This is a genomic window from Chryseobacterium sp., from assembly GCF_008831505.1.
Taxonomy (GTDB): Bacteria; Bacteroidota; Bacteroidia; order Flavobacteriales; family Weeksellaceae; genus Marnyiella.
The window spans coordinates 1,268,481-1,326,151 of record NZ_CP044507.1; the positions used below are offsets into that span (position 1 = coordinate 1,268,481).

A 57,671-nucleotide genomic window follows, 5' to 3' on the forward strand; every position below is an offset into this window, starting at 1 on the left:
CTACCACATGAACAAAACACACTGGAACTCGGTGGTGTGCGAAGGCCTGAAAAAGGATTTGATCCTAATACTGATCGATCACTCGTATGAACTTATCTTTAAATCACTGACAAAGAAAAAGCAGTTAGAGTTATACGATATGTAGTGAATGTGCAGATTATATATTATTTAATATAATAATGCTTGCGGGACCTAATTTTTTTTTTTTCTTTGATGTATTCTTAATAATGGCCAAAATATTAGAATAAACAGTTTAAGTTAAATTTAAAAAATTAAAAACGTTATGAAAAAAATTATCTATCTAACTGCATTCTTCGCCACTTATGGACTGACAAATGCAACACCAACGTCATCCGGTATAAATAGACCTTTGCCCGCGATTCTCGATATTTCGACTTGCTATCACCAAACGGTCACAGTTTATACTGATCACTGCGGTAAAAACGTTGGCACGACCTTTTCGCCATTGGTAGCTTTTCCGTGCGGTGATGGGCAGCCTGAAAATTCCGTTTCTCAAACCGAAAATCACATACAACTACCTCCTCCGCAAGGCCCACTCAAGCCCTGTACGAGTCTTGAAGCATAAAGATTGTGTATAATATGAAAAAGTACATCATATTGCTAATCCTCCTGGGTCTTGCTGAATTAACTGAGGCCCAGGGGATTTTAATTGAATATTCATATATTACTTTCGGAAACAATAAGGGAGCTAAAGCTTTCACTTTTTCCAATGACCAAGAGAATACCTTCATGATTGGCGACGGTAAAAAAGGTGAGTATGGATATAAGGACGTGCTGGCAAACCCTGATTTACTAAATCCCTATTACCTATATAGCTACGATAAAACCAATGATACCTTTTATCAGGCTTTACCTTACTTTTTTACCACCGTTCCGGAGTTTGAAAGTAAATTTGCCGCAGATAAGGTTGGTGCTTTAAACTGGGTAATATCAGGTGATAAAAAAACCATTCTGGGTTATGAATGTACCCAAGCAACTGCGGAATTTCGGGGCCGCAAGTGGGAGGTGTGGTTTACAACGGCACTGAATGCTGAGGCATTTCCGTGGAAATTGCATGGTCTTCCGGGCGTAATCCTGGAAGCGCGGGACTCAGAGAAATTATTTTTATTTATTGCCGATAGAATCTCTGTGAATTCCGAATATGATAATGTGCCGGGAGTTAAAAAGTTTTTCTCAAAAAACAGGACCGATGCCGTAGACTATAAAACAGTAATCGAACATCAGAACAGAGGATTAATGGAGCTGCAGTCACAGCAGCTGTCCAAATATCCCTCCGGAACGCAGTTTCAGGGGATACCACACTTTCGAAGCGGTGAGTTTGAAAGGCATCATGAATGGAACGACACTAAAAAGAAATGATATTTTTAATGTACGTAGAGTTTTCTGTCCTTCAACGATGTTGTAGATCCACTGTATATGCACACATCTAACCTTCCTGAAGGTGCGTAGCAGAATTCATGTATCCGCTTTTTGGAGATGGAAATTCCCTTTCAATAGCAAGCGATATTAAATAATATTAATGAAGCATTTATGTGTACTTTTCACCATACTGTTTATAAAAATTTCTGCACAGTCAGAGATTAAAGGAATTGCGGTAGCCGAAAATGGTCAGCCAATTGTTCGGGCCAACGTTATTCTTTTTAATGCGGCAAATGAAATTGAAACTTTCGGTTTTAGCGATAAGACCGGAAGTTTTTCTGTTTCTACACAGAAAACAGGAAACTTTACCCTGCAGCTTGCCGCTTTTAACCATCATCCAACGAGTATAGAAGTAGTTCTGGATCATCAGAATAAAAGAATCGATCTTCAGAAAGTTGAAATCTCCAAAATTCCGGAAAACGAAATCCAGGAAGTTATTGTTACAAAACAAAACCCGGTCCGTATTAGAAAAGATACTGTGGAGTATACCGCAGAAAAATTCGCCTCCGGCACAGAAATGAATGTGGAAGAACTGCTTAAAAAACTGCCCGGAATTACCGTAGAAAGTGACGGCAAAATAAAATTTAACAATAAGGAAGTGGAGCGCGTAATGATTGAAGACGATGACCTCTTCGAACGCGGCTACCAAACCCTTACCCAAAACATGCCCTCCCAATCACTGGACAAAGTGCAGGTGCTCACCAACTACTCCCGCAACAAGCTCCTGAAAGACGTACAGAATGATGAACGGGTGGCCATAAACCTCACGCTGAAGGAAGATGCCAAGGGAAAATGGTTTGGAAATGCGCTGTTTGCTACCACCAGCTATGTGGAAAACATGCATCAGGTCAAACTCAATGTGATGAATTTCTCAAAAAGGCGCAAATTCTATCTGCTCTACAACCGGAACAACCTGGGACTGAACGAAATGGGTGGCGTGGCCTACCTTATGAATCCAGCACAGGAAACCGATGCAGAAAATATTGGCAGTAACCTTAGCATCAATCCTGTGATTCGGCTTCATCAAAAAAACAGTCAGTTCAGTGATAACCGCACGAACTTCAATGATGACCAGCTGGCATCACTAAACTATATCTACAATTTCCGTAATGACTGGAAACTGAAATTCGTAACTGTTTACAACGACATTGAGAACCGGAATTACACGGATAATACTTACCGTTTTATGTACGACGGACTTCAGTTTACCAATATTGAGAGTAAAACATGGAAGCAGAACATCCGCAATTTGGTAGGGAAGCTCGAACTGAGCAGGGAATTCAGCAAAAATGCCAATCTGCAGTTTTATAACAAGACCTCCTCGGTACACGAACGAAACAGTAACGATTTTATCTTTAACGGTGCACTGAATCAGCAGTCTGGTAACAACCGTCTCACAAGTACAGAAAGCAAAATATCCTACACTAAAAAACTGGATTCGTCCAAAGCTTTAGTGGCGGTCGCCAGACATTATTATTATGACCGACCCTATAATTTCACCGATGAAAATGAAGTGTTTACCTATGTCACAGGAAATCCTGAGGCCAGGCGGATCCGTCAGCAGCTTTATTCACAGCTGAATTTTGCGGGAGCAAAAATATCATATCTGAACAGATACAGTGACAGTAAATACCTTGAACTTCAATTGGGTGATGAATACAGATCCGAAAAACTGAATTCGGAGATCAGTTTATTTAATAATGACCTGCAAAGCATTGTATTTAACCGTGCTGAATTCCAGAATGATATGTATCTGAAACAGAACCGCGTTTTTGCCAAAGGAAAATTCATCCACACTTATAAAAACTGGAAATACACCCTGGACCTGCTGTCCGAGTTGGTATCTTCAGACTTCAACCGTACCCTGCAGTCGGAGCTTTTTGTATCACCGGGATTCCATATCGGATTTGAGGACCGAAAGACCGGAAGTTTCACTTTATACGGAAACCGGCGGTTCACACCGCTGGCAATCGAAAATCTTTTGCAGAACTACATCTATCTGGGCAACCGCAATTTTACCGAAGGTACGGCCGGTTTTCAGCTGCTTCCCGATTACAGCCTCGGATTGTCCTACAGTTTAGGCGACCAACTCACTAAAAATCTGAACTTCAGTGTAAATTATATGCGTCTGGAGCGGTTTATGTCCAACAATTCACTGGTAAACAAAAACTACACATTCAACCAGACCATTCTGGTTGAGGATAATGATACATTCTTTGCCAATCTGGAGGTAAGAAGGTATGTACGTTTTGTAAAATCACGCTTCAGCCTGCTGGGTGGATTTATGTCTTCGGGCTATAAAAACAGCATTAACGGGCAGGAACTGGTAGAAAGTACATTTTCCAACAAAAAAGTAGGTTTTGAAATGAAATCCGGCTGGACTAAGAAAATCAATTATGAGCTGGGCTATGACTGGACATTTTCCAGATTGAAATCTGTTTCGTTCACGAATGACTATTTGGATCAGAAAGGTTTTTTTAATCTATACTACAACTTCAGCAGTGAATTCAGGATCCAGGGAAATTTTGAATACTATCATTTTGGCAATACGCCGCAGAAATCCACTCGTTTTCTGGATATTAAAGCGGATTATATGATCAAGAAATTAAAAACCAATGTTTTCCTCCGCGCCAACAACCTGCTGAACTCAAGCACCATTCAGCGCTATTCACTAACAAACGTGAGCGAAAGCATTTATACACAGCGCCTGATGCCAAGACATGTGGTTTTGGGAATTAACAAGAACTTTTAGAAAGGAAATTCAGCGGTCAGCCTTTTATCCTCATCCAGCCTTTCAATCAGCTTTTCCACCGAGTCAAACTTGATCTCATCATGCAGAAATTCACGAAAGTTTACTGAAATTTCTTCACCATAAATATCATCATTAAAATCAAGGATATAGACTTCGGTGGAGAGGGAAGTACCATTCACCGTAGGGTTGGTGCCGATGCTCAGCATGCCTTTATATTTCTGGTCTTTTACAAAGACCTCCACGATATAGGCCCCTTTCTTGGGCAGAAGTTTTAAGGGATCAGTCTCTATATTTGCCGTGGGATAACCGATGGTGCGTCCTATCTTTCTTCCATTGACCACTGTTCCTGAGACTGAAAATACATAACCCAGCATTTCGTTGGCCTCCTTTACATTTCCTGCGGCCAGCGCATTTCTGATCTGGGTGGAACTGATGTTTCGGTCGTGGTAATTCACCGCCTCAACTTGCTGCACTTCAAAACCGCATTCGGTGGACATTTCCTTTAAAAGGTTAAAATCACCGCTTTTGTTCTTGCCGAAGGTGTGGTCGTGACCAATGATCAGGTGCTTTACATTCAACTTCTCTACCAGGATCTGCTTTACAAATTCAGCACCGCTGAGATTGCGGAACTGTTCGTCGAATTCCTTCAGGAAAAGATGCTCCACACCATTTTTTTCAAGCAGATAAATCTTCTCGTCAATGGTGTTCAGCAGTTTCAGGTCGTCATTTGGGTTAAAAACTGTGCGCGGATGTGGCCAAAAAGTGAGGATGGCAGTCTGAAACCCCTTCTCACGGCTAATAGAATTAAGCTGGTTAATGATGGTCTGATGACCGCGGTGCACCCCATCGAACATACCAATAGAAAGCGCCAGCGGCGTTTTTTCCTGGTGTTCGTTAAAGTTCCGAAATATTTTCAAAAGGGTGACTTTTTGATGGTGCAAATATGATAAAAATCTTCTTTTGAACCAATTGCAGATTTGGGAACTTTGATTATATTTGCACAACGAAAAAATTTAGCAATGGCAAACCAAATTAAAGGAAAAATTTCGCAAATTATCGGTCCGGTAATCGACGTAGTTTTCAAAGGAGCAGAGGAGCTTCCGAATATTTACGACGCACTGGAAATCGCTAAAACCGACGGCAGCAAAGTGGTTCTGGAAGTAGAGCAGCATATTGGAGAAGATATGGTAAGATGTATCGCAATGGACGCTACTGATGGTCTTCAGAGAGGTCAGGAAGTGATTGCACAGGGACGCCAGATTACCATGCCTACAGGTGCGGAAGTATACGGCAGACTTTTTAATGTTGTTGGAGATGCTATTGACGGAATCCGCGAGGTTTCCAAAGAAGGTGGTCTTCCGATCCACAGAGAAGCGCCAAAATTCGATCAGTTATCCACTTCTGCGGAAGTTCTTTTTACAGGTATTAAAGTAATTGACCTTATTGAACCTTATGCAAAAGGAGGTAAGATTGGTTTGTTCGGTGGTGCCGGTGTTGGTAAAACGGTATTGATCCAGGAATTGATTAACAATATTGCAAAAGGTCACGGTGGTCTTTCGGTTTTTGCCGGTGTAGGAGAAAGAACCAGAGAAGGAAACGACCTTTTGAGAGAGATGCTGGAATCCGGCATTATTAAATATGGTGATGAGTTCATGCACTCCATGGAAAATGGAGGTTGGGACCTGTCCAAAATTGATCATGAAGAGATGAAGGACTCCAAGTGTACCTTCGTTTTCGGACAGATGAACGAACCACCGGGAGCAAGAGCGCGTGTAGCACTTTCCGGTCTTACGATTGCAGAATATTTCCGTGATGGTGACGGACAGGGACAGGGAAGAGACGTACTTTTCTTTGTTGATAACATCTTCCGTTTCACCCAAGCGGGTTCTGAGGTATCTGCACTTCTTGGCCGTATGCCTTCTGCGGTAGGTTACCAGCCAACGCTTGCCTCTGAGATGGGTGCGATGCAGGAAAGGATTACCTCTACAAAGAACGGTTCCATTACATCTGTACAGGCGGTTTACGTACCTGCGGATGACCTTACCGACCCGGCTCCGGCAACTACATTTGCCCACCTGGATGCTACTACTGTACTTGACAGAAAGATTGCTTCCCTTGGTATCTATCCTGCGGTAGACCCATTGGCTTCAACTTCCAGAATCCTGACGCCGGAAATCCTTGGTGAAGATCACTATAATACAGCACAGAGAGTGAAGGAAATCCTTCAGCGTTACAAAGCCCTTCAGGACATCATCGCGATTCTTGGTATGGAAGAACTTTCTGAAGAAGATAAACTGGTTGTTTACCGTGCAAGAAAAGTACAGCGTTTCCTTTCTCAGCCATTCCACGTAGCGGAGCAGTTTACAGGTCTGAAAGGAGCATTGGTAGATATTAAAGATACCATCAAAGGCTTCAACATGATCATCGACGGTGAGCTGGATCAGTATCCTGAAGCAGCCTTCAACCTGAAAGGAACCATTGAAGAAGCTATTGAAGCTGGACAGAAAATGCTGGCAGAAAACGCTTAATCAGACACAGGATCTCAGATCTCAGACTTTCTGAAATCTGAAATCTGAAATCTTCAAATCTAGATTGACATGAACATAAAAATTTTAACTCCGGAATTTGTAGTCTTCGAAGGCGAAGTGAAATCGGTTTTGCTTCCCGGGAAGAACGGTGATTTCCATATCAAGAAGGACCACGCTGCCATTGTTGCCTCACTGATTAACGGAAAGATCAGAATCTTTACAGATTCCATCGGAGAAAAGTATGCGGAGAAATTTGTTCGCGAGAACGAAAAGGAAAACGTTTACTCTTTCAAAGTGAAGAGCGGGGTTATTGAATTCAATAATAACCAGGGCATCATTCTGGCAGAATGACTGAATCCTGAATCCGAATAATAATAAGCTCCAGAGATGGAGCTTTTTTTATGCCTGACTTTCACCAATCCGAAAGTAGCGGTCGTGCTTTTTGTGGATATTTCTGTGTGCTATTAGTTCTTCATGTTCACCCCTAAGTGTAGCCAGGATATCACGTTGCACCTCCGTACTGGTAAGATAACCCCAGTGGTCTGCAATATCATGCAGCTTGCTCCCCAGGTCATTTTTGGTGTGCGAACAGTCTACAATTACAACATTGTCAGGCAGATTATTTATACCAGCAGGTCCGTATTTGCCAAGCCTGGGCGAGAGGATATTTTTGGAGAGAGTAGAGATGGAAAGTACATCATCACTTTTATGGATATAGACCGAAATCCGGTTGGCCAGTTTGGTCAGTTTGTATAGCGACTCATCTTCTTTGTCAAATGAATTGACGGAAATGTCGGAGTTCAGCAACATCACCTGGTCCAGGACTTTCATAATACTGCTGCTTTTCATGCAGATAAGTGCACTCCGCAGAAGCCGGTTTCCCATAGAATGAGCCATTAGATGAATGCGCTGACCGCAGAAATCAAGTTCGGGATCGGCCAATACCTGTTTAATAAATTCATTATACTTCAGCATCATCTTGTAAAATACCATACCCGCGTCTATGGAGTTTCTTTTGTCATCGATATAGGTATATGGGAACAGCGATTTAGACCCCGGCCAACTGAGCAAAAGCAGGTTCTGCACCGGAGAGTCGGGATTGTCTATGTATTGCCTTTTTAAGGTCTCAATGGCTTCCAGCTCATCACTGAACGTATAAGAATACCCATGAATGAACACGAGCAGATCTCCACGCTTTCCGGCGCTGGTTTCCAGCATGGAACTGTAGAACTCATAAAACATCCGCTGGCTGCCGCGCAGCCGGTTAAGTTTGTCCGGCGAGGCTTTTCCCTTATGTTTGAGTTCCAGAAGTACTTCCTTTACGGGAAGATAATCATAGTCAAAATAGTCAGAAAGTATCTCATGTGCGCTGTCTGAATGTGTTTTCAGGAGTTTTTTATATTCCTTTTTGTGCATTCCTTCCGCCGAAGGCGGCTGATAGCCCAGGTATTTTGCGATGCGGAAACTGGATGTCCCCGTCTGGCTTTCGAAACAGAATTTGGACAGCGTCTTGTTTCCTTCTTTGACCTGTGAGATTTCCCTGTTGCTGATGATGAAGATGGCCATGATAATTGGTTTTCAGATGCTGAACTAAGTTATGCCAAAATTTATTCAACTGCAATACAGCGGTTGCAGCAGTTTCAGGTCTTTACATTCATGACCGGTCTGAAGCCAAAAAAACCGTCTCGCAAAGCAAGACGGTCAGTTAAATAGGAGCGGGTTGGGTTAATCTGCCTTAAAAGACAGGCCCTGTTCTTCCAGAAGTTTTCTTTCCTGCTCTTTATACACGCCGGAAGTCAGTTTATCATGAATGGCATCGAAGGCATCCAGCGTTTCGTTGATTTCAGCATCTGTGTGCGAGGCAGTAGGAATAAGTCTCAGCAGGATCATTCCCTTTGGAATCACCGGATAGATGACCACTGAAGTAAAGATGCCGTAGTTTTCACGCAGGTCCTTCACCAGCATTGTCGCTTCTACAGTAGATCCCTGCATCATCACCGGCGTAACACATGTATTGGTATTACCCAGGTTAAAGCCTCTTTCAGCCAGACCGTTCTGCAGCTTGTTTACATTTTCCCAAAGTTTATCTTTGATCTCCGGTCTTGTACGCAGCAGTTCCAGTCTTTTCAGGCCACCTATTACCATCGGCATGGTAAGCGATTTAGCGAAAACCTGTGAACGTAAGTTATATTTAAGGATTCTGATAATCTCTTTGTCACCCGCGATAAATGCGCCGAATCCTGCCATTGATTTGGCAAAAGTGGAGAAATAGATATCGATCTGCTCCTGGCAGCCCTGTTCTTCACCGGCACCCGCACCCGTTTTCCCTAAAGTACCGAAACCATGGGCATCATCAACTAACAGGCGGAAATTGAATTTGGATTTAAGGTCGCATATTTCCTTCAGTTTACCCTGCATACCGCGCATCCCGAAAACACCTTCTGTAATCACCAGGATACCGCCGCCGTGTTCTTCGGCAACTTTTGTAGCTCGTGCCAGGTTCTTCTCCAGACTGGCTATATCGTTATGCTTGAAGGTAAAGCTTTTACCCATATGCAAACGCACACCGTCTACGATACAGGCATGAGAATCTGCATCATAAACAATTACATCATGACGGGAAACAAGCGCATCAATAGTAGATACCATTCCCTGGTAACCAAAATTAAGCAGGTAGGCAGCTTCTTTTCCAACGAATTCCGCCAGTTCACTTTCCAGTTGCTGATGCTGTGCAGTCTCGCCGGACATGGCACGCGCACCCATAGGATAAAACATTCCATATTCCGCAGCGGCTTTTGCATCGGCTTCAAGCACTTCAGGGTGATTGCAGAGTCCCAGGTAGTCATTGGCACTCCAGAAAACAACCTCACGTCCCTGAAATTGCATACGGGGTCCTATAGGTCCTTCCAGTTTAGGAAATACAAAATAACCTTCTGCGTAATCTGCAAACTGTCCCAGGGGTCCGGGATTCTGTTTGATACGTTCAAAAATATCTACCATTTAATTTGGGTTTATTGTAAAAATATTGGCTGCAAAGTTAGCTAAAATGATACGTAAAAAAAAGCCTTTTGCGCACTGCAAAAGGCTGTATAAAAGAGATGTTCTTATTTGATGTATTCGGTCTTGAAAACTTCGTCGTAGTTATGTACGCAATTGTTCACAAAACCCTGCTGAGCCATCCACTCGTCGCTGTATACCTTGGTGATGTATCTTGATCCGTGATCCGGAAAGATCAGCACAACCACCTCGTCGGGTCCGAAAGGATGAGCCTGAGCGTACTGAATCAGTCCCTGGGTTACGGCACCACAGGTGTAACCGCCCATAATTGCCTCCTTCAGTGCAATTTCTCTGGTACGGTAGGCCGACATTTCGTCATTCACCTTTACAAACTGGTCAATCTGGTCAAAAAGCAATGCCGAAGGAATCAAATTTTTACCCATTCCTTCAATCTGATATGGCTTGATATCCAGTGGATTAATCTCACCGGTTTCATGATAACCTTTAAGGATGGACCCGTCTGCATCTACACCTATAATCTTGATGTCAGGATTTTTCTCCCTAAGGAATTTAGCAGATCCGGAGAGTGTACCGCCCGTACCTGTGCAGGCAAAGACATGAGTTACTTTACCTTCAGTTTGCTCCCAGATTTCGGGACCGGTAGTCTGGTAATGGGCATCTATATTGAGCTCGTTAAAATATTGATTGATATAAACGGAGTTGGGAGTTTCCGAAGCAATTCTTTTGGCTACCTCATAGTAAGAGCGCGGATCGTCTGCAGGTACATTTGCAGGGCAAACATAAACCTGAGCGCCCAGAGCTTTCAGATAGGCAATTTTTTCCGCTTTCGTCTTGTCACTAACGGCAAGTATGCACTTATAACCCTTCACAATGGAAACCATAGCAACCGAAAATCCTGTATTTCCGGAGGTGGTTTCTACGATTACTGATTCAGGAGTCAGAATTCCTTTTTCTTCAGCTTTTTCTATAATATGGAGGGCAATCCTGTCTTTAGTGGAATGTCCGGGATTACAGGACTCAAGTTTGGCGTACACCATTGCCGGGATCTCCCTGGTCACATGATTAAGTTTCACCAATGGAGTATTTCCGATTAAGCCAAGAATATTATCGTAAACATTACTCATTAAATATATTTTTTCTCAAAAAAATCATCGACAAAAATACAAAAAAAAGTATTAGGAAATAATTTCCTGATGCTTTTAAGACTGAGGTTTCTTTTCATAGTAGCAGGCTGCCAGCAAATATTACACCATCACTTTATCTGAGAACAAACGGAGGATAAATGCCGGAAAAATACTATTTTCGCATGATTTGTAAATTATTATGAAAAACTGGACATTTAAGAAATGGAATACGGTGTTGGGATGGGTAATTTTTGGAATTGCCTTTCTAACCTACCTCTCAACTGTTGAACCTAATTTAAGCTTCTGGGATGCCGGAGAATATATTGCCTCTGCGGTAAAACTCGAAGTGACCCATGCGCCGGGTGCAGCACTCTTCCAGCTTGTGGGAGCTGTGGCGGGACTGTTCGCTTTCGGAAACGGTGCCAATTATTCAATCATCATCAACTCAATGTCGGCGCTGTTCAGTGCTTTTACTATTCTTTTTCTGTTTTGGACCATTACACATCTTGTGCGCCGCCTGCTGAATAAAGATTTTGAAGAAGTGACCGTGCACGAGGAAATCTCAATCCTTTTTGCCGGCGCCATTGGAGCCCTGTGCTTTACATTTTCTGATACTTTCTGGTTTTCGGCAGTGGAAGGTGAAGTGTACTCCATGGCGTCCATGTTTATTGCACTGATTGTCTGGCTGATCACCAAATGGGAAAATGAATATGACCAAACCGACAGTCAAAGATGGATAATCCTTATCTTCTTTGTGGTAGGTCTTTCCGTAGGTGTTCACATGATGGCCATGCTGGCAATTCCGTCTGTCTGTCTTATTTATTATGCGCGCAATTACGAGTTTACCTGGAAAAACTTTGCCGTGGCAAATGTCCTTACGCTCATTGTCCTGATTCTCGTATTCAAAATCGTCTTCCCGGTGATCATGACCATGTTTGGAAAACTTGAAATATTCTTTGTGAACGGCCTTGGTTTACCTTTCCATTCCGGGACAATAGCTGCATTCATCCTTATGACTGCGCTATGCTATTTCCTCCTTAACTACAGCGGTAAATCCGGGAACAGGCTTCTGCAGACCGCATCACTTTCCCTTGTTTTCATGATCATTGGTTTTTCCTGCTGGCTCGTGATTCCGATACGCGCCAATGCAAACCCGCCAATGAACCTTAACAATCCGGATACCGCCATCGGTATGCTGGATTATTACAACCGCGAACAGTACGGTGACTGGCCTACCTTCTACGGTCAGAACTATACAGCCAGTCTGGACGCTAACGGTATCCTTAAAAACGAGGACGGAAGTTTCAAAAGTAAAAAAACCGGCGATATTTATGAAAAGGACGAACAGTCGGGCAGCTACCGTATCGTAGGCGAGCGTTTTAATTATGTGTATTCGCCAAACCATGTGGGTTTTATGCCGAGGATGTTCAACGATGATAAAAATGTAATGGCCAATTACATCAGTATGTATGGTGCACCTGATTTTTCCTTTAATTATGACAACCCGGACATTGCCGACAGTCCTGAGGCACGCAAAATATTTGACGAACTGCGTGCAAAATATGAAGACGGCTCCATAAGCGTATCGGATTACCTGGAAGTGCGTCCCTACAATCTGATTAATGTTCAGAAACCCTCGCTGGCGCAAAACCTCGATTATTTCTTCAGTTTTCAGAATGGTTATTATTTCCTCAGATACCTGATGTGGAATTTTGCCGGAAGGCAGAATGACCTGGAAGGAAATATGGAAAACACCAACGGCAATTGGATTTCCGGCATCTCTTTTATTGATGATGCCCGCCTGGGAGACCAGTCCAGGTTACCGGCAAAATTTAAAAATGACAGTACCGTGGCTTTTTATTTCCTGCCGCTTATCCTGGCTATCATAGGATTTTTCTTTCATCTGAACCGTGATTTCGGCCGCTTTTATGCACTGCTGTCATTATTTGTATTAACAAGTGTCGGAATTATATTTTATACCGGCGTAAAACCTTTCGAACCAAGAGAGCGTGATTACGCTATGGTGGGATCGTTCTATGCCCTGGCAATTTGGATTGGTTTGGGAGCTGCTGCTATCCTGTGGTATCTGCAGTCCAAAGTAAAATCCAATGCAGCCAACATTGTAGTGGGAATCCTGCTTCTTGGTATTCCGTTTATGATGGGCTTCCAGAATTATGTGCCACATGACAGAAGTGAGCGCTATTCTGCGTATGACTATGCTCATTCCGTCCTGAAATCACTGCCTAAAAACAATATCCTGTTTGTTTATGGTGATAATGATACTTACCCTGTATGGGGTCTGCAGGAAACAGAAGGCTTCCGCGACGATGTAAAGGTGGTTAATTTCACCCTGCTTTCAACTCCGTGGAATATTGACCAGGTAAAGCGCCGTACCTATAATTCCAGCCCGGTTCCCGGCACACTGAAGCATGACGACTACCGCGACGGCACCAATGACCAGATTGTGGTGTTTGATGCCGAAAATCTGCAGGGTTTCATTCAGAACCAGATACAGAACGGTGCACCTGAAAGTATATTCGCACCATTTACCAAATACATCGCTCAGGATTCGATGACCGTAAAGGAAGCTGTAGAATTTATTAAAATGAAAAGCCCTGAAAAAGATGAAATGCTGAAAATGCTTTTCGGTCAGGAAAAATATGAGAAATTCAACTTTATCCCTGTTTCCCGTTTCGTGATTCCTGTAAATAAAGCAAATGCGGTGAAATCCGGTGCTATAAAAGCTTCAGATTTGCCCTCAGCAGTGGATCATATCACGGTTGAATACAGACGCGGTACGATGTTCAAGAACAACCTTATCTTACTGGATATCCTAGCCAACTTCGACTGGAACCGTACGATTAACTTCTCCAACGGAGGTGTATATGACAGCGAGAATATATTTTATCTGGACGATTATCTGCAATATGACGGATTCAGTTACCGTCTGGTTCCAATTAAAACTTCGGCCAGAGAAGATGGTGAAATGGGCCGTGTGGATCCCGAATCGCTTTATAATGTGGTGAAGAATTTCAGATGGGGTAATTTCAAAGATTTAGATGTTCATTTTGATCAGACCTCTACTTCAAATATCATGAGCTACCGAAATTCTGCCGGCAGGGCTGCTGAAGCGCTGGCACTATCGGGCCAGAAACAGAAAGCGCTGGAAATCCTGGATCTGGTATCCCGCGAAATCCCGGTTTCCAAATACAGTGATCCGCGTTCACTGAGCTCCATTGCCTATGCCTATATCGTAGCAGGTGAGGAGCAAAAAGGACTTAAGTTGGCAGAGCAGCTGAAAAAGGGAATCTTTGAGGAATATGATTATTATAACAGTCTGACTCCGGCGCAGCAAAAATTTGTAGGACGGCAGATGCGTACCAACACGATGGAATATTCCATGGTTGTAGCCGCGGTGAGCGATGCTTATAACAAGACCGGAAAACCGGATAAAGGGTATGCTTATTTGGTAAAATCTCTTGAACCTGTGGACAAGCGCTTTAACAGCTTCATCAAAAACCTGGAGCAGATGGGCAGGGAAAAAGCCTACCGTGAAAGTTCCAAGATTCAGCGGATTACGCCGTTTTACAGTTATCTTTTTGATGTGATGAAGCCCTACGATTCAACCTATGCAAGCGAAAAGGAGGACCAAATCACCAGAGCAATGATGAGGGTCACCCAATAATTACCCTTACAATTAATCACAGGCGGACTTCAGTCCGCTTTTTTATTGGCTATATTTGTATTTAAATCTTTTGTAAAACCTGTATGAAATACTGTGCCTTCCTGCGCGGAGTGAATGTAAACGGGACTTCCATGAAAATGGCAGAAGTTTGCAGCGTGTTTGAATCAGTTGGAATGGAGCAGGTAACATCTGTACTTGCTTCCGGTAACATTCTTTTTTTATCAGAAAAGAATCCTGAAATAATTAAAGCAGAACTTGAAAAAGCCATGTCCGCTCATTTCAATTATGAAGCTTATGTGTTTCTGCGGAATGAGAATGAAATTGCGGACATGATTTCCCAAAATCCTTTTGAAGCTGACGCCGATTTTCACACCTATATTTTTGTGGTACAGGCTGACATCGAAAAAGAATTGCTCGATATCTTCAATAAATCGTCAAAAAGTAAAGATGAAAAAGGGCAGGTGGTAAACAGCACATTCTATTGGCAGGTATCTAAAGGGAATACTCTGGAAAGTCAGTTTGGAAAGGTATTGGGCCGGAAATCGCTGAAAGATAAACTGACCAGCCGCAATGTGAACACTTTTGTTAAGATTTCAAACAAATTCAAATAAATTATAGGAACTGAAACATTGTAAAGCCTTACTACAGACTCAATTTTAGTATTTTTAACCCTTATCAATTATTACCTTATAAGTCTATCAAAATGATTCAACATCTAAATAACATCCATCATTCAGACTCCACCAACTTTTTCCTGATCGCAGGTCCCTGTATTATTGAAGGCGAAGACATGGCACTCAGGATTGCCGAGAAAGTGATTACCATTACCGATAAATATAAGATTCCTTACATCTTCAAAGGGAGCTTTAAGAAAGCCAACCGCAGCCGGGTAGACAGTTTTACGACCATTGGCGAAGAAAAATCCCTTGAAATTCTGAGAAAAGTGGGGGAAACTTTCAATATTCCAACAACTACCGACATTCATGAGAACGATCATGCAGCGCTGGCGGCGCAGTACGTAGATGTTCTCCAGATTCCGGCATTCCTGGTAAGGCAAACGGATCTGTTGGTTGCGGCGGCTAAAACCGGTAAATGTGTGACGCTGAAAAAAGGGCAGTTCCTTTCGCCCGAAGCCATGAAGTTTGCCGTAGAGAAAGTTACTGATTCCGGGAACACGAAAACAGCGATTATTGAAAGAGGAAACTCCTTTGGATATTCAGACCTGGTGGTAGACTTCCGCGGAATCCCGACCATGCAGCAATATGCACCCGTGATCCTGGATGTCACACACTCTCTTCAGCAGCCTAATCAAAGTTCCGGCGTTACAGGAGGCCGACCGGAACTCATTGAAACCATAGCAAAGGCTGGAATCGCTGTGGGGGCCGACGGTCTTTTCATCGAAACTCATCCAGACCCGAGTTGTGCAATGTCAGACGGTGCCAATATGCTAAAACTGGACCGACTGGATGATCTGCTGCAAAAACTGACGCGCATACGCGAAGCTATCCTGTAATTCAGTTAATTTTTATAAATTTAGTTCCTAAAATTCGCGACTTGAGAAGACAGATTTTCCTTGCAGCCTCCATCCTGCCTCTAATGTTTTATTCCCAAAAGGAAGATACCTTACGTACACAGACCATTGAAGAAGTGGTTTTCCAGAGAAAAGGAAATGTAACCCAGGATGTTACCAATGTAAGCGTCAATGCCAGACAGGCTGGCCAGATTGCTTCTGTTTCGGGTGGTATTGAAGGGCTGATTAAAACACTGCCGTCCGTAAACTCTAATACGGAGCTTTCTTCACAGTATATGGTCCGTGGCGGCAACTATGATGAAAACCTGATCTACATTAACGATATCGAGATTTACAGACCTTTCCTCATCCGCAATTCCATGCAGGAAGGGATGAGCATCATCAATCCGGATATGGTTTCCACGGTGAATTTTTCAGCCGGTGGATTTGAAGCCAAGTACGGCGATAAGATGTCATCGGCCCTTAATATCTATTACCGTGAGCCGGAAAAATTTGAAGTATCCGGTGAAGCCAGCATGATAGGAGGGAGGCTTTCAACAGGTTTTGCGACAGGAAACAAAAAACTGACGGCCCTGGTTTCCGGACGGTACAGAAATACCAATCTTATATTAAACACACTGAATGAAGAAACGGACTTCAATCCGAGATATATGGACTTCCAGTCCTATCTGAATTATCATGTGAGTCCAAAATTTTCCATGTCGTTTATCGGTTATTATTCGCAAAACGATTATGAAATGATTCCGAAGGCCAAGGAAGTTGAGTTTGGCAGCGTGAACCAACCTATAAAAGTAAGTGTTTTCTATAACGGCCGCGAGGACGACAGATACAAAAACATGATGGGAACTTTTTCCCTGAACTACAGACCTAATGATAAATGGAGAATCCTTCTGGATAATTTTGCTTATCAGAACCGTGAGCGCGAGTATTACAGTATCGCCTCCGCTTATGTGCTTGAAAGTTTTGATCCCGTAACAGGTGATCCCGTAACCTCGTACGATGTGGGCGGACAGATAGACCATGCGCGGAATGACCTGATGGTCAGAACCTATGGAACACAGTTGCGGACACGATTTTCGCCTAATGTAAACTCCAATATTGAAGTCGGTTTTAAATTTGAAAAAGAAAATCTGCGGGACCTGACCAACGAGTGGCGATTGGTGGATTCTTTGGGTTACAGTGTACCGCGTGATCAGGTTTTGCCGGGCGTACTGGATCCATCGTCCATGGAACTTTATTACCATATTGCCGGTGATAATAGTATAGAACCTACCCGGATGTCAGCTTATGCACAGTATTCCAACAAGTTTTACTGGGGCCGGAGCCGTGCCTATTTTAATGCCGGAGCGAGGGTAGCCAACTGGTCTTTCAATAAGGAAACCATTTTCTCACCACGCGCGCAGTTTGCCATTAAGCCCGACTGGAAGTCGGATATGCTTTTCCGGGTTGCCGGCGGAATTTACTACCAGCAGCCTTTTTATAAGGAAATTAAAGATCTGGACGGCAGTTTTAACTTCGAAATCAAATCGCAGCGCTCGATGCAGCTAATTGTTGGTAACGATTACGAATTCTCCATGTACGACCGGCCTTTCAAACTTACCACCGAGCTTTATTATAAGAAGATGGACGACCTGATACCGTATTTTATGGACAACGTGCGGATCCGTTATTCAGGGAAAAACAATGCCGAAGGGTATGCCTATGGAATTGATACCCGGCTTTTCGGCGAGTTTGTTCCGGGAGTAGATTCGTGGCTGTCTGCAAGTTATGCCCGTACTTTTGAAAACATAGACAGCAGGGGAGACATTGCCCGTGCCACAGACCAAAGGTTCCGTTTTGCCATTTTCTACCAGGATTATATGCCTAAATTTCCAAAAATGCGGGTCAATCTGACCGGTATTTACGCTATGGGACTGCCTACAGGCGCACCCATCATGTTTGACAGTAACGGACAGCCCAGCCTGGAAACCCGGTACGACTATCAGAAAACATTGCCGTCATACAAAAGGGTGGATATTGGCCTTTCCTATGTATTTATTGATCCTAAGGAAAAGAACAAAGCCTGGGGCTTCTGGGAAAATTTTGAAGAGCTCACCTTGGGCGTTCAGGTTTTCAATGCTTTTAATATTTACAACACGGTGGCTAACCAATGGGTTACAGACGTCAGCAATAACTATATTTATCCGGTTCCGGTAAATCTTACAGGCCGTTTCTTCAATGCAAAGCTGGAATTCAGGATAAAATAATTTCGCTGATGCCCAGGATTGAACTCAGCACCGAAATCAGATCTTCAATAGAAATATGCTTTGATCTTTCGCGGAGTGTGGATCTTCATAAACTCTCAACAGCGAAAACGAACGAAGAAGCTGTTGCCGGAAAAACCAGCGGACTGATGAATCTGAATGAGACCGTTAGCTGGAGAGCCACCCATTTTTTTATCCGTCAGGAGCTGACTACAAAAATTACGGCTTTGGATCATCCTGTATATTTTGTTGATGAGCAGCTAAAAGGAATATTCAGATCGCTCAGACATCAGCATAAATTTGCTCAGGACGGTGAAAAAACTACTATGACCGATATTTTTGATTTTGAGTCGCCGGGTGGGATTCTTGGTCAATTATTTAACAGGCTTATACTCACAAGTTATATTCGGAAATTCCTGATCGAAAGAAATCAGATTATAAAAGAATTTGCAGAATCAGATCGCTGGAAAGAGGTGTTGGATGGAAAGATCTATAAGTAGATAGAATTTCAGATTTACTCAGGAGAAAAACTGCGGGTTATGATACAGCGAATGCACGCAATTTAACATAATATAAATTATAGGCGTTTCTGTTGTATATATGCTGCTGATTTAAATTGTGCTTTATTAATACTGAATCAGCTTTAATATCATTTATCACAGCTATGCTGAAACACATTCAAAAAAGGAACAGTTTCAGTCATTCTTCTATTCATACTTTTACAGAGCTCTGCTATTTTTTATATTTTAGCTTTTATTTTTAGAATTATGAAGAAATCAATTTTAGTGTTAGGCATGATAGCCGTAACAATGTCCTGCGGGAAAAAAACTGAAAACACGATTAATGACGTTTCCAACCGCGATTCCCTGGCGGTAAATGAAAGTGATATTCAGATCGATGCCATTCCGGAAAACTGCTATATGGAAGCTACCGGTAAAGATTCACTTTTTGTACGCCTTAGCGACAATTTGGGTACAGTTACGGGAAAGATGCATTATAAAAATTTCGAAAAGGACAGTTCATTTGGCGACCTCGTGGGCATGGCAGATGGCGATACCCTAAAACTTGAATATACCTTCCAGGCCGAAGGAACCACTTCAACCCGTGAAATATGGTTTCTGAGAAAAGATGGCAGTCTTATAGAAGGCATTGGCGACTATAACGAAACGGGTGAACAATACAAGGATACTAAACTTCTCAAATTTACCGGCGGCCATACCCTGAAAGCGGCAGACTGCAAAGGTTTTGATAAAAATTTAAAATAGCAGCTGTAAGTTGTCAGCAACTGTCGTTTAAATTATTTTTTTTTAAATCCGCGACCACAAAGTTACTTAAGCAGATTGGAGCTGCTCCCCTATTTGTATCTGCATTTACAGCGCTGTTTTTTTTAATAAATCACCATTTAACCCTGTTTTTTTAGGTCTGATATTTGTATAAAAACAGAAATCAAACATAAAAAATCAACATTATGAAAAAGACAACCGATGCCGGCAACGGTCAGGGAGCACGTAAGGTAGAAGCAAAATCCTCAGCTGCCGAGGGACTGAAGGAATTATTCAAAGACGGTTTGAAAGATATTGTTTATGCCGAGAGGGCATTGCTGAAAGCCCTTCCAAAAATGATGAATAACGCAACAGAACCTAAACTGAAATCTGCCATTGAAGATCATATTACGGTCACTGAAGGACAGGTACAGAGACTGGAGCAAATCTTTGAAATCCTAGGCGAATCCAGCAGAGGAAAGAAATGTGAAGCGATTGAAGGATTAATAAAGGAAGGTGAAAGCATAATGGAAGAAACAGAAGTCGGACCTGTAAGAGATGCCGGCATCATCGCTGCTTCGCAGAAAATTGAACATTACGAAATTGCATCATACGGAACCCTGGCGGCGTTTGCCAATACTTTGGGCGAAAGTGAGATTGTAACTCTGCTGGAGGCAACTCTGGCTGAGGAAAAGGAAGCTGATTCCTTACTAACAGAATCTGCATACAATTCAATAAATTTCGAAGCCGCAGAAGAAGATACAAAGTAAAAGGAGGGCTGCAATCTGCAGCCTTTTTTAATGTGATCTTACTACAAAGATTTTATTATGAAATTAATAAACTACAGGAAAATTTCGGTGATAATGGCGGTAGTGGCACTGTCACTTTTAAGTTGCGAAGAACAGAAAATTGTGACTCCTGCTGAACTTCCCGAACAGATAAACACATGGCTTTCCACAAAATTTCCGGGAGCTACTGTTGCGCAGGCCTCAACCGAACGTGACGGGTTCAGTAAAAATTATGAGGTCACACTTTCTGACGGCACCAATGTGGAATTTAACGGTAAAGGTGAAGTTACGGATGTGAAGAGCACAAAATCATTACCCGCCGGAATAGTTCCTGATAAGATAATTCAGTATGTGACTAAAAACTATCCCGGCAGTACCATTATTAGCTGGGAGTCAGACGGTAATGGGCAGCAAGCCCAACTGGATAACAGTATTAAACTGGAATTCAATAAAGCAGGCGATTTTACGCGTATAGATCAGTAACTTAATACACTTAATAGCAATTGCCCAAAACCACCGCGTTCAGGTGGTTTTATTATATATAAGCGCTCCCTTTCAGTAACTGCCGCACACTGAACGTGTTGCAGACATCACTCATCAGAACTGTGGTACAAAGCGTTTTGGAATAATAAGCAGCGGTAAACCTACTTTTGAGGCATGGCGCGCCGCATAGCTTCCAAATATGAACCTATCCAGGAAGCCGTGGTTTTCATGACCCATTACCAGCATATCAATTTTTTCCTTTTTCAGCAGTTCCAATCCACTATCTATATTATCTGCTTTTATTGACTTGAATGTAAACCTGCCATCAAAATCCTTTGTGAAGTTTTTCTGCCTGTTACTGTATTCCCGGGAATCAATAACCTCTACAAAATTAGGAATATGGGCCACCAGCAGCTCCGCATTAAAATAACCCGCAAATTTTGCCAGACTCTGAGCGGTTAGCTTATCCTCTGCACTCATCTCAGAAGAATAGGCAATTCTGCTCGGAACTTCAAATGTTTTGTCAAAGGGTATAATAAGCAGCGGCAGCTTTGTACGCTTAATCATTTCCTGGGTATTGCTTCCAAATACCAAACGGTCCAGTTTTCCTGCACCCGTCATTCCCATTACCACCATTGGCACAACCTTAGCTTCCGCAGTTTTCTGCACTATGGTAGAAACATCACCGAAATCACAGCTAGTGCTGATTTCTGGACGGTAAACGCCAGGGAAATTTAATAATATTTCAGCTGCCTTATTTTGAAGCTCACCTGTAAGTTTCTGCAGTCTGGAAATACAGACCTCCCGCAACTCGGGGAAATTTTTTACAGCCATAGAGATTCCGCCTAAGGAAGGATCCGGTCCTTCGGGACGCAGCGCATGGCAAAGATGAATATTTGCATTCAGCCTCAACGCCAGCTGTAAAGCGTAAAACGCCGCGTTTTCTGAAGGCGCTGAAAAATCGGTGGGGATGATTATGGTTTTCATGGTCGGATGATTAGCAGTTTAAGTGCGATTTCCTACCAAATTTAGCAAATCCGTTGATGATGTCCTAATTCCACTTCATGATATATGCTGCCTTCTGTATAGTAAATAAACATTTGTACTGAATACTGGCGTGTTGCCTTATTAAATACCAAAAAGTATAGTTACGTCCATTTTGACCTCACATTATCAATCCGTTAAGTTCATAAAAAATCATAAATAAGTATTATTCTGTTCCCGTCGGTCCTGCTTTTGCATCCGGTTATCCAATCACAAAAAATTTGAACTATGTTAGCAATGAACTTTCGCGGGCCTTTCCGTGTGCGCGCAGACCGCAACATGCCCGAACCCCGGATTGAACATCCCGAAGACGCAATCGTAAAAGTACTGAGATCCTGTATCTGCGGCTCCGACCTGCATCTGTACCATGGTTTGGTACCGGATACCAGAACCGGCTCCACCTTTGGACATGAATTCATCGGCGAAGTTGTGGAAGTTGGTCCGTCCGTGCAAAAACTTAAGGTGGGCGACCGTGTCATGGTCCCATTTAATATCGCTTGCGGAAAATGTGCCTTTTGCAAACAGGAACTGTATGGGAACTGTCACGAATCGAATCCCATGGCTACGGCAGTTGGTGGAATCTTTGGCTATTCCCATACTGCTGGTGGCTTTCAGGGCGGTCAGGCCGAATATGCCCGCGTACCGTATGCAGACGTAGGACCAACTGTTATACCGGACTGGATGGATCCGGATGATGCCGTACTTCTTACAGACGTGGTACCCACAGGTTATCAGGCCGCCGAGATGGCGGGCATACAGAAAGGCGATACTGTGGTCGTTTTTGGTGCAGGTCCTATAGGCATTATGGCTGCCAAATGTGCCTGGCTGTTTGGTGCCGGAAGAGTGATCATTATTGATGAACTTGAATACAGGCTGGAATTCGCGGCTAAATATGCGCAGTGTGAAGCGTACAACTTTCACAGCATCGGCGACCCTGTTGTTTTCATTAAAACGCAAACAGACTCCCTGGGAGCAGATGTTTGTATTGATGCCGTAGGTTGCGAGGCCAAAGGAAATATGATGAATACCCTGTTGGGAATGAAACTTCTTCTGCAGGGCGGCTCTACCACTGCCCTGCATTGGGCGATCAATTCAGTAAAGAAAAGCGGTATCGTTTCGATCGTAGGTGTTTACGGTCCAATTGATGCACTGGTACCAATTGGTAATGTGGTCAATAAAGGTATCACTATACGGGCCAACCAGGCTGCGGTGAAAAGAAATTTACCTAAACTGATAGAGCATGTGCGCAACGGAATTCTGAATCCAAAGGAGATTATTACGCACCGGATTCCAATGGAAGAAGTAGCGGATGCCTACCATATATTTTCGCGGAAGCTGGACGGGTGTATCAAGACCGTCCTTATCCCTCCTACAGCGTAAGATTTCAGTTTAACCTAAAAAAAATTACAAAATGCTTACAGACGAAACAAAGCCAGCAGACTTTAAGAAAAGTGAAGCGGCAGATTATAGCCATATAAAAGGTTGGGGAATTGACGCTGATCCTGAAAACGATCCTGTTTACCCGATGAAGAACCGGAATAATGCAGAACATGAAGGTTACGCCTGGAAAAGACCGGCCCAGCAGAATGATAATGTTGAGATTTTGAAATCTGTGGAACGGCCGAATCTGACTGCTGTTTTCGGTACGGCTTCTCCACCGGAAGGTCTGAATGGTAAACTGAGGAGATTTGCCTTTAAATACAGCGAGTCCAGCTACGGACGATGGTTACCCCTGGTGCTGGCTGACCGTGTGGGTGAAGTTGAGGGTATAATTGATGATTTGAAAAAAGGTCATGTACCTAATATTTTTGCAGAACGTGGTTGGGGTTCAGAATGGAAACACAACAGAACCAATTTCCTGCTGAAAGTGGCTGCAGTAGCTGCTGTTGCTGTGGTAGCGGTATCGGTACTGTCCAGCAATAAAGAGAATGGTGACAATGATGATGGCCTTTAACAAAATTATCATGTTTAGATTTAAAAGTCACTTTTAATCAAAACCAAAAAATCCCGGAAGAAACTCCGGGATTTTTTTGGTTAAAAGGATTTTCAGTGTAGTCCTTCTTCCAGAATTTCTTTTTGCTGATATTCCTGTACAAGGTCAATCGCGTTGGATATTACATCGCTTAAGGCTGTAATGAAGGTGCCTTCCTCTGCCAAACTCATGGCATGCTTCAGCGCCTCAATTTCTTTAGGAATGATTTCAAAACTTGGGTTCTTTCCTGCAGATTGTATTCCGTCTATTACCAGACCGCAGATTTCTTCCTCTGTACGTCCGCGAAGATGTTTCTCATTTCGGATAATGATATGGTCAAACATCCTGCCGGCAATCTTCCCGCACTCCCGTATATCTTCATCACGCCTGTCGCCCACTCCCGAAATGATTCCGATTTTTTTAGGGCTGTCCACATTAGCCAGAAAATCTTCAATCGCTTCATAACCCGCAGCATTGTGTGCAAAGTCAATCATTACCTTGAAATTCTTAAAATTGAAAATATTTAGACGGCCGGGCGTTAGCTGTGCACTTGGGATAAAGGTTCGCAGTGAATTGGCGATGTCTTCAATTTCAAACCCATGAAGATAAGTGGCCAGGCTGGCTGCCAGAACATTGGCAATCATGAATTTGGCCTTACCTTCCATGGTAATTGGAATATTGTTCACCTTGGCAATTCTGATTTTCCAGTCACCCTTTTTTATTGTCACATATCCCTCTTCATAAACAGATGTAACCTTACCTTCCTTGGCGTACTTCCTCATATGAGGATTATTTTCATCCATGCTGAACAGCGCAACCCGGGCCGGCAGATCATGCAGCAGTCTCATGGAATATTCATCGTCGGCATTCAGGATGCACCAGCCGTTTTTCTTTACGCTGTCCAGCACTACCCTTTTCACACGGGTCAGGTCCCGAAGACTGTGTATATCGTCCATACCCAGATGATCCTCCTTAATGTTTGTAAGGACACCGATGTCAGCCTGGCTGTAGCCCAGTCCGGAACGCAGGATTCCCCCGCGCGCAGTCTCCAGTACCGCAAACTCCACCGTGGGGTCCTTCAGGATGAATTCCGCAGACATCGGGCCGGTAGTGTCGCCTTTGGCAAGCATGGTGTTCTGGATATAAATACCGTCTGATGTCGTAAAACCTACACGGTAACCGTTATTTTTTACAATATGTGAGATAAGTCTTGTGGTTGTCGTTTTACCGTTGGTGCCTGTAACCGAAATAATGGGAATGGTGAAGGGTTTCCCGGGTGGGTAAAGCATATCGACCACAGGAGCAGCCACATTTCTCGGCAAACCTTCGCTGGGGGCCAAATGCATTCGGAAACCCGGTGCAGCGTTAACTTCAAGGATTGCTCCCCCACTTTCTTTAAGTGGCTGGGTAAGATTTTCGGCCATGATGTCAATTCCGCAAACATCCAGTCCAATAATTTTGGACACCCGTTCGCACATAGTGATATTTTCCGGATGGACCATATCTGTTACATCAATAGAGGTGCCGCCGGTGGAAAGATTGGCGGTAGACTTCAGGTATACGATCTCCCCTTTCTGAGGTATAGTCTCAGGCGTATAGTTCAGCCTGCTCAGTAATTCAGACGTATCTTTATCAATGGATATCTCCGTAAGTACATTTTCGTGTCCATAGCCACGGCGCGGGTCCTGATTCTCTCTTTCAATCAGTTCGGAAATATTCAGCTCACCATCACCTACCACATGGGCGGGAACCCGTCTTGCAGCTGCAACCATTTTGTGGTTGATCACAAGTATCCGGAAATCAAAACCCGTAATATATTTTTCGACAATCACTTTTTCGGAAACGGTTTTGGCGTGCTCCAGACCCAAGACGGCAGTTTCCCAGTCGCGCACATTTATAGACTGTCCACGACCATGGTTCCCTGAAAGTGGTTTCAGCACGATAGGGTAACCTATTTTATCTATGATTTTCTTCAGATCCTCCACTTGCACTGCAATATCGCCTGAAGGGACAGGTATGGCAGCTTCCTCCAGCATTTTCTTTGTTGCCTCTTTATTACAGGCAATCTCTACGGCTATGGAACTGGTTTTTCCTGTAACCGTAGCCTGGAACCTCTGTTGGTTTACGCCATAACCCAACTGAACCAGTGAATTTCTGCCAAGTCTGATCCAGGGAATGCGTCGTGAAACTGCTTCTTCAACTATACTTCCGGTAGAAGGTCCAAGCCGTACACGCTCGCGTATTTCACGAAGACTCTGAATACAGGCTTCAAGGTCATATTCCGTACCGGCCACCAACGCTTCGGCAATCTTCACAGATTCTTCCGCTGCAAAAAGACCGGCACTTTCCTCAAGATAACTGAAAACCACATTGTAAATTCCGGGTGTTTTTGTCTCGCGTGTCCTGCCGAATCCGGTGTTCATTCCTGCCAGGGTCTGTATTTCCAGCGCAATATGTTCTATGACGTGCCCCATCCAGGTACCCATTTCAATACGGTGAAAAAAGCCACCCTCATGACCCTCTGAACATCTGTGGGTAAATAGAGATGGCATAAGTTTTTCAATACGTTCCCGGAATCCCGGAATTTTATTGGTAGGAAAATTTTCAAGCTCCTCCAGATTTAGGCGCATCTGTATCAGTTTTTTGCGGCGGATACTCCAAATGTTTGGTCCGCGAAGGGCCTGTATTTTTTCGATTTTCATGTGTAATAACGCTAACGTTTATTTATTTTTGAATGCTTTCAATATCAAAGATAATTGAAATCCTTGAAAACTGGAGCTGGTGCATGAAATTTTTGTGGATTTATGGGCAACCGCAACATGTGCTCAATAGTCTGGCAAAAAGTAACCAGATAAAAACAATTAGCGGTCAGTGGGAAAGAATTGCTGTATCTGTAACGCAGCAGCTATAATTTATATAAATTTGCAAGGTATGAAGCCTGTAGGAAAATTAATGATCATCGGCGGAGCTGTGAATAAAGGAAGTTTCACTGAAACTGAATATGAGACCAGTGCAGAGAAAAACCTGAACTTCTTTGAACGGGGAATCCTTCGTAAGATCATCAATGAAAGTAAAAATAAGGAAGAATCAGTAATAGAGGTCATCACTACTGCATCACAGATTCCGCAGATCGTAGGTCCAGAATATAAGAAGGCCTTTGAGTTTTTAGGAGCCAAACATGTTAATATACTGGACATCCAGACCCGTGAGCAAGCCAATTCTGATGCGATTGTTGCCCGTGCCAATAATGCTGATGTCGTTATGTTCACCGGGGGCGACCAACTTCGGTTAACTTCAATATTAGGAGGCACGCGCTTCCATGAAGCCATACTTATCAAATACCAGGAGACAGATTTCCTTTATTGCGGGACTTCCGCCGGTGCTGCTGCTGCCTCCGAAAATATGATCTACCAGGGTTCCAGCAGTGAAGCACTGCTTAAGGGCGAAATTAAAACAACTCAGGGACTGGGTTTCATAGACAATGTAATTGTTGATACACATTTTGTACAGCGGGGAAGGATAGGCCGGCTTTTTCAGGCTGTCGTCAGTAATCCAAGAACCTTAGGTATTGGTCTTGGCGAAGACACGGGTCTTTTCATTAAGGACGACTGCATGACTGCGGTAGGTTCCGGACTTGTAATCCTTGTAGATGGCCGCTTCATTAAAGATACCAACCTAACAAAGGTAAATCTGGGCGAACCAATTTCCATAGATAATTTAGTTGTGCACGTAATGTCGGTAAACGATAGATTTGACCTAAAGAGCAAGGAACTCACTATTGAAAACACGCAGTACAGTCCGATACCCTCCTTAAATGGGCAACAGTAGCCGGCTTGCTGTTTTACTGCCAAACACAGAACTAATGAAGATAATAATACATGGTGGCTTCTTCTCGGAAAGCAGCCAGACTGCAGAAACGAAAATAGCAAAACAGCAGTCACTGACAAACATAATTGATCGCAGTTGGGATTACCTGAAGGAACATACAGCCGCGGAAACCGCCGTGTTTGCAGTTTCACTTTTGGAAGACGACGAGCTTTTTAATGCGGGCACCGGATCACAAATTCAGAGCGACGGAAAAATAAGGATGAGTGCATCCTTAATGAATGGGGAAACTCAAAAGTTTTCGGGTGTCATCAATATTGAATCTGTTAAAAATCCAATAAAGGTTGCCGAACTGCTGAAAGATGAAGACGACCGTGTCCTGGGTGGCCAGGGTGCGAAAATTTACGCATCTGCACATGGGATTGAAGATTATTCCACAGAAATACCGCAGCGGCGCTCAGAATATGAGGAGAAACTGAAAAATGGCGGTTTGGGTACTGTAGGCTGCGTGGTTCTGGATAAGGATGGAAAGCTGGCAGCAGCAACATCAACCGGTGGCAAAGGATTTGAGTTGGTGGGCAGGATTTCCGATTCAGCCACAGTAGCGGGAAATTACGCCAATCGCCATTGTGCGGTGAGCTGTACAGGTGTTGGAGAAGATATAGTAAGTAACGCAACAGCTACCAAAATTGTTACCCGCGTAAGCGATGGGCTCTCGGTGCAAGAAGCGTTTCGCAGAACATTCAGTGAGCTGGCAGAAATTGACGGTTTTGCTGGGGCTATAGGAATAGATAGTTACGGAAATATCCATTTTCAGGAAAGTCATCCCACTATGGTATTTGCTGCATATGACGGAGAAAAACACATGATGTTTAAGTAATAAATCTGTAACGCATTAAATATTTTTAATTAAGTATCTTTTTAATATAAATTTAAGACATATTCCACTTCCTTTGGCACAGAATTTACAGTTCCTAGCGTAACATTTATTATTAACAAACAAATATTAAAACTATGAGCACTAGAAGAAATGGATTATTGGCATTGCTGGGCCTTGGGGCACTCGCTTTCTGGAAATACAAAAACTCTACACCGGAAGAGCAGCAGGCGGTTAAGGATAAATTTAACACAGCTAAGGACAACTTAGGAAAGTTGGGGAATGATTTGAAGAGCAAAGCTTCCGACATGGCATCTCAGGTACAGAGCAAAGCCGGTGAATTTGCCAACAAAGCCGAAAATAAAGCCGAAGAAGTAAGGTCTGATGTAAACAGCAGCAATCTTTAACAACTTTTTTCAGAGAAATCACAAACTGCCTTCATTTTGAAGGCAGTTTTTTTATGGCTGTCAGTGAAAAAACATGGGGAACTTTGTGCCCAAACTGCGGAATTCTGTATTTGCCGGGCTCAAATTCTTCATTGTGTCTGAAGCAGGGATAGGGTGTCCAGTCATATTCCTGAAAGGAAGTAATTTGAAGTCCATTGGAAAGAAGCGCAGTTAAAACTTCTGAGGTGGGATGATTCCACGTAACGGATTTCTGATGAAGGTCTGCTGACTGATCCGCGTAGGTTCCCTGCTCCTCTTCCTCAATTGTTTCCTCATTAAAATAACTGTATTTGATGTGCGTGAAATTTTCATCAAACATCCAGATAATAGGATGGAACTCTACAAAGATCAGTTTACCGCCTGGTTTAAGGAAATGGCAAATAACGCCTGCCCATTTGTCAAGATCAGGTAACCAACCAATAGTTCCGTAGCTGGTATATACGATATCAAATTTCCCGCTCAGTACATCTGGTAGCTCATATAAATCTGAAGTTATAAATTCCGTGTTGACTCCTGCTTTTATTGAGAGGTCGCGTGCAGCTTCAATTGCCTTGTCCGAAAGATCGGCTCCTGTAACATGCGCACCCATGCGGGAAAGTGAGATAGAGTCCTGCCCGAAATGGCATTGTAGATGAAGAATCTCCTTTTCTTTCACCTCTCCTAAAATTTCAAGCTCTATTGAATTGAGCGAGGTCCGACCTGCCAGGAATTCATCAACAAAATAAAAGTCTGATTTTAGATGATGCTCCACCTTAGCATTCCAGGCGTCCCGGTTGATATTGAGATAATTATCCATATATAATGCTGTTATTCTTCCGCCATCAACGGCAATCTGCTATAAAATCCGTTACTTCCAGCTAAAAAATTCCTGAAGCGCAACAGTATGCTGCTCCCCGGTCTTCAGATCTTTAACAGTAATTCTGCTGCCGGCAATTTCTTCGCCACCAAAGAAAACCAGCTTTGGAATACCTTTCTTTTCAGCGTATGTAAATTGTTTTTTAAGTTTGGCAGTCTCAGGGTAAAGCTCAGCGGATATACCTTTGATCCGAAGTTGGGCAATTACTTTTAAAGCCTCCAACGCCTCTGTCTCACCATAGTTGGCAAACAGATACTGTACACCTGTATTTTCATCTTCCTCAAAGAGGCCCAATTCCTCCATCACCAGATAAATGCGGTCCAGACCGAACGAAATACCTATGCCCGGAATATTTTTTACGCCAAAAACTTCTGTGAGGTTATCATATCTGCCACCACCGCCAATGGAGCCCATCTCCACACCTTTAGCTTTTACTTCGAAAATTGCACCAGTATAATAATCAAGCCCACGGGCGAGGGTTATGTCGAATTTTAACTGTGCTGAGGAAATACCTAGCTCAAAGCATCTGGTAAGGACAAATTCCAGTTCTTCCACACCTTTAAGTCCCGATTCAATTCCCTCAAATTTTGTCTTTAGTTGCTGAACATTCTCCAAAGCATGATCACCTTGAGTGAACAGGAAATCAAGTTTATCAATCGAAGCCTGACTGATATTTTTCTGTACGAGCTCTTTTACAACTCCCTCCTTCCCTATTTTGTCCAGTTTATCCAACGCAACTGTAAAATCAATCAGCTGATCTGCGATTCCGGCATATTCAGCCAGTCCGGTTAGAATTTTGCGGTTGTTCAGGTGTATGGTTACGGGAATCCTAAGCTCCGAAAAAGATTTAAGATAAAGCTGCACCAGTTCGACTTCCTGCCAAAGGCTCTCGGAACCTACAACGTCGGCATCGCACTGATAAAATTCTCTGAAGCGTCCTTTCTGTGGCCGGTCTGCCCGCCAGACCGGCTGGATTTGGTAGCGTTTGAACGGAAATACCATCTGACCGTGATTCATGGCTACATAGCGGGCAAAAGGTACAGTAAGATCATAGCGCAGGGCTTTTTCAGAGATTTGTGAAATCAGTTTTTGCGAATTCTTCGTACTCCAGTCTTCTTCTTTCGTTTTGGAAGCATAATCTCCGGAGTTAAGGATCTTAAATATCAGCCGGTCCCCTTCTTCACCATATTTACCTGTAAGTGTCGAAAGATTTTCAAAACTTGGCGTTTCCAGCGGCTGGAAACCGAAAAGTTCAAAATTTTTCTGAAGTGTATTGATAATCTGTCGTCTCCTGATGACTTCTCCTGCGCTGAAATCGCGGGTTCCTTTCGCTAAACTTGGCTTCATTACTAATCTTTAGGTTATTGGCAGCGGATCTATCCCACCTGCAATTGCAAAAATAATGATTTGTTGAGGACTGGCAGGTGTCCGCTGAAAATAAGCTAAGAAAATACGAAGATAGACGCTATAATGATTTCACTGTCAGATCAGCTCTACCAGATTGATAATTTCCTCGCCGTAATTTTCAATTTTATGTTTACCGAAACCTTTGATGTCCTGAAGCTCTTCCTTTTTAGCCGGTTTGTATTTGGCAATTGAAAGGAGTTCCTTATTGGTCGCAATAAAGTAGGACGGCAACTTTTGGTTTTTGGCTTTTTCATTCCGCCACAAGCGAAGGGCATCCAGGATTTTCACTTCATCCTGATTAAGTTCATCTTCGTCAGGCGCACTGTACTTTTTGCCGGGTTCTTCATTCAGTATGGGCTTTTTCTCCTCAAAGTAAAGGATTACAGACCAACACTCCGATTCCTTTATAAAAGCAGACTCAAACTTCAGTATCTGGTGCTCTGCCAGGAACTTATCCAGCTTCTGCTGATCGGCGCGGATGAAGGCATCGTCTATCCGGACCTTTAAAACTTTAACTTTCATGATTTGGTGTTTTTGTGGTTTTTTGTACTTGCAATATAAGGAGAAGCCGGACCACATCTTAGTCGTCCGGCTTCAGAATCTTCTATTTACTTCCCAGGAGAACAAGTTCTTCAACGCGTATCTCTGTTATGTACATTTTTTGACCGTCTTTTTCATAGGAACGGTACATGAGTTTTCCTTCTACCGCGATTTCCTTACCTTTCTGCACATATTTCTGCATAATCTCCGCGGTTTTACCGAAGGCTACCAATGAATGCCATTGGGTCTCCTCTACTTTCTCGCCCATGGCGTTGGTATAAAAGTCGTTGGTTGCCAGCGATACACTGGCTTTCATTCCTTTTTCAAAGTTGATAACTTCGACTTCTTTTCCTGTGTGACCGATTAGGGTTACTCTGTTTCTTAGTGACATGACTTTAAAATTTAATTGTTAGACTTAGATAAGAGACTCACTGTTATTCTCAAATCTCTGATGCAAAGATTCAACGGTGGCCAAAATTTATTCGGTTAAAAAATATTTAATATCGTTTGTAGTCGTTTGTAAATGGATATAATAATAATTTACAGTGATTTATAAAAACTAAATTTATTTTATGATGTATGATTTTCTATTAATTTGTCCGTACTTTCAGCACAGGTCAGGCTTCTTACAGGTAAAAATCAGCCTTCATTATCTCATTATTTTCCGTAACTTTCTCGTTTAAATTTTAAAATAATTAACCGCCGAAATGTTAGAAGCACACCAGGTTAAAAAGTCATATGATGCGGGACGGAAAACCGCGCTGCAGGACTTCAGCATCAATGTTCCCACCGGCAGTATCTATGGACTGCTGGGCCCAAACGGAGCTGGAAAAACAACCTTCATCCGGATCATCAACCAAATTACCCAAGCCGACAGCGGCGAGGTTTTCATTAACGGTGAAAAGCTCAACCCCAGCCATATCCGCGATATTGGCTATATGCCCGAAGAGCGCGGGTTGTATAAGAACATGACGGTGGGCGACCAGCTGCTCTATTTTGGCGAACTTAAGGGCATGACCAAGAGCGAGGCCCTGCATGAGGCCAAATACTGGTTTGAACAGCTGAATATCGATCAGTGGTGGAAAAAAAAGCTTAGCGAACTTTCCAAAGGGATGGCACAAAAGATACAGTTCGTAGTTACGGTGCTGCACAAACCAAAACTTCTTATTCTGGATGAACCGTTTTCGGGATTCGACCCTGTGAATGCAAATCTTATCAAGGACCAGATATTGGCTTTGAAAGAACGTGGCACGACCATTATCCTGTCCACTCACCGGATGGAAAGTGTGGAAGAAATGTGCGATTATGTGGCATTAATCAATAACTCCAGAAAAATCCTGGACGGAAAGGTATTTGATGTTCGTGAACAATTCAAGAAAAATATTTTCGGGGTCACGCTTTCGGATGTGGACCAACAGCAGTTTGAAAATTTCCGCAAGGTTCATGACATTAGCCTTTTCACTACAGCAAATGAGCTTATTTCCTTTGACATCAGTAATAGCGGAAACCAGAATCATCTTATATCGGAACTTGTAAGAATTGGCAAAATACGGTCCTTTGACGAAAAGATTCCGAGTATGAATGAAGTCTTCATTACCGCTGTGCGCGATTGTTATGCCGCACCTGAAACGGTAACTTTCCATTAATAATTAAGACTGCCTTAGCATTGAACTTCCACATGAAGAATATATTTTTAATCACTAAACGTGAATACCTGACGCAGGTAAAAAAGAAATCCTTTATTATCCTCACTATTCTGGCTCCGATAATAATGATTGCATTCGGTGCCTTTATTGCCGTAATGCTGAAAGCTAATGAAACCCAGTACACTGTTAATGTAATTGACAAAGGAGGAGTCTTCGCCGGCAAACTTAAATCGGATGATAAACTGAAATATGTTTATGTAAACCCCGCGTCTGAAAATCAGCTGGTAAACAGTTTGAAAGACATGGAGGAAACCAATGGCTTGCTGATCCTGGCACCCCTGCAGGATAACAGGTTTGATATGCTGGAAAAGAATTCCAGACTGCTTGTGAACGATAAGATTGGCTTTGAGACCAAACAGCGCATTGTGGACGACTTATCGGAGGTTTTACGTCAGGCCAAGATAAAGCACCTCAATATCAATGAAGAGGAGATTGTGCAGCTCGATAAAAATTTTGAACTTAAAAGCAGTAATGTTAATGATAAGAGCCAGGTAGATACAGACCTGGATTTCGGTGTGAAGTATGGCCTTGGGATGGTCCTGATGTATGCTGTGTTTATGTTCATCATTATTTATGGTGTACGTGTTATGAGATCAGTACTGGAAGAGAAGAATAACCGTGTGGTGGAAATCCTTATTTCATCAGTAAAGCCATTTGAGCTGATGATGGGTAAGATTCTGGGTGTTACCCTGGTTGCCCTAACCCAGTTCAGCGTATGGATTACAATGGCTATTTTAGGTGCTTTATTTCTGAATACCGGATTTTCTGCCATGAAGGATAATCTGCCAAGCGGAAGTGAGCAGGTGGTGGAGAAAGTGGATTTTGCCCAAATCGCGGGAGAGGTGTCGCACATTTTGCTGGAGATGAATGTACCTGTTGTCATTGCTGTGTTTCTGTTTTTCTTCCTTTTTGGTTATATCTTTTACAGTTCCATGTATGCGGCAATCGGTTCGGCGGTCGATAATGAGACCGAAACACAACAGTTTACCCTGTTTGCGATTATACCGCTGATGGTGGGCATGTACGGCAGCATAACCATCATTAACAACCCTAATGGTCCACTTGGTTTCTGGCTGTCCATCATTCCGTTTACCTCACCTGTGGCCATGGTGGCACGCATACCATTTGGTGTGCCGATGTGGGAAATCGCGCTGTCTATGTTCCTGCTTATTATGAGCACATTTCTCATGGTTTTTATTGCGGCCAAAGTTTACCGCGTGGGCATTTTAATGTACGGAAATAAGGCAACAATGAAGGAACTCTGGAAGTGGATCAGAAACTGATGATTTTACGAAAGCTTCATGATTTAGGTAATAAAAAAACTGCTTGATTTCTCAGCAGTTTTTTTGTTAGTACGGTTTATTGTTGAACCTTTTCAGGATCGTCATAATTCACCATCCAGTTAATGCCGAATTTGTCCGTCCACATTCCGAAATAAGCTCCCCAGAAGGTTTCGGCGTTTGGCATTGTCACCACTCCACCTTCCGAAAGCGCGGTTGCCAGACGGTCGGCCTCTTCGCGCGAATCGGTGTTGATTGATATAGAGAAATTGTTTCCCTGCAGGAAGCCTGCGGACCATTCACCGCCTGTATCACTGCCCATAAGCATCGTTTCCTGCGAGATGGGTAACGACACATGCATAATGCGGTTTTTTTCGATCTCGGACATCTTTTCGTTACCTTCAGCAGGCATATCACCAAAGCGCCCGATATATGGAAATTCGCCGCCAAATACCGATTTATAGAAGTTAAAAGCCTCCTCGCAATTACCGTTGAAGGTTAAGTACACATTTACTGTTGCCATAATTCTTATATTAATTATTTCATTTGTACTGAGTTAATTGTGTGGCAGCCATCCATTTAGGGTTTTTCTGATAACGCCTTCAGTTTCTGCAGACCTAAGGTGAAATCGGGCCCTACCTGATCCTCCAGATCCATGAAGAGCTTCATGGGGCTGAAAGGAAAGGGTATCTCTGAGGTGAATCCCCATACCGCTTTAATGCCGGGACCATTTGGATGCACTGTTACATATTCCATAGCCTTACTTTCGTAGGGAGTAAGGAACGTCATTTCTATATCGATCCTTTTTATGGCAGAATCTACTTTCAACACTTTTATATAGCCCTTTCCTACCGCTTCATTACCTTGCCAGCACTGCTGTTCGCCCGGCTGACCCGTGGTGCCTGACCAATCTTTCTTCGCATTCGGGTCCTTCTCTTGCCAGGGACTCCAGGATTCCATAGCTTTCAGGCTATTAGTATTTTGCCAAACCCTGTCGACCGGTGCGTTGACTACTGTTGATTTCTCAAATTTGCATTCGCCGGAAATTATCGCTGCTGCCAGAAGCCAAATCAATACAAATGCCGCCAATATATAAGCGGTAATCTTTAGAATTTTCATGTATTTATACTAATTAGCGGTGCTGGTCCAGCATAATTACATTGCCGTCCGGATCCTTTAAAACAAAGTGTTCCGGTCCTGAGGAATTTTCATCAGCTTCCTTATCCAAAGATAAACCGGCTGCTTTCAGTTGTTTTTGGATTTCCCGAACATCCTGAAAATTTTCAAGATTAACGGCATTCTGATCCCAGCCTGGATTGAAAGTAAGAATATTCTTCTCAAACATGCCCTGGAAAAGACCGATAACGGTAGTTCCATTTCGTAAAATCAACCATTTCTGGTCAATGTTTCCGCCCATTTGCTCAAAACCCAGCTTTTTATAAAAGTCATACGATTGCTGAATGTCACGAACATTCAGGCTTACAGAAAATGCCCCAAGTTCCATATTATCTTTTTATTATTTTTGAATTATCAGCAAGTCTGTAGCCTACCCACACCAGTGACCATACCAGTACACCTGCTACCCAGAACCAGGCGGGAGTAGGCATACTGTACATCATGTATATGGTTTGCAGCAGAAATACGAGACCGCAGATAAGCGCATAAATCATCTTTCCGTCTGCCGAAACTTTTGTAGAAATGTAGCCGGACAGCAGCGCGCCCACGGCATAAGCCAAAATCACAAAGAAAAGTGCCATAAATGGCGCCGTAGACACGTAGGAGGCCATAGCGTCCATATCATTGCGATCAATTCCTGCAGGTAGCGGATAAAGTTTGTGCCCCAGGGTCTCAATCAAATAGATACCCAATCCGCCGGCCAGAACACCTGCCGGAACAGCTATTATTTTTTTAATCATGGTAATTGGTTTTTCCAGTTAGTTTTGAAGTCTAGTGTGCCATCATTATTTCTCCAGGTGCCGGTAAATTCAGTTTGGTGGCTGCGGGTACGGAGCTCTTCTCCTGGGATACTTATGATGATTTTAAAATCTCCGCTGAACCTGCCGGTGTGTTTACCGCTGCCCTCTTCAGTAAGAAGATAATCCCCAACTACAGTCACAAAGGCAGCGTCGGCTGCTTGCCCGGTTATTGATAGCAGACCTCTAAAAGGTGTTGTATTATTTCTTACCGTGGAATAGCCCGAAACATTATATTTGTTCTTATTTTCTGCACTTTGCTTCACTTCTTTAAATTTAATCTGAAGCGCGGTACCCGTACTGATCGTTCCGGTATAATACTGATTGTTGTTTATCCAGATCTCTTCTAAATTATAATTCTGAGCAAAGCCAGAGCTGCACGCAAAAAACAGCAGAGAGAAAGTAAGGAACCTTAAGTTAAATCGGGATAACATGGCGCAAAATATTAAACACCAAACTGTTGCAAGTGATGATTAAGATGCTTTGCAAGCATATTGTTCCATTCTTGAGCAGTCAGTATCCCAAAACTTGAATTTGTTTTACCTTCAAAAGCTTCACGGCCCAACTGCTGGACGCGCTGGATATTTCCAATTAACTTTTTCTTTTCCTCTTCAAAATTGCGGGCATCCGAAATAATAAAAACCGGACTTGTCGGGATATTTTGTTTGTAAGGTATGTTGTTTACCACTTTAGGCTTTACAAAATTCTTAAGAAGAAACTTTGCTATCATACCAGGCTTTTTCTGTTTTTCAGGTTCAAAGATAAAAGAGTAAGGTACGTTCATATGAGCCAAAACCTGGTCTACCGTCATCTTACCCCACTTCCGCTGGGTCTCCGGGGTCAGGTTGTTAATCCTGTCAATATAATTCTGAGCGTCTTTTGTGCTGAACACGTCTTCCATAGTTTATTGAGTATCGTTTAGGCAAATTTAATCCAATTCGCCGGATTTTGTATCCACTACATATAAAAAAGCCGCTTCATTTTTTGATGAAGCGGCCAGTGTTCTATAATGTGCAGATTTTTAAAAGGTGACCTTCAGCCCGCCCAGAAACTGTGCGCCCAGAACACGGTAAGCGTTATGGCTTTGATATCTGTTGTTCAGCAGGTTATTACCCATCACAAAAACACTTACATTGCGGTGTGCTTTATATTCAGCAGAAATATTTAGATCTGCATAACCACTAACTTTGCCGTCCATATATTCAGTGACTTCAAAATTGGCCGGCTGTAAGTCGTCCGGTTCCACGGTGAAGTAATTTGTTTTCTGGTCACCTGCAAAAAAGCCTTTAAATCCTAGTAAAAGTTTTTTGTCCAGCAGAGTATATTTAGCACCCAGTTCTGCACGGATAAGTGGTGTATTCAATATGTCTTCATAATTATTAAGCCTGAAGAAGTTGTAGTTTATATTCCCGTCCACAACGAGATTTTCCAACGGGAAATACTGCAGGGATGCCTTAACCTCATTTACAGATCCGTTATCGTAAGTTGCCGAAAAGGTATTGGCAAAATCATAGGCAGCGCGATCCAGGGTATTTTCAGGTGAAAACAATCCATTGCTTCTGTAAAACAGGATATCGTTCACTTTTGCAAAGCCGGCAGACAGATCATATTTTAAGTCCTGGCTTATATCTCCGCGAATCCCGAAATAGACTCTGTATTTTGTTTCGGTAGGTCGGATAACCTGATCGGACACTAAGTACGGATTGTCACGCAACATGGAAGCATATGAATTATGCTGAAGACCACCGTCTACTCCGAGATACAGGTTGGCCTTTTCCGAACCTGCGAAAAAGATCTCGGCTCTTGGGAACCAATAGGTTTTACTGGTGGTTACAGTCTCTGTAAGCTGGTTATCCTGGGTTTTCCCATTCAGGAAACTGAACCCGGAGCCAATCATCAAATAACTTTTTCCCCGGTAAAAGGAAAGTTTAGGCTCTGCATATCCTTCAAGGTAATTTGAATTATTTTGGTTAAGCAACTCAAACTGAGTATCCAGGGTTTCTAAACCAAGTCCCAGGTCAGCATGCAGCTTCACTCCGTCCAACGGGAAATTCATGCCATGTTTGGAGAGGTTCAGATCCAAACCACCATAAGTTTCCTTCGCATCAAACTTATCAGAGAGAAACGACGTCTTCAGTCGGACATCATTCAGTATTTCATTGGAATAGTGGTCGTAGTAGCCGCTCAGGGTGATGTTCTGTACCTGCTGCTTCAGGTTGCTATTTGCATCGGGTTGCAATGCATAGATACCGTAGTAATTGTAATCATGTGAGCCAAACCCTGCATTGGCGTTAAATTTTCCTTTTTCACCATACGAATTCAGGTAGGCACCCAAATCCACGCGGCTTGAATTGCTGTCCCATGGATAGTCTTCCTTTAAACCGCTGGTAGAGAGAACATGAGCATCTGCGCCTACTTCGGTTTTGCTTTCCAGAAGGTAGGACACATTACCATCGAAGAGTACCTTACCAAAATTTCCCATTCCGAACTGCAGATAATTATTCTGATAATCGGATCCTAATTTAGGCGAAATATCTTCACCTTCAATTGTGGAAGTGGTAAAGTCTGAGGTTGCGGGAACGTTGGTAAGATTATAATTAACCGGATTCTGAGCTTTTTCTTCAGGCGGATAATTCTTGATGGTTTCAACAGATGTTTTCTTCTTCTCTATTTTTCTTACTTCAGGTTCGCGTTTGCGGTCCAGAATCAATTTTTCCTCTTTTATCTGAGAAAAAGCAACCTGTGAGATTCCCAAAAACAAAAGGGATATAATTTGAACTTTCTTATTCATAATTGTCAGTTTAACAGCATGCCCAATCAGTAAGGGACGTGTGTGCTAATTCGTTTTGATGGAAATTTTTACTTAATGAGTTTTTTAACTTCACGTGCTTCTGCCACAATCTCCGGCAGGTCCTGGTAGTTGGCAATAATCTGATCCACAGTATAACTTGCCTGGTAGTTGTCCTTGAGTCCAAGATAGTTACGGGCCATCAGGACGAGGGCTTTAGCACCCCAATATTCTTCTGCTGCATAATTGTTGGCCAGTTTGAAGATGGTCTCGTTGGATGATTTGTAACTTTTCGCTTTATTCTGATAGAATGCTTTAGCATAAAGTGCCTCCGCCGCAACCGCAGGATTAGATGACTTTTCCAGCGCGGCATACGCAGACTGTGCATCTTTTCCGCTGTTCATCAGGCTTCTGGCCTTAATAACCCTGGCGCTTTCCATTACTGCAGGTGCATTTTTATTGTTGGCAAGTACCAGATCTGCCAAACGCTCTGCTTCTTTAAAGTTTTTCTCCTTTGCGTAGATGTTCATCAGTTCCACATTGGCAAAATTCCTGATGTTCACATTGCCTGATGTCACAAGGCCGTTCAGGTATTTTTTTGCTTCAGCAAAATCACCCTGTGAAATATAGATTTGTGCAATTCTCGTTTGCGCATCTTCCTGGTAATCACTCTGAACCGATGCCACATCCTGAAGTGTTAGTAAAGCCTTTGTGCTGTCAGAGGTTTGGTAGTAACTTTCACCCAGTTCATACTGTGCCTGGTACAGTCCTTCCCCCGTAGGATTTTGGCTCAGGTATTTCTCATACAAAGGAATTGCACGGGCATATTCTTTTTTCAGATAGTGCTGCTTGGCTGTAGCCAGATTAATTTCATCAAGCTCGGCAGCGTCTATCCTCACTCCAAGTTGCTGTGCAAATGCCTGGTAGCCTGCCACATCACCTGTCTTCATATACAGCGGCCTTGAAGCCTGTACCACTTTGGAGGCAAACGCGGTTCCGCGGTATTGGGAACCCAGTTGTTGAAATTCTGCCAGTGCCTTAGCATCATCATTGCCGTCTATATAATTCTGAGCTCTGTAAATCTGGGCATTTGCCACAAGATCACGGTCAGCACTCGCTTTTATTACTCTGCCGAAATAATCATTGGAATTTGCGTAATCGCCTTGCGTGGAATAGGCAACTCCTATCTCATATTGCGCATCATCCACATATTCAGAACCGGAATACTGGGAAATAAGTCCTTTCAGAACGGTAATTTTCTCTGCATTCTTACCCTGGAAACCAAGTGCAAGAGCTTTCTGGAAAACGGTATAGTCGTTCACATTGCCGGCACTGTCGTAGATGGCAATCGCATCTGCCAGTTCGTTATTGGCGTAATGAGTGTCGGCCAGTCTCAGTTCAGCATCACTTTTAAAGTCCGGATCAGGATTCTTCAGATATTCTGCAAAATACTGTTTTGCCTTTGTGAAGTCCCTTGCCTTAAAATAGGCATAGCCCAGATCATAGGCCAACTGCCGCTTTTCGGGAAAGGCCGGGCCCGTAAGTACATTCTCATAATGGCTGATTGCTGATGTATAATTGCCCTTCTGATAATAGGTTTGCCCCAGCCAATAGTGTGCACGGCTGTTGAATTCTTTATTAATGTTGAATTCAAGGCTTCTTAAGAAAAACTTTTCTGCAGCATCATAATTCCCTTTGTTAAATTCCTCAGTTCCCAGAAGGTAAGATACTTCCTGATCGATCTTATCTGTTTCGGGGGTCGAGTTCTGAAGTTTATCAATGGCCGCCAAAGTTTCGCGGTAATCTCCCGAATAAAGGTAAGATTTAACCAGCAGCCTCCGAAGTTCAGGTGTTTTGGAATCTGAAGGATATTTATCGATATAATTCTGAATCACCTTTGGTGCAGCCTCAAACGGGTTACCTACGTCATAGCTTAACTTGGCATACTGCTCATGTGCCAGTTTCTGTACACTACTGTCATAGTCCATCTGATGTGCGGAACGGAACGCCGATAGGGCTTCCTGCTTCCTGCCGGTCTGGATATAGGCATTCCCCAATTGGTAATATGCATTTTGGGACAGCGCTGACTTGCTGTTGATGAGCTGGTTGTAATAGGAAACAGCATCTTCATATTTCTGAAGCTCTGCCGCCACAAATCCCATCTGGTAAAGGTCGCTTTCGCTTGGATTGGATTTACTTTCCACAAAACTCTTGAGGTGCGGGTACGCAGCGGAATAGTCCTGCTTCATAAAGTAACTTTCCCCTATGATTTTATGGACTTCAGCCTTATACGCCTCAGAAATACCGGGATCTTCCAGCAAGGTGTTTCCCTCCGCGATGGCCTGGTCATACTGCTTCTCATTATAGTACATCTGTACATAATAGGGACGTACCAGTTTGGCGAACTTTTCATCAGACTTTACACTGTTAAAATACTGAAATGCCTTGTCGTGCTGGCGGTCTGCATAATACAGATGACCCAACATATAAGCTATTTCCATTTTATTTTCTGTGCCGCCATTTTCATAGGCTTCCTCCAGCGCACGGATGGCGCCCGGGCTGTCGCCGGTCATGAATTTGGCATAACCCAGTTTCAGGATGTAATCTGCATTTTCCTGTCGGGAAAGCTGATACTGATTTACATTCTGAAGCGTCTCCAGCGCTTTGTCAAAATCCTTCTGGGCCAGATAGTAATCGGCCAACGGCAGATTGGCCTGCGCGAAGAAGGCGGATTCCGGATATTCCTTCATAAAGGCGGCCAGTCCCTTTTCAGCATGGTTTTTTTGAAGGATGACACCGATTACATTGTCAAAAAACTGCGCAGCTTCTTTTTTGGAAGCAGTAAGATTCTGGTTATAAAAATATTGCTGGGCATATTCGTATTGAGACGCGTTAAAAATCCTTGTTTGATACAGGTTTTCGGCCAGGTTATAGGTGTATGAACCGCGGTCGCTGAAATATCTGGAGTGCTGGGCTTCGGCTAAACCAAAATAAAAAACGGCGCCGGCCAGTAACAATTTCTTCGAATTCATTTTTCAGATTTAGGAAGGTTATTTTATCAACGAAAATATTGATTACTTATTACCCGCACAAGTGTTTTCGTTAATGTGAATATGTGGATAACGTTAAAGACGAATTATAATTTAATTGAATAGTTCATGTAATATATATATTTGCAGAAAGAAACCTTCAATAGAACATTTACCGAAATAATTTCTGCAAAGAAAAAAGACTTTGTAACAGGATATTTTGGAAGAAAAAATGTGAGTTTTTTTCTAACACGCAGTATTAAGATCCGAAAATCAAAAATCAGACAGTTACTTCAAAATTAATTTATTAAATATCATTTCGCTATAATAAAAACCGCTTCCCGCAAGCGGTTTTTCTGTTATTTCATTACATTTGTTTTCATCAAATAAACTTATGAACCAACTTTTCAGGAGAAAACACTACAACGAAGCCGATCATTCCACAGGTCTGAACCGTGTGCTGGGTGTTTGGGATATTGTATTTTTCGGGCTTGCGGCCATCATCGGCGCGGGCAGTTTCAGCAGCCTGGGAGAGGCCATCTTTCGTGGTGGTCCGGGAGTAATTTCGCTCTACGTGATCTGTGGAATTGCCTGCGGCTTTACAGCACTTTCCTATGCCGAATTCGCCAGCAGGATTCCCGTAGCAGGCTCGGCCTATACCTATGCTTACGCCAGTTTTGGTGAACTGATGGCCTGGATCATTGGCTGGGCGCTTATTATGGAATATTCTTTCGGAAATATATACGTTGCTTTCTCGTGGAGTGATTATTTTACAGGATTTCTGGAAAGGCTCGGATTCATCGTGCCCGATTACCTTTCTACCAGTTATCCGGAAGCCAGGAAAGCTTTTGAAAACGGTTCCGAGAATAAGAATCTGATTAATGCCTGGGTCAGCGCTCCTATGGTGGCCGGCTGGAAATTCATCGTAGATATTCCGGCAATTCTTATCAATATCTGTATTACCGCTCTGGTTTACATCGGCGTGAAAGAAAGCAAGAACTTCAACAATATGCTGGTCATTCTGAAGATTGCGGTTATCATCCTTATTATCTGCGTAGGCGTTTTTTATATTGATTCCGATAACTGGACACCCGTGGGTGAAAATGGTACCAGCAGCTTTATGCCTAACGGTTTTTCAGGTGTAATGGCTGCCGTGTCCGGCGTTTTCTTTGCCTATATCGGCTTTGATGCATTGAGTGTGCTTTCTGAAGAAACCAAAAATCCGCAAAAGAATTTGCCCCGCGGGATGATTATCTCACTGGTAGTAAGCACACTGATTTATATTGCACTAACTTTAATCCTAACAGGCTTTGTAGATTACCGCAAATTTGAAGGTGTAGGCGACCCACTGTCCTTTATTTTCTCTCCGGAAAACGGAAACCTGCCGTGGATGGAGTATATTGTTTCCGTGACCGCTATCATTGCCATTACATCTGTACTTCTGGTATTCCAGATGGGTCAGCCCAGGATCTGGTATGCCATGAGCCGCGATGGCCTGCTGCCGAAGAAGTTCTCCAGCATCCACGAAAAATACAGAACACCCGGTTTCGCCACCATAATTACCGGAATCGCTGTGGGACTGCCCATCCTTTTTACGGATAAGTCGTTTATCCTGGATTTCACAAGTATAGGAACGATATTCGCCTTCGTTTTGGTAAACGGCGGAATCTTGCTCATGCCCCGAAAAGAAAAATTACAGGGTCGTTTCCACATGCCCTATGTGAATTCGAAATATATTTTTCCTGTTCTCTTTCTTGTAAGTCTGGCGGGGTTCTATTACTGGCAACCGGATTTCTTCGCCAATTTGCTGAAATGGAGTGACCCTGTGGAAGGTGAATTCCGGATTTCGGTAACTATTTATCTTATTATCAACTTTGTCCTGGTATATTTTTCGTTTACCCGTAACCTAAGCCTGTTTCCCTTACTTGGACTTACGTGCTGTTTATATCTACTGACAGGAATGACGCACAATAACTGGTTCTGGTTTGGTCTTTGGTTTGCAGTGGGACTTATTATTTACTTCATGTACGGCATGAAAAACAGCAAACTGCAGCGTGACCTGAATGGTGATCTGAACTGATAATTTCACCGCCGGTATCTCCTGCATCTAAAGAACTAATATTATGGAAAAGCAGAAGATGACATACGGTGAGTTTTATGAATACTATCTGAGTCAACATCAGAAACCAATGACCCGGGTATTTCATTTTTTGGGTATATTTTTCACCTTTTGGATACTCATATACATTATATACTCCGGACAGGAAAGGTTCCTATGGTATTTGCCACTCACCCTGCTGGGCCTACCGGCATTCGGGCATGTTTTTGAGCAGAATAAACCCACAGGAATTTCAGCACCCATAAGGACGCTGATCAGTGATTTTCAATTATTTTTTGAGCTCATCAGCGGAAAAGAGAAGTTCCGCCCGAAAAATAAAAATATTATCAGATAAATCCGCATAGTTTTAAAGCTGAAAATGCGATCCCAACCAAACAGCCACCATTCCCAACAGGATGCTGGCTGTTGTGTAAAGTGTAAGCATTAAATAGTTCTGATTCTGCCACAGTGCCAGGTTTTCTAAGGAAAATGCTGAAAAGGTAGTAAAGCCTCCGCAAAAACCGGCGATAAGCAATAATCTGAGCTCATTGTGCTCTTTTATAATTGTGGATGAGAAAATTCCAATAAGCAGGCATCCCAGCATGTTTACCGTAAAGGTTCCCAGCGGAAAACCGCCCAAATTCCAGAGCGACTGCGTACTTTTTGAAATAAGAAAGCGGAGTACGCTGCCTGCTCCTCCGCCTAAAAATATGATCAGGAGATATTTCATCATAATCCTGTCCTATGTGTTAGCTGCTAATGTAATTCTGCGAGATACTTTTCGGCATCCATTGCCGCCATACAGCCGCTGCCGGCCGCTGTGATTGCCTGTCTATAAATGTGGTCCTGAACATCGCCTGCCGCAAAAACACCTGGCAGATTGGTATGTGTGGAACCTGGAACCGTTTTGATATAACCGTTTTCGTCCAGAGTGATCTGTCCGGAGAAAATGTCCGTATTCGGTTTGTGACCAATGGCTATAAAGATGCCGTGAACATCAATTTTTGAAGTTTCCTGAGTGATATTGTTAATGACCACAGCTCTTTCGACAAGTGAATTCTCACCTTCTATGCCAATCAGTTCATGGTTGAATTTCACTTCGATATTAGGTGTGTTTTCCACACGGTGCACCATTGCCTTAGAAGCACGGAAGGTATCCTTTCGTACCAGCATGGTAACTTTATTGGTAAGTTTTGCAAGATAAGTGGCTTCCTCAGCTGCCGTGTCTCCGGCGCCCACCACTATTACATCTTTCCCTTTGTAAAAAAATCCGTCGCAGGTGGCACATGCCGAAACGCCGCCGCCGGCGTATTTTTTCTCATCGTCCAGTCCCAGATATTTAGCAGTGGCTCCCGTAGAGATGATCACCGTTTTTGCCCAGATTTCCCGGTTGCCGGCCCATAGTTTATGAACACCCCCAACCTGCGTTGCAAATTCAACCTTTGTAATCAGTTCATAATGAACCTTAGTATCAAACCTCTCAGCCTGCTTCTGCAAATCCATCATCATCTGCGGACCCGTAACACCGTCCGCATATCCCGGGAAGTTATCGACCTCGGTTGTGGTGGTAAGCTGTCCGCCCGGCTCCAGACCGGTAAAAAGCTCGGGCTTCAGGTCGGCACGTGCGGCATAGATTGCAGCTGTAAAGCCTGAAGGTCCTGATCCGATGATTACACAGTCTAAAATATTCTGTTCCATTATTGCTCTTTAGGTTTAGTTATATATTGAGAATTCAAAATTCGACAAAATCTGATGAAGAATGAGGCAAAACCGATCTGTTCTGTCGATAGTGACGTTATGATCTTTCAGACGATCTCGCTTGTCAGACCACGCGCAGTAAGCTGTTCATGCATGGGTTTAAGCAAATCCATGGAGCCGGTTTTTACAGTACATTTGCCTTTGTAATGTACAAGAATGGTACATTGCTGAGCTTGTTCCGCAGTATGTTTACATACAGTAATCAGGGACTCTATTACGAAATCAAAAGTATTGAAATCATCATTCCAGAGGATAAGTTTATTTACTTCGTCTTCCTTTTCCAGCAGTAACACATCTTCGTCGTACTGGCGCTGCGGGTTTTCATAGTTTAACGGGGGTTGTATGGTCTTCAACATGATTTTTGCGTTTATAATTCGCTAAATTCTTCAGAAAGTTCATCCAGTACATTTTTTTCATCGTATACCAGTTCCACCATCTCCACACTTTTATTATTCATCTTCAATATTTTGAAGTGATAGCTGTTCATCTCAAACTCCTGATTTTCCTCCGGAATATCCTCCAGTTCATGCAGTATATATCCGGCCAGCGTATTAAATTCACCCTCTTCGGAAAGCGGAAACTTCTTCGGAAGGAATTCATTAATTTCGTCCAGTGGTTGGGTAGCCTGTACCCAGTAGGTGTTTTCGCCCACCTGGTCCACTACTTTTTCCTCATCGTCTTCTTCATCCTGAATTTCGCCTACAAGTTCTTCAAGAATATCTTCCAGAGTGATAATACCTTCTGTGCCTCCAAATTCATCAATTACTACAGCTAAATGCTGCTTTTTCTGCTGAAAAATCTTCATCAGGTCAGAGATCTTCTTGCTGCCAACCACAAAAAAAGCTTCGCGCATCAAACGCTCCAGATCCTGGTGTGTAATAGCACCTTTACTCCTCACATATTCCCGGATGATTTCCTTTGTATAGAAAATACCGATCACATTATCTATGGAGTCTTTATAGACAGGTATTCTTGAATAGCCACTGTCCATAATCTGGTTAATGACCTCGTCAATAGGATCTTCAATATCAATTGAAAGAATATTCTGACGAGGAACCATGATCTGCTTTGCCGAATGATCCGTAAAGTCAAAAGCATTCTTGATAATCTCATAGTTCTCCTCCTGAATCTCACCGGAATCAGCCGACTGTTTCACCAACAGTTGAAGTTCCTCCGTAGAATGGATTTCATGTTCGGAAGCAGGATGGATTTTCATTAACCGCAGGACCGCATTGGACATCTGATTCATGGTCCAGATAAATGGTTTGAAAACGGTGTAGAACACACGAAGCGGCACGGCAATCGCCATGGTAGTCGCTTCGGCTTTGCGGATGGCTATCGATTTCGGGATGAGTTCACCAAAGACAATGTGCATCACGGTAATAATAAGGAAGCTGATAACCAGGGATACCGTAGTTATGGTAGTTTGATCGGCCGCAACCTCAAAATAGAGGAACATTTTTTCAATAATGTGATGCATAGCGCTCTCGCCCACCCAACCTAAGGCAAGTGAGGCAAGGGTAATTCCGAGTTGTGTTGCAGAGAGATATTCATCCAGACGTTTTATGATGAATTCAGCCTGTTTTGCCATGGAGTTACCCTCGGCAGCTTTAAGTTGGATCTGTGAGTAACGAACTTTAACAATTGAGAATTCTGCTGCTACAAAAAAGCCATTCAATAATACTAAGAACAAAGCCAGGAGCAGCTTGATTATGTCCGAATCCATTTAGAAAAATAAAGTTATACCTGCAAAGGTAGGTAAAATTTACAAATTTAAACTGTGAAAACTATGTCAAAGCATTAAGACGGGCTGGGCTCTGCATTCACCTGCTGTAGCTTAAAAAAACAAAAACCGCCTCAGTGATGAAGCGGTTATTGTATATTTGATTTGATTTGCTATTTAGCATTCAGTGCCTCGGCACCCGATACAATCTCAAGGATTTCGTTGGTAATTGCAGCCTGACGGGCTTTGTTATAGGTAATCACCAAATCATTCTTAAGCGCCTGCGCGTTGTCTGTAGCTTTGTGCATGGCTGTCATACGTGCACCATGTTCAGCTGCGACAGAATCAAGGATGGCTTTATAAACCTGAGTTTTGATGGACTTAGGAATAAGACCTTCCAGAATTTCTCTTGCGCTTGGTTCAAAGATATAATCAGTGTTTACATCTGAACTTTTCTCCGGCAAAGCAATAGGTAAAACCTGCTCGGTACGCACCTCCTGAGTTGCTGCATTGATGAATTTATTATAGATAACAAATACTTTATCAAATTTGCCTTCGGAATAGTCCTTCATTACCTGCTCGGTAAAACTGGCTACAACATCGAAACTTAACTGATCATAAACAGAACTGTGGTTTCCGTATACGGTGCGGCTTCTGCGAACTGCGTCGAACGCTTTTTTACCTACTGTAAGGATTTCCACTTCATGATCCACATTTCCAAGCAGTACATTCAGTTCCTTGGTTACGGACGAGTTGAATGCTCCTGCAAGACCTCTGTTGGAAGTCACCACAATATAAAGTACTCTCTTTACTTCGCGCTCAGCTGTGAAGGTAGATACTTCTTCCAGCTCAGTGCCTGCACTTACATTCTCAATAAGCTCAGTAAGCTTCTCGGAATAAGGTCTCAGCATTACAATAGCGTCCTGAGCTTTCTTAAGCTTAGCAGCAGCAACCATTTTCATTGCGCTGGTAATCTGCATCGTAGAACCGATTGAAGTAATCCGGCCGCGTATTTCCTTTAAGTTTGCCATTCTTTTATAAACTCAATTTTAAGAATCCTTACCTGCAGTTGTAATAACTGCAGATCAGGCACTTTGAATATTAATTATACTTTCCTACAAGGTCAGCAGCAGCACTTTTCAGCACGTCTGTAACCGAACCGTCAATCTTACCGGCTTTAATAGCTGCCATTGTTTCAGGATGCTTGGTTCTTAGGAAATCTGTGTATTCCTTCATGAACGCTTTTACTTTGTCTGCAGGCACACTTCTCAGCAGGTTTTCTGTTCCGGCGTATACCATTGCTACCTGATTTTCTACAGGAAGCGGTGAATTTACAGGTTGCTTAAGGATCTCTACGTTTCTTTCACCTTTGGAAATTACACTCATCGTAGCCGCATCCAGGTCGGAACCGAACTTAGCGAACGCTTCCAGTTCCTTGTACTGCGCCTGGTCCAGCTTAAGCGTACCGGAAACCTTCTTCATGGACTTGATCTGAGCGTTACCACCAACCCTTGATACAGAGATACCTACGTTAATTGCAGGACGTACACCGGAGTTGAAAAGGTCGGTTTCAAGGAAGATCTGTCCGTCAGTAATGGAAATTACGTTGGTTGGGATATACGCAGAAACGTCACCTGCCTGAGTTTCAATAATCGGAAGTGCAGTAAGCGAACCGCCACCTTTCACCATAGGCTTCAGGGATTCCGGAAGGTCGTTCATCTGCGCAGCGATAGTGTCATCCTTGATTACTTTCGCAGCTCTTTCCAGAAGTCTGGAGTGAAGGTAGAAAACGTCTCCAGGATATGCTTCACGGCCCGGTGGTCTTCTAAGAAGAAGGGAAAGCTCACGGTAAGCAACCGCCTGCTTGGACAGGTCATCATAAATGATAAGTGCAGGTCTTCCGGTATCACGGAAGAACTCGCCGATAGATGCTCCGGCCATAGGGGCATATACCTGCATTGGAGTTGGGTCGGATGCGTTGGCAGCAACAATCACTGTATAAGCCATAGCTCCTTTATCTTCCAATGTTTTTACGATCTGCGCTACGGTAGAACCTTTCTGACCAACGGCAACGTAAATACAGTAAACAGGCTCACCTGCGTCGTAAAATTCTTTCTGGTTCAAAATGGTGTCAATCGCAACAGTAGTCTTACCCGTCTGACGGTCACCAATAATAAGTTCACGCTGACCTCTTCCGATTGGAATCATGGAGTCAATCGCAACAATACCTGTCTGCAGAGGCTCATTTACAGGCTGTCTGAAGATTACACCAGGTGCTTTTCTTTCCAAAGGCATTTCATAAAGGTCACCGGCAATAGGTCCTTTACCGTCAATTGGGTTACCCAGAGTGTCTACTACCCTGCCCAACATACCGTCACCTACTTTAATAGATGAGATACGGTTGGTACGGTTTACAGTATCACCTTCCTTTACCATCTTGGATTCACCAAGAAGTGCAACACCAACATTATCTTCTTCCAGGTTCAGTACGATACCCTCCAGCCCTGAAGAAAATTTAACCAATTCTCCATACTGCACATTTTCCAAACCGTATACACGGGCGATACCGTCACCAATCTGAAGTACGGTACCCACTTCTTCCACATTACTCTGTGTGTTGAAATTTGCTAACTGCTGCTTCAGTATCGCTGATACTTCTGCCGGATTTATTTCTGCCATTTTATGGTTGTTTTTGTCTTAATTTAATTGAAATTCTTTTCTGAGTTTGCCCAGCTTGGACCTTACGGATGCATCAATCTGCTGATCACCAACCCGAAGGATATATCCACCCAAAAGTGAAGGATCGATCACTGTGCTGATTTCAAACTTATTGTCGTGATTTAGCAGTGAGGACGATTTAAGTACCTTGCTGATATTCTCTTCGGAAAGCTGAACCGCTGTAGTAAGCGTAACACGCTGTACACCGTTTATTTCATCAACTTTGTTAATGAATTCCTGAGCGATACTTTGCACATGCTGCTCACGTCCCTGCTTGATGATCAGCTGAAGAAGGCTTTGGGTTACAGGAGAAAAATCCTTGAAGATCTCCAATGCAATGCTGATTTTCTTTTTGCCTTCAATAACCGGAGAAGCGAAAAAGTTCTGTAGTTCCCTGGATCCGGCAACAGTCTTGGCAAGGTCGCCCATTTCCGCGTATACAGAATCCGTGGTGCCGGCTTCCTGCGTAAAATTGAGCAGTCCCTGTGCGTAACGTTTTGCTACTTTACTTGTAAGCATCTTAGTTCAGGTTAGATTTGTTCAGGTAATTTTCAACAAGAGCATTGTGTGCACCTTCTGTGCTTAGTTTATCCTGCAGGATCGATTCAGCGATATTAACAGAAAGAACAGCAATCTGGTTCTTGATATCCGACATCGCAGCTGCTTTTTCAGCCTGGATAGACTGACGTGCCTGCTCAATCATCTTGTCACCTTCAGTTTTAGCGATATCCTTAGCCTCAGCAACGATTCTCTCCTTTATTTCTCTGGCTTCTTTCAGGATGTTATCACGCTCAATTTTAGCTTCGCGGATGATCATTTCGTTTTCAGCTTTAAGGTTCTGAACTTCCTCTTTTGCCAGTTTAGCCTGGTTCAGAGAATCTACAATAGTAACTTCTCTTTCATTCACAGCGTCCATAATGGGCTTCCAGGCAAACTTGCGAAGTACCAAAAGCACAATTAAAAAGATCACCGACTGAATGATAAATAAACCTGATGAAAAGTCTTCTAATAATCCCATACGAGTTATAATAAAATATTGTTCTTAATTCTTTTTCTAATTTTTTAAAAAAAATTCACTTGCCGTAACCAACCGTTCCCGGCAAGTGAATTGAGATTTCTTAGTTTACTGCGAACAATGCAGCAAATGCAAGACCTTCTACAAGTGCAGCAGCAATAAGCATCGCAGTTTGCAGTTTACCTGCCTGCTCTGGCTGACGAGCCATACCTTCCAAAGCAGCAGCACCGATTTTACCGATACCAAGACCTGCTCCAATTACTACTAAACCTGCTCCTACTAACTTAGGGATTTCCATAATATATAATTTAAAAAATTAGTTTCTTGATTTTAAAACTGCTTCGAGCTTTTAGCTATTAGCGGTAAGCCCATTTTACTTTTTACTTTTTACTTTTTCCTTTACTCTTAATTAGTGAGCTTCCTCATGGTGGTGCTCCTCATTTGCCATTCCGAAGTATACTGCAGAAAGCATTGCGAAGATATATGCCTGAAGGAAAGCTACCAGGATTTCCAGCAGATAAAGTACAAATGTAAGGAAAGGAAATGCGATACCTCCGATGATGTTCTTGAACACATAGATCATAGCAATAAGCGACATTACTACAATGTGACCCGCAGTCATATTTGCGAAGAGACGGATAAGCAGTGCGAACGGTTTAATGAACATTCCGATCACTTCAATCGGCATAATAACGATCTTCATAGGCCATGGCAGTCCCGGCATCCAGAAAATGTGCTGCCAGTAATTTCTGTTGGCTGTAAACTGTGTAAGAAGGAAGGTGATGATAGCCAGGGCCGCAGTAATAGCAAGGTTACCCGTAACGTTGATACCGAAAGGCATCAAACCTAAGATATTCAGGAAAAGGATAAAGAAGAATACCGTCAGCAGATAAGGCATATACTTCTTATACTTGGATCCGATGTTAGGCTTGGCTATATCATCTCTGATGAATACAATCACAGGCTCAAAAAGGCGCGCTGCACCTGTAGGAACCAAAGAGTTTTTGTACCCACGCGCTATTGATGTAAACAGCAAAATCATCAGCAGAGAAACGAAAATTATGGCCAGAACACTTTTGGTAATGGAAAGATCCAGCATCTTGGCGTTGGTTGCGTGACCGTGATCGTCATAAGTTATTGTTCCCGCAGCGTCCGTCTTATAAATTTTACCGTGGTACAGCTTGTAATGGCTTCCCTTACTCTCAACTACAGTTTCGCCGTGATGAAAGGCAGAACTCATCATGGCATGAAGTCCGTTGTCCTGATCGTAGAAAATTACCGGTAACGGAAAACCAATATGACGGCCGTCTTTGGTAACCATGATATCGAAGCTGTGAGCATCCTTTACGTGATGTTGAATAAACTCCTGATTTTCTATCTTTTCCTGTTCTGCGGCTGACACTTCACCTACTACTTCAGTTGTTGGGTGCGCCTCCATGGCTGCAGCATCATGCTGTGCCGGCGAAAGGGAAAATACAGATAAAAAACCAACTAAAAGGATAACTCTTTTAAGCATTACATATATCTTTTTAAAGTTGTGCAAAAATAGGATAAATAATCAGAATACAAAAAAGCAGACTACTGATTTTTTTCATCTTTTGAACTTGCTCCGTGATCTACATCTTTTATGAGTTTTACCGCATACAAAGTTTCGAGGACAAGTGTCAACAGGTAGGGAGCCGCAAAGTGGAGTTTATAATTGGGTACCGAACTGAGATCCAGCTGATTCATCACCAGAAAAAGCCCAGTCATCTTCACCATTACCATGCCCAGGAATCCAAATCCGATATATGTCGGATACATCCTTTTCATGATGCTCAGTACGGTGATCACCATAACAAAAAGCAGTGTCAGGAACATATAATAGCGGATAAAGATGGCTTCATGCCCTTTTTGCAGCCACTGAAAAACGCCAAAATGGACGGTGAACATCAGGAAATACAGTACAATGTAAAGCGTATTACTGTTTATTTTCATTTTTCTGAATTTTGTTAAGCTGAGTTATTAGATTATACAGTGCAAGTGCCATAGCAGCCAACCCGATTCCAACGGTCAGCAGATTGCTGCTTACCTCCAGCCAGTCATTGATCTTTTTACCGCCCCAAAAACCGATTCCCATGGTAGCGAGCATCTGGAAAACGATACCGGAATAGATACCGTACTGACGGAAACCTGTATTCAGCAGGTGTTTACCACCGCTGATTTCCTTCTTATGCAGGTCCGGATCTTCGGAGTTCATCATAAATTTTTGCAAAAGTACTGATTATTGACCGGGCGGGGAATTTCAATTTTAAATATCATCAAATTTCTGTATTTTTGCGCATCTTAAATAAATAACAATGTTCAACAGTTTACAGGATAAATTAGACAAAGCACTTCACAACATTTCCGGGCGCGGTAAGATTACAGAGATTAATGTAGCCGAAACCGTAAAGGAGATCCGGAGAGCACTTGTTGATGCCGATGTTAACTTTAAAGTTGCCAAGGATCTAACCAAACGTGTGCAGGACAAGGCTTTGGGCCAGAATGTCCTTACTTCGCTTACGCCGGGACAGCTCATGACCAAGATCGTACATGATGAATTGGTGGAGCTTATGGGAAGCACGCACGCAGGAATTAACCTGTCCGGTAAGCCAAGTGTCATTCTTATTGCCGGTTTGCAGGGTTCCGGGAAAACGACCTTCTCCGGAAAACTGGCACATTACCTGAAACAAAAGAAAAGCAAAAAACCTTTATTGGTTGCATGCGACGTATACAGACCTGCAGCTATTGAGCAGCTGAAAGTTCTGGGCGGGCAGATTCAGGTGCCTGTATATACTGAAGAAGGATCTGTAAACCCCTCTTCCATTGCGGAAAACGCAATCAAATTTGCTAAGGAAAACAACCATGATGTAGTAATTGTGGATACCGCCGGCCGTCTGGCTATTGATGAGCAGATGATGAACGAGATTAAGTCTGTTCACTATTTTATCAAGCCCAACGAAACGCTATTCGTGGTAGACTCCATGACCGGTCAGGATGCCGTGAATACGGCCAGGACCTTTAACGAGGCCCTGAACTTTGACGGTGTTGTTCTTACCAAACTGGATGGAGATACACGTGGTGGTGCAGCTCTTACGATACGTTCTGTAGTTGAAAAACCAATTAAATTCATTTCCACAGGTGAGAAGATGGAGGCGCTGGACCTGTTTTATCCCGAAAGGATGGCCGACCGTATCCTGGGCATGGGTGACGTTGTTTCCCTGGTGGAAAGAGCGCAGGAACAGTTTGACGAGGAAGAAGCCAAAAAGCTGCATAAGAAAATCGCCAAGAATGAGTTTGGCTTTGATGATTTCCTTCAGCAGATCAGTCAGATCAAGAAAATGGGTAATATGAAGGACCTTATGGGCATGATTCCCGGGGTTGGAAAAGCCATCAAGGATGTTGATATCAATGATGACGCCTTCAAGCATATTGAAGCCATCATTCACTCCATGACGCCTGAGGAAAGAAGGAGACCATCTATTATAAACACCCAAAGGAAAAACAGGATCGCCAAAGGTGCGGGAAGAAAGATTGAAGATGTAAACGCTCTTATGAAGCAGTTTGAGCAGATGGGCAAGATGATGAAGATGATGCAGGGGCCACAGGGCAAGCAGATGATGGAAATGATGAGCAAAGGAATGCCGAAGATGCCGGGAATGGGCGGTAACCTGTTCGGAAGGTAAAAACCTGTTTTTACATATAAGAAAATAAAGGCTGCTCAAACGAGCAGCCTTAGTTATAAAATATTAGATAGGTAATACGAGGTTAAAATTTCCAGCCCAGTCCTACCTGAAAGAAATTCATTTTTGTTTCGGTATCGGTATCTTTCTCCAAATTGGACAAACCAATGTTATATCTGGCCTCTAGGAAAAGAGAACGGTAAACGGTATACTCTGCACCTATATGAATTCCGAAGTTTGTTTTTTCCAGGCTTCTGTCAAATTCGTTAGTAAGTTCATTTTCGTACTGGGCCAAAAGTGAGTTCAACATTGAATTCTCTTCTGCCGTAAGGTTTGGACTGTTTGCGTCTACGGTTACATTATTGCCCACAGTAAAAGCTGCATATGGTCCTGCAGTAAGACCCAGAGCAGGAATTACGTAGTATTTTGCAGATACAGGAACAATGATCTGGTCTAAATTGAAACCCATATCCATTGTAAAACTCATTCCATCCTGCGCAAAACTTCCGCTATAGTTGCCACCCAATTTCGCATATTGAAGTTCACCCTGAAGTGCAAACTTTTCAGTAAGCTGATATTCACCAAATGCACCTGCATAAAATCCGGATTTCCCTTTCTTGTCCATGCCGATACCTTCCAGCTGTGCTTCGTCAGAAGAGTTCAGAACAGAATTGGAATAACCTGCTTTCAGGCCAAAACGTGTCTGTGCATCAGTTGCCGCGAATAATGCCAGGGCAGCTGCTAAAAATACTTTTTTCATGATTATTTTTTTAAGTGCGCAAATATAGTTCAAAACATGTTTCACCCACAATTTGCGGTACTGAAATTTTTGTTTCCATAAATACGGGGGATAACAAAAATCCCGGATCAGATGACCCGGGATTCCTTTTTTGAAAATATTACAGATTAGAATTTGTAAACCAATCCTAATGTTACATCAGTGAAGTTAAGACCGAAGTTGAACGTATCTACAGCCTCAGCACCAGCTACATCTTCTTTCATAGTAGAGTAGCTAAGTACACCTACAGCAGCTTCAAGAGCGAAGTTTTTGTTGATGAAATAGTTAACACCAGGAGCGATACCGAAATTGAAACCGTTGTACTTTGCAGCCATAGAAGTAACTCCGTTGTTCTCCGTGTATTTTGCAGCGGAATAGTTTACGTTAAGTTCGCCAAAAAGAGAGAATCTTGACGCAGGAGTTGTATAATATCTACCGAAAAGACCTGCATTAGCTGTTTCTACTTCCTCGTTAACTGTAACAGAAGCAAAAGTGTCTTCAGTTTTTCCGTTAGTGTAACCCACTCTTGCACCTACAGCAATGTTAGGGCTTACGAAATAACCTACACTTGGAGCTACAGTGAAAGCGCTCTCTTCGAAATTGTTCTGCTTGGCAGATGTGTAACCAATTGCACCGGTGATGAATGTGTCACCTTTTACAAAACCTTCAACAGAAGTTTCCATCTGAGCGTTTACAGCTCCGAAAAGTGCTACTGCACCTACTAATAATACCTTTTTCATGTTCTTCATTTATTATTAAAAACGGTTGCAAAACTAAGTAATACTGCGCATCCGTGCGCTCTCGGGGCATATGATAAATATCAGTGCACACATTTGGCGCCGTATGCAAAAATGTATTATTATCCGCACGCGCTTCTTATAAGGGAACGAAAAAAAGAAACCCACTTCCGTGGAAGCAGGTTTAATTTGTTTTGCTGGTAGATCAGCTTAGAAAGTATATCCCAAACCTACAGATCCGGACGGAAGGATTCCGTTTCCTTTAAGACCTGAAGTGCTGTTGTCCCCATCTACCGTAGTATCGTTCTTATAATCGTAAAACTTATAGGAAGCACCTCCGTTAAGATCCAGAGTGAATCCGGAATCGAATACCCACTGGTACCCGGCGCGAAGACCACCACCAAATGCAGAGAAATCTGTGTCTGAATTCATGCTGTCGTCCATTTCCATTCCCTCCATGGTAAATCCGAAACCGGCTGAATTCATTTCCACTTTACCTGTGATATAATCGCCTACTACAGCACCGTACCATCCGGTTAGGGC

57 protein-coding genes (2 of these 57 cut by a window edge) are annotated in these 57,671 nt (G+C 43.0%); 24 read left to right on the plus strand and 33 right to left on the minus strand.

Features of this window, described 5'->3' with window-relative positions:
• The 4 genes from F7R58_RS05980 to F7R58_RS05995 form a co-directional block, all read left to right on the plus strand.
• A protein-coding gene (locus F7R58_RS05980; RefSeq protein ID WP_158064028.1) for an MmcQ/YjbR family DNA-binding protein crosses the window boundary here: on the plus strand, positions 1-145 show its final stretch. Its footprint begins 209 nt before the window's first position; the window shows 145 of its 354 coding nt (coding positions 210-354); its start codon lies beyond the left edge, outside the window; its stop codon occupies positions 143-145.
• A 138-nt stretch (positions 146-283) separates the two neighbouring features.
• Positions 284-586, plus strand: a complete 303-nt coding sequence (locus F7R58_RS05985) for a hypothetical protein (RefSeq protein WP_158064029.1) — start codon at positions 284-286, stop codon at positions 584-586.
• A gap of 14 nt (positions 587-600) precedes the next feature.
• Positions 601-1,380, plus strand: coding sequence for a GLPGLI family protein (locus F7R58_RS05990; RefSeq protein WP_158064030.1), 780 nt, complete (start codon positions 601-603; stop codon positions 1,378-1,380).
• A gap of 160 nt (positions 1,381-1,540) precedes the next feature.
• The gene (locus tag F7R58_RS05995) at positions 1,541-4,192 is read left to right on the plus strand and encodes a TonB-dependent receptor (protein WP_158064031.1); all 2,652 of its coding nucleotides are present in this window, start codon (positions 1,541-1,543) and stop codon (positions 4,190-4,192) included.
• On the opposite strand, the gene F7R58_RS06000 is transcribed toward F7R58_RS05995, so the two are convergent.
• Positions 4,189-5,109 (minus strand): bifunctional riboflavin kinase/FAD synthetase, encoded by a 921-nt coding sequence (locus F7R58_RS06000; RefSeq protein WP_158064032.1) that lies wholly within the window; start codon positions 5,107-5,109, stop codon positions 4,189-4,191. The two genes, F7R58_RS05995 and F7R58_RS06000, sit on opposite strands and share 4 nt — an antisense overlap.
• 102 nt (positions 5,110-5,211) lie before the next feature.
• On the opposite strand from F7R58_RS06000, the gene atpD reads away from it, so the two are divergent.
• Complete coding sequence (atpD, locus tag F7R58_RS06005; protein ID WP_158064033.1) at positions 5,212-6,720, plus strand: F0F1 ATP synthase subunit beta; 1,509 nt, start codon at positions 5,212-5,214, stop codon at positions 6,718-6,720.
• A gap of 69 nt (positions 6,721-6,789) precedes the next feature.
• Positions 6,790-7,071 carry a FoF1 ATP synthase subunit delta/epsilon gene (locus tag F7R58_RS06010; RefSeq protein ID WP_158064034.1) on the plus strand — a complete coding sequence of 94 codons (282 nt, stop codon included), beginning with the start codon at positions 6,790-6,792 and terminating at the stop codon, positions 7,069-7,071.
• A gap of 48 nt (positions 7,072-7,119) precedes the next feature.
• On the opposite strand, the gene F7R58_RS06015 is transcribed toward F7R58_RS06010, so the two are convergent.
• From F7R58_RS06015 to F7R58_RS06025, 3 genes are all read right to left on the minus strand, one after another.
• Positions 7,120-8,286 carry an alpha/beta hydrolase gene (locus tag F7R58_RS06015; RefSeq protein WP_158064035.1) on the minus strand — a complete coding sequence of 389 codons (1,167 nt, stop codon included), beginning with the start codon at positions 8,284-8,286 and terminating at the stop codon, positions 7,120-7,122.
• A gap of 159 nt (positions 8,287-8,445) precedes the next feature.
• Positions 8,446-9,720 carry an aminotransferase class I/II-fold pyridoxal phosphate-dependent enzyme gene (locus tag F7R58_RS06020; RefSeq protein ID WP_158064036.1) on the minus strand — a complete coding sequence of 425 codons (1,275 nt, stop codon included), beginning with the start codon at positions 9,718-9,720 and terminating at the stop codon, positions 8,446-8,448.
• A 104-nt stretch (positions 9,721-9,824) separates the two neighbouring features.
• Positions 9,825-10,862 carry a PLP-dependent cysteine synthase family protein gene (locus tag F7R58_RS06025; protein WP_158064037.1) on the minus strand — a complete coding sequence of 346 codons (1,038 nt, stop codon included), beginning with the start codon at positions 10,860-10,862 and terminating at the stop codon, positions 9,825-9,827.
• 199 nt (positions 10,863-11,061) lie between these two features.
• Here F7R58_RS06025 and F7R58_RS06030 point away from each other — a divergent pair, with 199 nt between their 5' ends.
• The 8 genes from F7R58_RS06030 to F7R58_RS06065 all read left to right on the plus strand — a co-directional run bounded on the left by F7R58_RS06030 (position 11,062) and on the right by F7R58_RS06065 (position 20,854).
• Positions 11,062-14,547: a DUF2723 domain-containing protein gene (locus F7R58_RS06030; RefSeq protein ID WP_158064038.1), complete on the plus strand. Its 3,486-nt coding sequence runs from the start codon at positions 11,062-11,064 to the stop codon at positions 14,545-14,547.
• 83 nt (positions 14,548-14,630) lie between these two features.
• Positions 14,631-15,158: a DUF1697 domain-containing protein gene (locus tag F7R58_RS06035; protein WP_158064039.1), complete on the plus strand. Its 528-nt coding sequence runs from the start codon at positions 14,631-14,633 to the stop codon at positions 15,156-15,158.
• Positions 15,159-15,250: 92 nt separating this feature from the next.
• Complete coding sequence (gene kdsA / locus F7R58_RS06040) at positions 15,251-16,060, plus strand: 3-deoxy-8-phosphooctulonate synthase (protein ID WP_158064040.1); 810 nt, start codon at positions 15,251-15,253, stop codon at positions 16,058-16,060.
• An 83-nt stretch (positions 16,061-16,143) separates the two neighbouring features.
• Complete coding sequence (locus tag F7R58_RS06045) at positions 16,144-18,324, plus strand: TonB-dependent receptor plug domain-containing protein (RefSeq protein WP_158065407.1); 2,181 nt, start codon at positions 16,144-16,146, stop codon at positions 18,322-18,324.
• 8 nt (positions 18,325-18,332) lie between these two features.
• Positions 18,333-18,821 carry an SRPBCC family protein gene (locus F7R58_RS06050; RefSeq protein WP_158064041.1) on the plus strand — a complete coding sequence of 163 codons (489 nt, stop codon included), beginning with the start codon at positions 18,333-18,335 and terminating at the stop codon, positions 18,819-18,821.
• 267 nt (positions 18,822-19,088) lie between these two features.
• A complete protein-coding gene (locus F7R58_RS06055; protein ID WP_158064042.1) occupies positions 19,089-19,586 on the plus strand; it encodes a hypothetical protein in 498 nt (165 codons plus the stop codon).
• 203 nt (positions 19,587-19,789) lie between these two features.
• Positions 19,790-20,353 (plus strand): ferritin-like domain-containing protein, encoded by a 564-nt coding sequence (locus tag F7R58_RS06060; protein ID WP_158064043.1) that lies wholly within the window; start codon positions 19,790-19,792, stop codon positions 20,351-20,353.
• A 57-nt stretch (positions 20,354-20,410) separates the two neighbouring features.
• Positions 20,411-20,854, plus strand: a complete 444-nt coding sequence (locus F7R58_RS06065) for a PepSY-like domain-containing protein (protein WP_158064044.1) — start codon at positions 20,411-20,413, stop codon at positions 20,852-20,854.
• Positions 20,855-20,968: 114 nt separating this feature from the next.
• Here the strand turns inward: F7R58_RS06065 and F7R58_RS06070 are convergent, their stop codons facing one another.
• On the minus strand, positions 20,969-21,841 hold the full coding sequence (locus F7R58_RS06070; protein ID WP_158064045.1) for a universal stress protein: 873 nt from the start codon (positions 21,839-21,841) through the stop codon (positions 20,969-20,971).
• 285 nt (positions 21,842-22,126) lie between these two features.
• Here F7R58_RS06070 and F7R58_RS06075 point away from each other — a divergent pair, with 285 nt between their 5' ends.
• Together F7R58_RS06075 and F7R58_RS06080 are read left to right on the plus strand one after the other, a co-directional pair.
• Complete coding sequence (locus F7R58_RS06075) at positions 22,127-23,278, plus strand: zinc-dependent alcohol dehydrogenase (protein ID WP_158064046.1); 1,152 nt, start codon at positions 22,127-22,129, stop codon at positions 23,276-23,278.
• A 31-nt stretch (positions 23,279-23,309) separates the two neighbouring features.
• Positions 23,310-23,852 (plus strand): hypothetical protein, encoded by a 543-nt coding sequence (locus tag F7R58_RS06080; protein ID WP_158064047.1) that lies wholly within the window; start codon positions 23,310-23,312, stop codon positions 23,850-23,852.
• A 92-nt stretch (positions 23,853-23,944) separates the two neighbouring features.
• Here F7R58_RS06080 and cphA read toward each other — a convergent pair whose 3' ends face one another.
• Positions 23,945-26,572: a cyanophycin synthetase gene (gene cphA, locus F7R58_RS06085; RefSeq protein ID WP_158064048.1), complete on the minus strand. Its 2,628-nt coding sequence runs from the start codon at positions 26,570-26,572 to the stop codon at positions 23,945-23,947.
• Between the two features lie 229 nt (positions 26,573-26,801).
• On the opposite strand from cphA, the gene F7R58_RS06090 reads away from it, so the two are divergent.
• The 3 genes from F7R58_RS06090 to F7R58_RS06100 all read left to right on the plus strand — a co-directional run bounded on the left by F7R58_RS06090 (position 26,802) and on the right by F7R58_RS06100 (position 28,979).
• Positions 26,802-27,698 (plus strand): cyanophycinase, encoded by an 897-nt coding sequence (locus tag F7R58_RS06090; protein WP_158064049.1) that lies wholly within the window; start codon positions 26,802-26,804, stop codon positions 27,696-27,698.
• A gap of 34 nt (positions 27,699-27,732) precedes the next feature.
• On the plus strand, positions 27,733-28,575 hold the full coding sequence (locus F7R58_RS06095; RefSeq protein WP_158064050.1) for an isoaspartyl peptidase/L-asparaginase: 843 nt from the start codon (positions 27,733-27,735) through the stop codon (positions 28,573-28,575).
• A 134-nt stretch (positions 28,576-28,709) separates the two neighbouring features.
• On the plus strand, positions 28,710-28,979 hold the full coding sequence (locus F7R58_RS06100) for a YtxH domain-containing protein (RefSeq protein ID WP_229723859.1): 270 nt from the start codon (positions 28,710-28,712) through the stop codon (positions 28,977-28,979).
• Between the two features lie 31 nt (positions 28,980-29,010).
• Here the strand turns inward: F7R58_RS06100 and F7R58_RS06105 are convergent, their stop codons facing one another.
• From F7R58_RS06105 to F7R58_RS06120, 4 genes are all read right to left on the minus strand, one after another.
• A complete protein-coding gene (locus tag F7R58_RS06105; protein WP_158064051.1) occupies positions 29,011-29,814 on the minus strand; it encodes a class I SAM-dependent methyltransferase in 804 nt (267 codons plus the stop codon).
• 51 nt (positions 29,815-29,865) lie between these two features.
• On the minus strand, positions 29,866-31,221 hold the full coding sequence (gene hisS / locus F7R58_RS06110; RefSeq protein ID WP_158064052.1) for a histidine--tRNA ligase: 1,356 nt from the start codon (positions 31,219-31,221) through the stop codon (positions 29,866-29,868).
• 135 nt (positions 31,222-31,356) lie between these two features.
• On the minus strand, positions 31,357-31,803 hold the full coding sequence (locus tag F7R58_RS06115) for an HRDC domain-containing protein (RefSeq protein WP_158064053.1): 447 nt from the start codon (positions 31,801-31,803) through the stop codon (positions 31,357-31,359).
• 82 nt (positions 31,804-31,885) lie between these two features.
• Positions 31,886-32,212, minus strand: a complete 327-nt coding sequence (locus F7R58_RS06120) for a single-stranded DNA-binding protein (protein ID WP_158064054.1) — start codon at positions 32,210-32,212, stop codon at positions 31,886-31,888.
• A gap of 316 nt (positions 32,213-32,528) precedes the next feature.
• Between F7R58_RS06120 and F7R58_RS06125 the strand changes: the two genes are divergently transcribed.
• Together F7R58_RS06125 and F7R58_RS06130 are read left to right on the plus strand one after the other, a co-directional pair.
• Positions 32,529-33,467, plus strand: a complete 939-nt coding sequence (locus tag F7R58_RS06125; protein WP_158064055.1) for an ABC transporter ATP-binding protein — start codon at positions 32,529-32,531, stop codon at positions 33,465-33,467.
• 32 nt (positions 33,468-33,499) lie between these two features.
• Positions 33,500-34,810 (plus strand): ABC transporter permease, encoded by a 1,311-nt coding sequence (locus F7R58_RS06130; protein ID WP_158064056.1) that lies wholly within the window; start codon positions 33,500-33,502, stop codon positions 34,808-34,810.
• A gap of 76 nt (positions 34,811-34,886) precedes the next feature.
• Here F7R58_RS06130 and F7R58_RS06135 read toward each other — a convergent pair whose 3' ends face one another.
• The 8 genes from F7R58_RS06135 to F7R58_RS06170 form a co-directional block, all read right to left on the minus strand.
• A complete protein-coding gene (locus F7R58_RS06135; RefSeq protein ID WP_158064057.1) occupies positions 34,887-35,330 on the minus strand; it encodes a VOC family protein in 444 nt (147 codons plus the stop codon).
• A gap of 56 nt (positions 35,331-35,386) precedes the next feature.
• Positions 35,387-35,926, minus strand: coding sequence for an SRPBCC family protein (locus tag F7R58_RS06140; protein WP_158064058.1), 540 nt, complete (start codon positions 35,924-35,926; stop codon positions 35,387-35,389).
• A gap of 13 nt (positions 35,927-35,939) precedes the next feature.
• The gene (locus tag F7R58_RS06145; RefSeq protein WP_158064059.1) at positions 35,940-36,311 is read right to left on the minus strand and encodes a VOC family protein; all 372 of its coding nucleotides are present in this window, start codon (positions 36,309-36,311) and stop codon (positions 35,940-35,942) included.
• Between the two features lies 1 nt (position 36,312).
• Positions 36,313-36,723, minus strand: coding sequence for a hypothetical protein (locus tag F7R58_RS06150; RefSeq protein ID WP_158064060.1), 411 nt, complete (start codon positions 36,721-36,723; stop codon positions 36,313-36,315).
• On the minus strand, positions 36,720-37,046 hold the full coding sequence (locus F7R58_RS06155; RefSeq protein WP_158064061.1) for a hypothetical protein: 327 nt from the start codon (positions 37,044-37,046) through the stop codon (positions 36,720-36,722). The genes F7R58_RS06150 and F7R58_RS06155 overlap by 4 nt, the downstream gene beginning before the upstream one ends.
• 179 nt (positions 37,047-37,225) lie before the next feature.
• Entirely contained in the window at positions 37,226-37,681 is a 456-nt protein-coding gene (locus F7R58_RS06160; RefSeq protein ID WP_158064062.1) for a DUF1569 domain-containing protein, read from the minus strand.
• A 120-nt stretch (positions 37,682-37,801) separates the two neighbouring features.
• Positions 37,802-39,571, minus strand: coding sequence for a TonB-dependent receptor (locus F7R58_RS06165; RefSeq protein WP_158064063.1), 1,770 nt, complete (start codon positions 39,569-39,571; stop codon positions 37,802-37,804).
• A 68-nt stretch (positions 39,572-39,639) separates the two neighbouring features.
• A complete protein-coding gene (locus tag F7R58_RS06170) occupies positions 39,640-42,600 on the minus strand; it encodes a tetratricopeptide repeat protein (RefSeq protein ID WP_158064064.1) in 2,961 nt (986 codons plus the stop codon).
• Between the two features lie 391 nt (positions 42,601-42,991).
• On the opposite strand from F7R58_RS06170, the gene F7R58_RS06175 reads away from it, so the two are divergent.
• A complete protein-coding gene (locus tag F7R58_RS06175) occupies positions 42,992-44,677 on the plus strand; it encodes an APC family permease (protein WP_158064065.1) in 1,686 nt (561 codons plus the stop codon).
• Positions 44,678-44,720: 43 nt separating this feature from the next.
• The gene (locus F7R58_RS06180) at positions 44,721-45,050 is read left to right on the plus strand and encodes a DUF962 domain-containing protein (RefSeq protein WP_158064066.1); all 330 of its coding nucleotides are present in this window, start codon (positions 44,721-44,723) and stop codon (positions 45,048-45,050) included.
• Between the two features lie 12 nt (positions 45,051-45,062).
• Here F7R58_RS06180 and crcB read toward each other — a convergent pair whose 3' ends face one another.
• From crcB to F7R58_RS06240, 12 genes are all read right to left on the minus strand, one after another.
• Positions 45,063-45,428 carry a fluoride efflux transporter CrcB gene (gene crcB, locus F7R58_RS06185; protein ID WP_317132570.1) on the minus strand — a complete coding sequence of 122 codons (366 nt, stop codon included), beginning with the start codon at positions 45,426-45,428 and terminating at the stop codon, positions 45,063-45,065.
• Positions 45,429-45,451: 23 nt separating this feature from the next.
• On the minus strand, positions 45,452-46,393 hold the full coding sequence (trxB, locus tag F7R58_RS06190; RefSeq protein WP_158064067.1) for a thioredoxin-disulfide reductase: 942 nt from the start codon (positions 46,391-46,393) through the stop codon (positions 45,452-45,454).
• 107 nt (positions 46,394-46,500) lie between these two features.
• Positions 46,501-46,809: an ATP-dependent Clp protease adaptor ClpS gene (locus tag F7R58_RS06195; protein ID WP_158064068.1), complete on the minus strand. Its 309-nt coding sequence runs from the start codon at positions 46,807-46,809 to the stop codon at positions 46,501-46,503.
• Positions 46,810-46,820: 11 nt separating this feature from the next.
• Positions 46,821-48,179 (minus strand): hemolysin family protein, encoded by a 1,359-nt coding sequence (locus F7R58_RS06200; protein WP_158064069.1) that lies wholly within the window; start codon positions 48,177-48,179, stop codon positions 46,821-46,823.
• Between the two features lie 170 nt (positions 48,180-48,349).
• Complete coding sequence (atpG, locus tag F7R58_RS06205) at positions 48,350-49,207, minus strand: ATP synthase F1 subunit gamma (RefSeq protein WP_158064070.1); 858 nt, start codon at positions 49,205-49,207, stop codon at positions 48,350-48,352.
• 70 nt (positions 49,208-49,277) lie between these two features.
• Complete coding sequence (atpA, locus tag F7R58_RS06210; protein ID WP_158064071.1) at positions 49,278-50,855, minus strand: F0F1 ATP synthase subunit alpha; 1,578 nt, start codon at positions 50,853-50,855, stop codon at positions 49,278-49,280.
• Between the two features lie 18 nt (positions 50,856-50,873).
• Complete coding sequence (gene atpH, locus F7R58_RS06215) at positions 50,874-51,413, minus strand: ATP synthase F1 subunit delta (RefSeq protein ID WP_158064072.1); 540 nt, start codon at positions 51,411-51,413, stop codon at positions 50,874-50,876.
• A 1-nt stretch (position 51,414) separates the two neighbouring features.
• Complete coding sequence (gene atpF / locus F7R58_RS06220) at positions 51,415-51,912, minus strand: F0F1 ATP synthase subunit B (RefSeq protein WP_158064073.1); 498 nt, start codon at positions 51,910-51,912, stop codon at positions 51,415-51,417.
• A 100-nt stretch (positions 51,913-52,012) separates the two neighbouring features.
• Positions 52,013-52,207 carry an ATP synthase F0 subunit C gene (gene atpE, locus F7R58_RS06225; RefSeq protein WP_012782425.1) on the minus strand — a complete coding sequence of 65 codons (195 nt, stop codon included), beginning with the start codon at positions 52,205-52,207 and terminating at the stop codon, positions 52,013-52,015.
• Between the two features lie 111 nt (positions 52,208-52,318).
• Positions 52,319-53,425 carry a F0F1 ATP synthase subunit A gene (gene atpB / locus F7R58_RS06230; RefSeq protein WP_229723860.1) on the minus strand — a complete coding sequence of 369 codons (1,107 nt, stop codon included), beginning with the start codon at positions 53,423-53,425 and terminating at the stop codon, positions 52,319-52,321.
• A gap of 62 nt (positions 53,426-53,487) precedes the next feature.
• Positions 53,488-53,886, minus strand: coding sequence for a hypothetical protein (locus tag F7R58_RS06235; protein ID WP_158064074.1), 399 nt, complete (start codon positions 53,884-53,886; stop codon positions 53,488-53,490).
• Positions 53,870-54,151, minus strand: a complete 282-nt coding sequence (locus tag F7R58_RS06240; protein ID WP_158064075.1) for an AtpZ/AtpI family protein — start codon at positions 54,149-54,151, stop codon at positions 53,870-53,872. Before F7R58_RS06240 ends, F7R58_RS06235 begins: the two co-directional genes overlap by 17 nt.
• Positions 54,152-54,248: 97 nt before the next feature.
• On the opposite strand from F7R58_RS06240, the gene ffh reads away from it, so the two are divergent.
• Positions 54,249-55,616, plus strand: coding sequence for a signal recognition particle protein (ffh, locus tag F7R58_RS06245; protein WP_158064076.1), 1,368 nt, complete (start codon positions 54,249-54,251; stop codon positions 55,614-55,616).
• An 82-nt stretch (positions 55,617-55,698) separates the two neighbouring features.
• Here ffh and F7R58_RS06250 read toward each other — a convergent pair whose 3' ends face one another.
• The 3 genes from F7R58_RS06250 to F7R58_RS06260 all read right to left on the minus strand — a co-directional run.
• Positions 55,699-56,373, minus strand: coding sequence for a porin family protein (locus tag F7R58_RS06250; RefSeq protein ID WP_158064077.1), 675 nt, complete (start codon positions 56,371-56,373; stop codon positions 55,699-55,701).
• A gap of 146 nt (positions 56,374-56,519) precedes the next feature.
• Complete coding sequence (locus F7R58_RS06255; protein ID WP_187695273.1) at positions 56,520-57,131, minus strand: outer membrane beta-barrel protein; 612 nt, start codon at positions 57,129-57,131, stop codon at positions 56,520-56,522.
• A 207-nt stretch (positions 57,132-57,338) separates the two neighbouring features.
• Positions 57,339-57,671, minus strand: partial view of a DUF3575 domain-containing protein gene (locus tag F7R58_RS06260; protein ID WP_158064079.1) — the 3' portion only. It continues 240 nt past the right edge of the window; the window shows 333 of its 573 coding nt (coding positions 241-573); its start codon lies beyond the right edge, outside the window — the gene reads right to left on this strand; its stop codon occupies positions 57,339-57,341.

Coding starts and splice junctions, on each gene's coding strand:
- F7R58_RS06115 (WP_158064053.1), bottom strand. CDS start 31,803: ATGAAAGTTAAAGTTTTAAAGGTCCGGATAGACGATGCCTTCATCCGC.
- hisS (WP_158064052.1), bottom strand. CDS start 31,221: ATGAAGCCAAGTTTAGCGAAAGGAACCCGCGATTTCAGCGCAGGAGAA.
- F7R58_RS06095 (WP_158064050.1), top strand. CDS start 27,733: ATGAAGATAATAATACATGGTGGCTTCTTCTCGGAAAGCAGCCAGACT.
- F7R58_RS05985 (WP_158064029.1), top strand. CDS start 284: ATGAAAAAAATTATCTATCTAACTGCATTCTTCGCCACTTATGGACTG.
- F7R58_RS06120 (WP_158064054.1), bottom strand. CDS start 32,212: ATGTCACTAAGAAACAGAGTAACCCTAATCGGTCACACAGGAAAAGAA.
- F7R58_RS06165 (WP_158064063.1), bottom strand. CDS start 39,571: ATGAATAAGAAAGTTCAAATTATATCCCTTTTGTTTTTGGGAATCTCA.
- F7R58_RS06170 (WP_158064064.1), bottom strand. CDS start 42,600: ATGAATTCGAAGAAATTGTTACTGGCCGGCGCCGTTTTTTATTTTGGT.
- F7R58_RS06255 (WP_187695273.1), bottom strand. CDS start 57,131: ATGAAAAAGGTATTATTAGTAGGTGCAGTAGCACTTTTCGGAGCTGTA.
- F7R58_RS06195 (WP_158064068.1), bottom strand. CDS start 46,809: ATGTTGAAGACCATACAACCCCCGTTAAACTATGAAAACCCGCAGCGC.
- F7R58_RS06180 (WP_158064066.1), top strand. CDS start 44,721: ATGGAAAAGCAGAAGATGACATACGGTGAGTTTTATGAATACTATCTG.
- F7R58_RS06055 (WP_158064042.1), top strand. CDS start 19,089: ATGAAGAAATCAATTTTAGTGTTAGGCATGATAGCCGTAACAATGTCC.
- atpD (WP_158064033.1), top strand. CDS start 5,212: ATGGCAAACCAAATTAAAGGAAAAATTTCGCAAATTATCGGTCCGGTA.
- F7R58_RS06105 (WP_158064051.1), bottom strand. CDS start 29,814: ATGGATAATTATCTCAATATCAACCGGGACGCCTGGAATGCTAAGGTG.
- F7R58_RS06065 (WP_158064044.1), top strand. CDS start 20,411: ATGAAATTAATAAACTACAGGAAAATTTCGGTGATAATGGCGGTAGTG.
- F7R58_RS06045 (WP_158065407.1), top strand. CDS start 16,144: ATGTTTTATTCCCAAAAGGAAGATACCTTACGTACACAGACCATTGAA.
- atpH (WP_158064072.1), bottom strand. CDS start 51,413: ATGCTTACAAGTAAAGTAGCAAAACGTTACGCACAGGGACTGCTCAAT.
- F7R58_RS06125 (WP_158064055.1), top strand. CDS start 32,529: ATGTTAGAAGCACACCAGGTTAAAAAGTCATATGATGCGGGACGGAAA.
- atpF (WP_158064073.1), bottom strand. CDS start 51,912: ATGGGATTATTAGAAGACTTTTCATCAGGTTTATTTATCATTCAGTCG.
- atpA (WP_158064071.1), bottom strand. CDS start 50,855: ATGGCAGAAATAAATCCGGCAGAAGTATCAGCGATACTGAAGCAGCAG.
- F7R58_RS06070 (WP_158064045.1), bottom strand. CDS start 21,841: ATGAAAACCATAATCATCCCCACCGATTTTTCAGCGCCTTCAGAAAAC.
- F7R58_RS06130 (WP_158064056.1), top strand. CDS start 33,500: ATGAAGAATATATTTTTAATCACTAAACGTGAATACCTGACGCAGGTA.
- F7R58_RS06140 (WP_158064058.1), bottom strand. CDS start 35,926: ATGAAAATTCTAAAGATTACCGCTTATATATTGGCGGCATTTGTATTG.
- F7R58_RS06250 (WP_158064077.1), bottom strand. CDS start 56,373: ATGAAAAAAGTATTTTTAGCAGCTGCCCTGGCATTATTCGCGGCAACT.
- F7R58_RS06030 (WP_158064038.1), top strand. CDS start 11,062: ATGAAAAACTGGACATTTAAGAAATGGAATACGGTGTTGGGATGGGTA.
- atpB (WP_229723860.1), bottom strand. CDS start 53,425: ATGCTTAAAAGAGTTATCCTTTTAGTTGGTTTTTTATCTGTATTTTCC.
- F7R58_RS06050 (WP_158064041.1), top strand. CDS start 18,333: ATGCCCAGGATTGAACTCAGCACCGAAATCAGATCTTCAATAGAAATA.
- F7R58_RS06135 (WP_158064057.1), bottom strand. CDS start 35,330: ATGGCAACAGTAAATGTGTACTTAACCTTCAACGGTAATTGCGAGGAG.
- trxB (WP_158064067.1), bottom strand. CDS start 46,393: ATGGAACAGAATATTTTAGACTGTGTAATCATCGGATCAGGACCTTCA.
- atpE (WP_012782425.1), bottom strand. CDS start 52,207: ATGGAAATCCCTAAGTTAGTAGGAGCAGGTTTAGTAGTAATTGGAGCA.
- F7R58_RS06020 (WP_158064036.1), bottom strand. CDS start 9,720: ATGGTAGATATTTTTGAACGTATCAAACAGAATCCCGGACCCCTGGGA.
- F7R58_RS06075 (WP_158064046.1), top strand. CDS start 22,127: ATGTTAGCAATGAACTTTCGCGGGCCTTTCCGTGTGCGCGCAGACCGC.
- F7R58_RS06235 (WP_158064074.1), bottom strand. CDS start 53,886: ATGAAAATAAACAGTAATACGCTTTACATTGTACTGTATTTCCTGATG.
- F7R58_RS06035 (WP_158064039.1), top strand. CDS start 14,631: ATGAAATACTGTGCCTTCCTGCGCGGAGTGAATGTAAACGGGACTTCC.
- ffh (WP_158064076.1), top strand. CDS start 54,249: ATGTTCAACAGTTTACAGGATAAATTAGACAAAGCACTTCACAACATT.
- atpG (WP_158064070.1), bottom strand. CDS start 49,207: ATGGCAAACTTAAAGGAAATACGCGGCCGGATTACTTCAATCGGTTCT.
- cphA (WP_158064048.1), bottom strand. CDS start 26,572: ATGAAAATCGAAAAAATACAGGCCCTTCGCGGACCAAACATTTGGAGT.
- F7R58_RS06090 (WP_158064049.1), top strand. CDS start 26,802: ATGAAGCCTGTAGGAAAATTAATGATCATCGGCGGAGCTGTGAATAAA.
- F7R58_RS06200 (WP_158064069.1), bottom strand. CDS start 48,179: ATGGATTCGGACATAATCAAGCTGCTCCTGGCTTTGTTCTTAGTATTA.
- F7R58_RS06175 (WP_158064065.1), top strand. CDS start 42,992: ATGAACCAACTTTTCAGGAGAAAACACTACAACGAAGCCGATCATTCC.
- F7R58_RS05995 (WP_158064031.1), top strand. CDS start 1,541: ATGAAGCATTTATGTGTACTTTTCACCATACTGTTTATAAAAATTTCT.
- F7R58_RS06160 (WP_158064062.1), bottom strand. CDS start 37,681: ATGGAAGACGTGTTCAGCACAAAAGACGCTCAGAATTATATTGACAGG.
- F7R58_RS06025 (WP_158064037.1), bottom strand. CDS start 10,862: ATGAGTAATGTTTACGATAATATTCTTGGCTTAATCGGAAATACTCCA.
- F7R58_RS06060 (WP_158064043.1), top strand. CDS start 19,790: ATGAAAAAGACAACCGATGCCGGCAACGGTCAGGGAGCACGTAAGGTA.
- kdsA (WP_158064040.1), top strand. CDS start 15,251: ATGATTCAACATCTAAATAACATCCATCATTCAGACTCCACCAACTTT.
- F7R58_RS06240 (WP_158064075.1), bottom strand. CDS start 54,151: ATGATGAACTCCGAAGATCCGGACCTGCATAAGAAGGAAATCAGCGGT.
- F7R58_RS06100 (WP_229723859.1), top strand. CDS start 28,710: ATGAGCACTAGAAGAAATGGATTATTGGCATTGCTGGGCCTTGGGGCA.
- F7R58_RS06010 (WP_158064034.1), top strand. CDS start 6,790: ATGAACATAAAAATTTTAACTCCGGAATTTGTAGTCTTCGAAGGCGAA.
- F7R58_RS05990 (WP_158064030.1), top strand. CDS start 601: ATGAAAAAGTACATCATATTGCTAATCCTCCTGGGTCTTGCTGAATTA.
- F7R58_RS06145 (WP_158064059.1), bottom strand. CDS start 36,311: ATGGAACTTGGGGCATTTTCTGTAAGCCTGAATGTTCGTGACATTCAG.
- F7R58_RS06150 (WP_158064060.1), bottom strand. CDS start 36,723: ATGATTAAAAAAATAATAGCTGTTCCGGCAGGTGTTCTGGCCGGCGGA.
- crcB (WP_317132570.1), bottom strand. CDS start 45,428: ATGATGAAATATCTCCTGATCATATTTTTAGGCGGAGGAGCAGGCAGC.
- F7R58_RS06080 (WP_158064047.1), top strand. CDS start 23,310: ATGCTTACAGACGAAACAAAGCCAGCAGACTTTAAGAAAAGTGAAGCG.
- F7R58_RS06015 (WP_158064035.1), bottom strand. CDS start 8,286: ATGGCCATCTTCATCATCAGCAACAGGGAAATCTCACAGGTCAAAGAA.